The 57,671-nt window shown below is 62.5% G+C and carries 50 protein-coding genes (2 of these 50 cut by a window edge); 11 read left to right on the forward strand and 39 right to left on the reverse strand.

The annotated features are described in order from the left end of the window. The 14 genes from KHO23_RS16895 to KHO23_RS16960 all read right to left on the reverse strand — a co-directional run. On the reverse strand, positions 1–904 hold the 5' portion of the coding sequence (locus KHO23_RS16895) for a thiolase family protein (protein ID WP_211612358.1). 281 nt of this gene lie to the left of the window's left edge; 904 of the gene's 1,185 nt are visible here — the first part of the coding sequence; the start codon lies at positions 902–904; its stop codon lies off the left edge, out of view. Positions 905–952: 48 nt separating this feature from the next. Then, complete coding sequence (locus KHO23_RS16900; protein ID WP_211612359.1) at positions 953–2,383, reverse strand: efflux transporter outer membrane subunit; 1,431 nt, start codon at positions 2,381–2,383, stop codon at positions 953–955. Between the two features lie 10 nt (positions 2,384–2,393). Continuing rightward, positions 2,394–3,965: a DHA2 family efflux MFS transporter permease subunit gene (locus KHO23_RS16905; RefSeq protein WP_211612360.1), complete on the reverse strand. Its 1,572-nt coding sequence runs from the start codon at positions 3,963–3,965 to the stop codon at positions 2,394–2,396. An 8-nt stretch (positions 3,966–3,973) separates the two neighbouring features. Further along, positions 3,974–5,062, reverse strand: coding sequence for an HlyD family secretion protein (locus KHO23_RS16910; protein ID WP_211612361.1), 1,089 nt, complete (start codon positions 5,060–5,062; stop codon positions 3,974–3,976). A gap of 88 nt (positions 5,063–5,150) precedes the next feature. Beyond that, complete coding sequence (locus KHO23_RS16915; protein ID WP_211612362.1) at positions 5,151–5,573, reverse strand: MarR family winged helix-turn-helix transcriptional regulator; 423 nt, start codon at positions 5,571–5,573, stop codon at positions 5,151–5,153. Between the two features lie 80 nt (positions 5,574–5,653). Further along, the gene (locus KHO23_RS16920) at positions 5,654–6,076 is read right to left on the reverse strand and encodes a MarR family winged helix-turn-helix transcriptional regulator (RefSeq protein WP_211612363.1); all 423 of its coding nucleotides are present in this window, start codon (positions 6,074–6,076) and stop codon (positions 5,654–5,656) included. Positions 6,077–6,264: 188 nt separating this feature from the next. Further along, positions 6,265–7,383: a formimidoylglutamase gene (locus tag KHO23_RS16925; RefSeq protein WP_211612364.1), complete on the reverse strand. Its 1,119-nt coding sequence runs from the start codon at positions 7,381–7,383 to the stop codon at positions 6,265–6,267. Further along, entirely contained in the window at positions 7,380–8,156 is a 777-nt protein-coding gene (locus KHO23_RS16930; RefSeq protein ID WP_236066883.1) for an amino acid ABC transporter ATP-binding protein, read from the reverse strand. The genes KHO23_RS16925 and KHO23_RS16930 overlap by 4 nt, the downstream gene beginning before the upstream one ends. After that, complete coding sequence (locus KHO23_RS16935; RefSeq protein ID WP_211612365.1) at positions 8,153–8,821, reverse strand: amino acid ABC transporter permease; 669 nt, start codon at positions 8,819–8,821, stop codon at positions 8,153–8,155. Before KHO23_RS16935 ends, KHO23_RS16930 begins: the two co-directional genes overlap by 4 nt. A 17-nt stretch (positions 8,822–8,838) precedes the next feature. Next, positions 8,839–9,594 carry a transporter substrate-binding domain-containing protein gene (locus KHO23_RS16940; protein WP_211612366.1) on the reverse strand — a complete coding sequence of 252 codons (756 nt, stop codon included), beginning with the start codon at positions 9,592–9,594 and terminating at the stop codon, positions 8,839–8,841. Positions 9,595–9,695: 101 nt separating this feature from the next. Continuing rightward, on the reverse strand, positions 9,696–10,445 hold the full coding sequence (locus KHO23_RS16945) for an IclR family transcriptional regulator (protein WP_211612367.1): 750 nt from the start codon (positions 10,443–10,445) through the stop codon (positions 9,696–9,698). 236 nt (positions 10,446–10,681) lie between these two features. Further along, the gene (locus tag KHO23_RS16950; protein ID WP_211612368.1) at positions 10,682–11,572 is read right to left on the reverse strand and encodes a transglutaminase family protein; all 891 of its coding nucleotides are present in this window, start codon (positions 11,570–11,572) and stop codon (positions 10,682–10,684) included. Further along, positions 11,569–14,256 (reverse strand): circularly permuted type 2 ATP-grasp protein, encoded by a 2,688-nt coding sequence (locus KHO23_RS16955; protein ID WP_211612369.1) that lies wholly within the window; start codon positions 14,254–14,256, stop codon positions 11,569–11,571. The genes KHO23_RS16950 and KHO23_RS16955 overlap by 4 nt, the downstream gene beginning before the upstream one ends. 47 nt (positions 14,257–14,303) lie before the next feature. Then, positions 14,304–17,786, reverse strand: coding sequence for a transglutaminase family protein (locus KHO23_RS16960; protein WP_211612370.1), 3,483 nt, complete (start codon positions 17,784–17,786; stop codon positions 14,304–14,306). Positions 17,787–18,099: 313 nt separating this feature from the next. Here KHO23_RS16960 and KHO23_RS16965 point away from each other — a divergent pair, with 313 nt between their 5' ends. Next, entirely contained in the window at positions 18,100–19,161 is a 1,062-nt protein-coding gene (locus KHO23_RS16965; protein WP_211612371.1) for a zinc-binding metallopeptidase family protein, read from the forward strand. 123 nt (positions 19,162–19,284) lie between these two features. On the opposite strand, the gene KHO23_RS16970 is transcribed toward KHO23_RS16965, so the two are convergent. From KHO23_RS16970 to phaP, 3 genes are all read right to left on the reverse strand, one after another. Beyond that, positions 19,285–20,562 carry a DUF3443 domain-containing protein gene (locus KHO23_RS16970; RefSeq protein ID WP_211612372.1) on the reverse strand — a complete coding sequence of 426 codons (1,278 nt, stop codon included), beginning with the start codon at positions 20,560–20,562 and terminating at the stop codon, positions 19,285–19,287. A gap of 11 nt (positions 20,563–20,573) precedes the next feature. Next, positions 20,574–21,023, reverse strand: a complete 450-nt coding sequence (locus KHO23_RS16975) for a DUF2844 domain-containing protein (protein WP_211612447.1) — start codon at positions 21,021–21,023, stop codon at positions 20,574–20,576. Between the two features lie 625 nt (positions 21,024–21,648). Further along, positions 21,649–22,071, reverse strand: coding sequence for a phasin family protein (phaP, locus tag KHO23_RS16980; RefSeq protein ID WP_211612373.1), 423 nt, complete (start codon positions 22,069–22,071; stop codon positions 21,649–21,651). A gap of 895 nt (positions 22,072–22,966) precedes the next feature. Between phaP and KHO23_RS16985 the strand changes: the two genes are divergently transcribed. Further along, positions 22,967–23,737, forward strand: coding sequence for a DUF4410 domain-containing protein (locus KHO23_RS16985; RefSeq protein ID WP_211612374.1), 771 nt, complete (start codon positions 22,967–22,969; stop codon positions 23,735–23,737). A gap of 37 nt (positions 23,738–23,774) precedes the next feature. Here KHO23_RS16985 and KHO23_RS16990 read toward each other — a convergent pair whose 3' ends face one another. From KHO23_RS16990 to KHO23_RS17000, 3 genes are read right to left on the reverse strand one after another with little or no spacing between them, the layout of a single operon-like run. Continuing rightward, entirely contained in the window at positions 23,775–25,133 is a 1,359-nt protein-coding gene (locus KHO23_RS16990; protein WP_211612375.1) for a sensor histidine kinase, read from the reverse strand. A 21-nt stretch (positions 25,134–25,154) separates the two neighbouring features. Further along, positions 25,155–25,850 (reverse strand): response regulator transcription factor, encoded by a 696-nt coding sequence (locus KHO23_RS16995; protein ID WP_211612376.1) that lies wholly within the window; start codon positions 25,848–25,850, stop codon positions 25,155–25,157. Positions 25,851–25,860: 10 nt separating this feature from the next. Continuing rightward, the gene (locus KHO23_RS17000; RefSeq protein WP_236066884.1) at positions 25,861–26,679 is read right to left on the reverse strand and encodes a MipA/OmpV family protein; all 819 of its coding nucleotides are present in this window, start codon (positions 26,677–26,679) and stop codon (positions 25,861–25,863) included. A 220-nt stretch (positions 26,680–26,899) separates the two neighbouring features. On the opposite strand from KHO23_RS17000, the gene KHO23_RS17005 reads away from it, so the two are divergent. Beyond that, positions 26,900–27,241: a hypothetical protein gene (locus KHO23_RS17005; protein ID WP_211612377.1), complete on the forward strand. Its 342-nt coding sequence runs from the start codon at positions 26,900–26,902 to the stop codon at positions 27,239–27,241. 29 nt (positions 27,242–27,270) lie between these two features. Then, entirely contained in the window at positions 27,271–28,623 is a 1,353-nt protein-coding gene (locus tag KHO23_RS17010; protein WP_211612378.1) for a phospholipase D-like domain-containing protein, read from the forward strand. A 155-nt stretch (positions 28,624–28,778) separates the two neighbouring features. Here KHO23_RS17010 and KHO23_RS35565 read toward each other — a convergent pair whose 3' ends face one another. Then, positions 28,779–29,435 carry a hypothetical protein gene (locus KHO23_RS35565; protein ID WP_211612379.1) on the reverse strand — a complete coding sequence of 219 codons (657 nt, stop codon included), beginning with the start codon at positions 29,433–29,435 and terminating at the stop codon, positions 28,779–28,781. Positions 29,436–29,620: 185 nt separating this feature from the next. Here KHO23_RS35565 and KHO23_RS17020 point away from each other — a divergent pair, with 185 nt between their 5' ends. After that, on the forward strand, positions 29,621–30,250 hold the full coding sequence (locus KHO23_RS17020) for a LysE family translocator (protein ID WP_211612380.1): 630 nt from the start codon (positions 29,621–29,623) through the stop codon (positions 30,248–30,250). 12 nt (positions 30,251–30,262) lie between these two features. On the opposite strand, the gene KHO23_RS17025 is transcribed toward KHO23_RS17020, so the two are convergent. Continuing rightward, a complete protein-coding gene (locus tag KHO23_RS17025; protein ID WP_211612381.1) occupies positions 30,263–31,678 on the reverse strand; it encodes an aminotransferase-like domain-containing protein in 1,416 nt (471 codons plus the stop codon). 157 nt (positions 31,679–31,835) lie between these two features. Here KHO23_RS17025 and KHO23_RS17030 point away from each other — a divergent pair, with 157 nt between their 5' ends. Next, the gene (locus tag KHO23_RS17030; RefSeq protein WP_211612382.1) at positions 31,836–33,164 is read left to right on the forward strand and encodes an aspartate aminotransferase family protein; all 1,329 of its coding nucleotides are present in this window, start codon (positions 31,836–31,838) and stop codon (positions 33,162–33,164) included. A 262-nt stretch (positions 33,165–33,426) separates the two neighbouring features. Further along, a complete protein-coding gene (locus KHO23_RS17035; protein WP_211612383.1) occupies positions 33,427–33,678 on the forward strand; it encodes a hypothetical protein in 252 nt (83 codons plus the stop codon). Positions 33,679–34,554: 876 nt separating this feature from the next. Here the strand turns inward: KHO23_RS17035 and KHO23_RS17040 are convergent. From KHO23_RS17040 to KHO23_RS17090, 11 genes are all read right to left on the reverse strand, one after another. Then, positions 34,555–35,763, reverse strand: coding sequence for an ABC transporter substrate-binding protein (locus KHO23_RS17040; protein ID WP_211612384.1), 1,209 nt, complete (start codon positions 35,761–35,763; stop codon positions 34,555–34,557). Positions 35,764–35,930: 167 nt separating this feature from the next. Then, positions 35,931–39,542, reverse strand: a complete 3,612-nt coding sequence (locus KHO23_RS17045) for a molybdopterin cofactor-binding domain-containing protein (RefSeq protein ID WP_211612385.1) — start codon at positions 39,540–39,542, stop codon at positions 35,931–35,933. Beyond that, positions 39,539–40,045 (reverse strand): (2Fe-2S)-binding protein, encoded by a 507-nt coding sequence (locus tag KHO23_RS17050; protein WP_211612386.1) that lies wholly within the window; start codon positions 40,043–40,045, stop codon positions 39,539–39,541. The genes KHO23_RS17045 and KHO23_RS17050 overlap by 4 nt, the downstream gene beginning before the upstream one ends. Before the next feature lie 31 nt (positions 40,046–40,076). Then, positions 40,077–41,276 (reverse strand): amidohydrolase family protein, encoded by a 1,200-nt coding sequence (locus KHO23_RS17055; protein WP_211612387.1) that lies wholly within the window; start codon positions 41,274–41,276, stop codon positions 40,077–40,079. Between the two features lie 91 nt (positions 41,277–41,367). Then, a complete protein-coding gene (locus tag KHO23_RS17060; protein WP_211612388.1) occupies positions 41,368–42,081 on the reverse strand; it encodes an ABC transporter ATP-binding protein in 714 nt (237 codons plus the stop codon). Beyond that, positions 42,078–42,887 carry an ABC transporter ATP-binding protein gene (locus tag KHO23_RS17065; RefSeq protein WP_211612389.1) on the reverse strand — a complete coding sequence of 270 codons (810 nt, stop codon included), beginning with the start codon at positions 42,885–42,887 and terminating at the stop codon, positions 42,078–42,080. The genes KHO23_RS17060 and KHO23_RS17065 overlap by 4 nt, the downstream gene beginning before the upstream one ends. Then, positions 42,884–44,824 carry an ABC transporter permease gene (locus KHO23_RS17070; protein ID WP_211612390.1) on the reverse strand — a complete coding sequence of 647 codons (1,941 nt, stop codon included), beginning with the start codon at positions 44,822–44,824 and terminating at the stop codon, positions 42,884–42,886. Before KHO23_RS17070 ends, KHO23_RS17065 begins: the two co-directional genes overlap by 4 nt. Before the next feature lie 18 nt (positions 44,825–44,842). Next, positions 44,843–45,427, reverse strand: coding sequence for an amino acid synthesis family protein (locus tag KHO23_RS17075; RefSeq protein ID WP_211612391.1), 585 nt, complete (start codon positions 45,425–45,427; stop codon positions 44,843–44,845). Between the two features lie 80 nt (positions 45,428–45,507). Next, positions 45,508–46,098, reverse strand: coding sequence for an amino acid synthesis family protein (locus tag KHO23_RS17080; RefSeq protein ID WP_211612392.1), 591 nt, complete (start codon positions 46,096–46,098; stop codon positions 45,508–45,510). After that, positions 46,074–47,012 (reverse strand): UPF0280 family protein, encoded by a 939-nt coding sequence (locus tag KHO23_RS17085; protein ID WP_211612449.1) that lies wholly within the window; start codon positions 47,010–47,012, stop codon positions 46,074–46,076. The genes KHO23_RS17080 and KHO23_RS17085 overlap by 25 nt, the downstream gene beginning before the upstream one ends. Positions 47,013–47,043: 31 nt before the next feature. Further along, on the reverse strand, positions 47,044–48,648 hold the full coding sequence (locus tag KHO23_RS17090; protein WP_211612393.1) for a 6-hydroxynicotinate reductase: 1,605 nt from the start codon (positions 48,646–48,648) through the stop codon (positions 47,044–47,046). 403 nt (positions 48,649–49,051) lie between these two features. On the opposite strand from KHO23_RS17090, the gene KHO23_RS17095 reads away from it, so the two are divergent. Continuing rightward, positions 49,052–49,753, forward strand: a complete 702-nt coding sequence (locus KHO23_RS17095; protein WP_211612394.1) for a TetR/AcrR family transcriptional regulator — start codon at positions 49,052–49,054, stop codon at positions 49,751–49,753. 123 nt (positions 49,754–49,876) lie between these two features. On the opposite strand, the gene pcaC is transcribed toward KHO23_RS17095, so the two are convergent. The 5 genes from pcaC to KHO23_RS17120 form a co-directional block, all read right to left on the reverse strand. Next, on the reverse strand, positions 49,877–50,272 hold the full coding sequence (gene pcaC / locus KHO23_RS17100; protein WP_063499972.1) for a 4-carboxymuconolactone decarboxylase: 396 nt from the start codon (positions 50,270–50,272) through the stop codon (positions 49,877–49,879). Next, positions 50,269–51,060 carry a 3-oxoadipate enol-lactonase gene (pcaD, locus tag KHO23_RS17105; protein WP_211612395.1) on the reverse strand — a complete coding sequence of 264 codons (792 nt, stop codon included), beginning with the start codon at positions 51,058–51,060 and terminating at the stop codon, positions 50,269–50,271. The genes pcaC and pcaD overlap by 4 nt, the downstream gene beginning before the upstream one ends. A gap of 5 nt (positions 51,061–51,065) precedes the next feature. Next, positions 51,066–52,445 (reverse strand): 3-carboxy-cis,cis-muconate cycloisomerase, encoded by a 1,380-nt coding sequence (locus KHO23_RS17110; RefSeq protein WP_211612396.1) that lies wholly within the window; start codon positions 52,443–52,445, stop codon positions 51,066–51,068. 543 nt (positions 52,446–52,988) lie between these two features. Continuing rightward, positions 52,989–53,648: a 3-oxoacid CoA-transferase subunit B gene (locus tag KHO23_RS17115; protein WP_211612397.1), complete on the reverse strand. Its 660-nt coding sequence runs from the start codon at positions 53,646–53,648 to the stop codon at positions 52,989–52,991. A gap of 10 nt (positions 53,649–53,658) precedes the next feature. Next, positions 53,659–54,363, reverse strand: a complete 705-nt coding sequence (locus tag KHO23_RS17120; RefSeq protein WP_211612398.1) for a 3-oxoacid CoA-transferase subunit A — start codon at positions 54,361–54,363, stop codon at positions 53,659–53,661. A gap of 724 nt (positions 54,364–55,087) precedes the next feature. Here KHO23_RS17120 and KHO23_RS17125 point away from each other — a divergent pair. The 3 genes from KHO23_RS17125 (at position 55,088) to folE (ending at position 57,338) form a co-directional block, all read left to right on the forward strand. Beyond that, on the forward strand, positions 55,088–55,231 hold the full coding sequence (locus KHO23_RS17125; protein WP_211612399.1) for a hypothetical protein: 144 nt from the start codon (positions 55,088–55,090) through the stop codon (positions 55,229–55,231). 415 nt (positions 55,232–55,646) lie between these two features. Further along, entirely contained in the window at positions 55,647–56,576 is a 930-nt protein-coding gene (locus tag KHO23_RS17130) for a LysR family transcriptional regulator (RefSeq protein ID WP_211612400.1), read from the forward strand. A 123-nt stretch (positions 56,577–56,699) separates the two neighbouring features. Further along, the gene (gene folE / locus KHO23_RS17135) at positions 56,700–57,338 is read left to right on the forward strand and encodes a GTP cyclohydrolase I FolE (RefSeq protein ID WP_211612401.1); all 639 of its coding nucleotides are present in this window, start codon (positions 56,700–56,702) and stop codon (positions 57,336–57,338) included. 218 nt (positions 57,339–57,556) lie between these two features. On the opposite strand, the gene KHO23_RS17140 is transcribed toward folE, so the two are convergent. Further along, positions 57,557–57,671, reverse strand: partial view of a DMT family transporter gene (locus tag KHO23_RS17140; protein WP_211612402.1) — the final stretch only. 791 nt of this gene lie beyond the right edge of the window; only the last 115 of its 906 coding nucleotides appear in the window; its start codon lies off the right edge, out of view; its stop codon occupies positions 57,557–57,559.

Here is a 57,671-nt window from a genome sequence, read left to right on the forward strand (position 1 = left end):
AGGCCATTTGCACAGCCGGCACCGGACCGAGGCCGAACATGCCCGGCTCGACCGCCGCGACGCCATACGCCACCAGCCGCGCGAACGGTTCGATGCCGCGCGCCTCGGCGTAGCCACGCTCAGCGACCAGCATGGCCGCTGCGCCGCTGTTCAATCCCGGCGCGTTGCCCGCGGTAATCGTGCCGTCCGGACGAAATGCCGGGCGCAGTCGGGCAAGCGTTTCGATAGTCGTATCCGGGCGCGGCTGTTCATCGCTCGCAAATTGCTGCGGGCCTTTGCGCCCCGGGATTTCGACGGCCACCAGTTCAGCATCGAAATCGCCACGCGCCTGCGCTTCGGCAAAACGCTGTTGCGAACGGGCGGCCCAGCGGTCCTGCGTTTCGCGCGTGAGGTCGAACTGCGCGACGAGGTCTTCGGTGTGCCAGCCGGAATGCTCGCCGGAAAACGCGTCGTTCAGGCCGTCGCGCAGCAGGCTGTCGTGGATTTGCGCATTGCCCATCCGATAGCCCCAGCGGCCGCCGTCGAGTAAATACGGCGCACGGTCCATGTTTTCCATGCCGCCGGCCACGGCTGCATCGCCGAGGCCGAGCCAGATTTCCTGGGCCGCGGAGGCAATCGCCTGCGCACCCGACCCGCACACGCGATTGACCGTCAACGCAGGCACGGCCACCGGCACGCCGCCGCCAATCGACGCCTGACGTGCCGGATTCATCTTGTTGCCGGCCTGGATCACGTTGCCCATCACCACCGAAGCCAGCGCGGCCGGATCGAGGCCGCTGCGACGCAGCGTTTCACGCACCGCGACCGCGCCGAGTTCGGTTGCGGGCACCTCTTTCAGCGACCCGCCGAATGCGCCGATCGGCGTTCTCACCGGATTGCAGATCACCACTTCTCGCGTACTCATCGTTCATCTCCAGTTGGACTACCCATTTCCCCACCACGTCCACGTGCATCAATTTGCCGATGCCGCCGTGACCGTGGTGGGCACATCCCAGCCGCCGCCGAGCGAGCGATACAGCGCGACGGCTGCAAGCGCATGCTCGCGTTTGGCCTGATTCAGCGATTCCGCGTCACGCAAGTACGCCTCCTGCGCGGCGAGGACATCGAGAAAATCCGTCGCGCCGCCCTTGTAGAGCTCGCTCGACAGATGCAGCGCATGGTCCGATGCATCGAGCGCGCCGCCCAGGCGTTGCACCTGTACCGCGCCGTTCACCAGATCGCTGCGGTTGTCCTCGATCTCTTTCAACGCTTGCAGCATGGTCTGCTGCAAGCCGAGTTGCGATTCACGCATCCGGCTCTCGCTCGCGTCGATATTCGCGGTGATGCGGCCGGCGTTGAAGATTGGACTGGTCGCGTTCAATGCGGCACTGAAGAGGTTATCGGTCAGCGTCGGCAAGCCGAGATAGGACGAGGCCAGCAAGCCATCAGCGAGATTGAGCCGGAACTGCGGATAGCGCTGCGCTTTTGACACGCCCACTTCCGCCGCGCGCTGTTCGACCGTCGCGTAGGCATTGCGCACGTCGGGCCGCTGCAACAGAGCTTCGGAAGGCAACGTCTGCGGCACGCTTTGCGCGGGCACCGGTATCTCGCGTGCATTGGCCAACAGCAGGCCATCGACACTCTCCGGCGTGCGCCCCGAATACACCGCGATCAGACTCAGTTGATGCTGCACGGCCGACTGGATGCGCGGGATCTGCGCCTGCAAATCCTGTAACTGGTTCTGCGCACGCGCGACGTCGAGTTGCGTCGACAGGCCATAGTGCAAGCGCTCCTGCGTGAGTTTCAAGGCACGGGCACGGATCTGTTCGTTGTCGCTGAGAATCTGCAATTGCGATTGCGCCCAGCGCAGATCGATATACGCAGCAGCGGTGTTCGCCGCGAGTGCCAGACGCACTTGGTTCAAGGCCGTCTGCCGACCCGACACTTGCGCCTGTGCTGCCAGAACAGCAAGACGTTCACCACCAAATACGTCCGGCGTCCAGCTCGCTGTCAAACCGACACCGGCCTGACGCACATAGCCGAGCGGTGGCGGCGTGTTCTGGCGAGAGTCGGATGCGTTCGCGCTAGCGTTCAACTCCGGCAGTAATGCCGCGCGATTTTGCGTCACGAGGTCCTGCGCCTGCTTGACACGTTCCACTGCAGCCTGCACGTCGAGATTGCCCGTCAGCACCGATTCCACCAATTGATGCATGACGGGATCGCCGAATTCCGCCCACCATGTATTGGCGCTTACGCTGTCTTGAAGGGCATCGACATTCCACGCGGCCGGCGCGACGGTCTGCACCGTATGCGGCAGGTCCGCATGCGTTTCAGGTTGCACCGCGCATGCCGCGAGCGTCAGAAGCGCCGCACTCGCCAGGACTTTGATAACGATTGGTTTCATGCTGAATTCCTCAATGAGCATCGGGCGGCGGTGCGGTATTGCCGAACGGACGGGAGAACAGCACGCTCAGCAAACCGGCAACGAAACAGAGCGACAACACAAAGAACGTGTCGGAGAACGTGAGCACGAGTGCTTCGCGCATCAGCAGTGCATGCAACGCGCCGAGCCCCGCATTGGCCGCATTCAGCGCATCGCCGCCGACCTGCGCGAAGTGCGCGCTTTGCTGCTGCAAAATCGACTCGACCACCGGACGGCCCGTGCTCAGGTGTTCATCGAGCCGCTCGTAATGGAGATTCAATCGGTCGTTGAGCATCGTGCTGCTCACGGCAATACCGATAGCGCCGCCGAGATTGCGCATCAGGTTGAAGAGGCCGCTGGCGGATCGAAGCCTCGACATCGGCAATGAACCCAGCGCCATCGTGACAATGGGCGGAATGCAGAACTGCTGGCCGATGCCTCGCAACGCCTGCGGGATCAGCAACTCGTGCCAGCCCCACTGACTGGTCAGCGGCACATACAGATAACAGCCGACGCCGAACAGTACCAGGCCAAACACCAGCAACACGCGCATATCGATAAAACGCGCGACTATCGAATACGCAACCATCGCGAGCAACTGAAAACACCCCACCGACAGCAAGGCGACGCCGATCTGCAACGAATCGAAGCCACGCACACGCGACAGGAACACGGGCGTCAGGAACACCGCGCAGAAAATCCCGATCCCGGTGATGAACGACAGCAGACTGCCAATGCCGAAGTTGCGGATTGCCAACGCGCGCAGATCGACGATCGGCTCTTTTGCGGTGAACGCGTGCACGAGGAACAGAAATCCGCAGATCGCCGCCACCCAGGTGCACGTCAGAATCACGTCGTCGCCAAACCAGTTCTTGCGTGGCCCTTCCTCCAGGACGTATTCAAGGCAACCGAGAAAACCGGACATCAGCAGAATGCCGAGATAGTCGCCCTTTTTCAGCAGCGAGAGATCGACGGTGTCGAAGTGCACGTACTTCGGCACCATCAGCGTCACGGCAAGGCCCGGCACCAGGTTCAGATAGAACAGCCAGTGCCACGACCATTGCGAGGTGATCCAGCCGCCGATCACCGGACCGACCGTCGGTGCGAGCGTGGCGAGCGCGCTGATGGTGGTGGACGCAATCAGGCGCTGCTTGCCGGGGAACAGTACGAACGCCGTCGTGAACACGGTCGGAATCATCGCGGCGCCGAGCGCGCCCTGCAAACCGCGAAACAGGATCATCGAATTGATGTCCCATGCGAGGCCGCACAGCATGCTGGTGACCGTAAAGCCCAGCGCGGAAAACGCGAACACCCAGCGCGTCGAGAACACACGCGTGAGCCAGCCGGACATCGGGATCACGAGAATCTCCGCGATCAGATACGCGGTCTGCACCCACGAGAGCTCATCCTGACTCGCGGACAAGCCGCCGCCAATATCCTTGAGTGAAGACGCCACGATCTGGATGTCGAGCGTCGCCATGAAAAAACCGATGCACATCAGCACGAACGCGAAGACTTTGGTGCGCGTCGGCAGGTCGGCGGGGTTGGCAAGGACCTGGGTCATGATCGTCCTTAACCGTGAGCGGCGTCGAGGTGCACTTTCACCGTCGCCGATAGGCCCGGGCGCAGCACGCCTTGCATCTCTTTCGGCACATCGAGGCGCACGCGCACCGGCACGCGCTGCACGATCTTCGTGAAGTTGCCGGTGGCGTTCTCCGCCGGCAGCACGCTGAAGGTCGCGCCGGTTGCGGGTGCGAGACTCTCGACCACGCCGCGAATCCGGTTGCTCGATGCGTCGAGGTCGACGTCGACACCGTCACCGACGTGCATCTTCTTCAACTGGTCTTCCTTGAAGTTGGCGTCGATCCACAGTCCGCTCGACGGCACCACGGTCAGCAGCGACACGCCGATGTTTGCCAGCAGGCCGACGCGCGCGGTGCGATTGCCGACGTAACCGTCGATCGGCGAGCGGATCGTGGTGTACTCCACGTTCAATGCCGCGACCCGCTGCGCCGCTTTTGCGGTCGCGATGCGCGCCTCGGCGTCGCCGATCTGCGCGTCGAGCACGGCGATCTGCCGCTGCGCCGCGATCAACGCCGCGCTGCTGCGGTCGACCGCGGCATGTGCTTTGGTCAGGTCGGCGTCCGCGCGTTCCACGACCTGGTTTGATACCGCGTCGTCCTTCACCAGTTCGCGATAGCGCGTCTGATCGGCGGCGCTGCGCGTCAATTCGGCGCCGGACGCGCGAACCTCGGCCGCCTGCTCGTTGATGGTGGCGAGCTGCAAGGATTTCTTCGCCTGCAACTCGACGACGGCGGCTTGCGCGCTCTCGACTTCCGCACTGGCCTGCGCGAGACGCGCGTCGTAATCGCGCGCGTCGAGGCGAATCAGTACCTGGTTCGCGTGGACGAACTGATTGTCATGCACCAGCACGTCCGTGACGAAACCGTTCACTTTAGGCGACATCACGGTCACATCGCCGCCAACGTAGGCATCGTCCGTCGTCTCGACCAGGCGGCCAACAAAGAACCAGTACGACGCCGCAAGCGCCAGCACGGCGAGTACCGTAATGATCGCGAGCAGCATCCACGGAATGCGCCGTGCCGGTTTGGCGGCGCTTGCCACGCTGGGCGGTGCAATAGTCGAGGGTGTAGTGGACATGATGTCAGTATGTGCGTATGCACTCGTTAAGCTGAAAAAAAGGCGCGTTGAACTGCGCCGGGCTTGACCCGCTCAGCGCGGGCCTGATTCACGCGGGATCGTTTGTGACGGCGAACAACTCGGAGCGCAATGCCGCCGCGCGCCGCTCGCCGAAGCGATCCTCGAATTCGGCTTGCGCCGCATACCAATGCTTGCGCCCTGCTTGCAAACGCGCTTCGCCGGCTGCCGTCAGTGCAATCGACAACGCTCGCGCGTCCGCACCCAGTGTCTCGCTCGACACCAGCCCGTTGCGCCGCAGCGGCTGGATCGTGCGAACCAGCGTGGTGCGTTCCATGCGCATGGCTTCGGCCAGTTGCTTCATGGTCATCGGGCCGGTGCGATTCAGGCGCCCCAACAGCGAAAACTGTGTGATGGTCAGGCCGACATGCTCAAGATGACGGTCGTAAATCTGCGACACATAGCGTGCGGCCTGGCGGATCGCAAAGCAGTCGTCGTCGAAGAGTCCGTCCATTGCTGTCCTTCCTGTTCGTAAGTGCGTATGCACATAATCAGGCGTAAAAAAGCTCGCCGGAACGAGCTCATACGCTTTGTCTATCCGGTGATGCTGAAGAGTTCGGAGCGCAGCGCCTTGGCACGCGCATGGCCGAATTTTTCCTCGAACTCGTCTTGCGCGGCACGCCATGCGGTGGCCGCCTGGTCGAAGGTCGTTTCGCCCTTCTCTGTGAGACTGAACAGAAACGTGCGGTTGTCATGCTCCGCCGATTCCGTCACCACCAACCCGTCACGCTGCAACGGTTTCATGGCCCGGACCAGCGTGGTGCGCTCCATGACCATCGCGTCCGCGAGATCGACCATTGACAGGTTTGGCGTGCGCGCGAGCTTGGCGAGAATCGTGAACTGCGCAGCCGTCAGACCGACCTGGCCGAGATGCCGCTCGTAGATTTGCGTGACGTGCCGGGCCGCCTGGCGCAGCGCGAAACAGTTGCATTCGTCGTAAGAGAGAGGACGGTTCATGCTAGGCAGTCTAGCGTGTGCATACACACACTGTCAAGTTTTTCTCGCTTCGCGCGTACTTCGCAAGAATGGGTAATGACCACCTTCGAGGCAAAGATCAAGACAAACGCCTGTTTGAAATACGCGTGCCGGCATGATGACCACTGGCTACTACGATAGCCCAATCGGTGCGGTGCGGTCAGCGTGCGTTAAAGCAGCCGGTACGCCAATCGTGCCGCCGCCCTTGCCGTGCGCTTATCCTGATCGAGAGATGGGTTGTATTCCGCAATATCCGCCGCGCGCAGCTTGCCCGACGCACGCACGTGCTGCACCATCGCTTCGACCACCGACAAGGGCACGCCCAGCGCGGCAGGTGCCGATACGCCCGGCGCGGTGGCGGCTGGGAGCACGTCAAGATCGATGGTCAGATAGATGTCGTCCGCTGCGTCCATCAGTTGCCGGAGATCGTCCAGACGCTGCGGTAATTGTGGTTCCTGCATGTCGATGTCGAGCACATAGCGCACGCCGAGCCGTTCTGCATGCGCGAACAGCGAAGCGGTGTTGCCCAGATCGCTGATGCCGAAACAGACGTAGTTGAACGGCACACCTCGTTCGGCGCAATCGCTCGCAATCTGATCGAATGGTGTGCCCGAATTCGCCGGCCGCTTCTGGCGCAGATCGAAGTGGGCGTCGAAATTGATGATGAGCAGCTTAGGGGTAGCGGTTGCCGGCGTGAGCTTTGAAATCGCACCTGCATTTGCGTTTGCAGTCGCTGCCGCAGTCACGGAAGTTGTCGAACCGACCGCTATTCTGACACCGGCACCCGCACCTGTGCCCGAGGCCGCGGCCTCGACTCCAAGCCCAGCCACGCGATCTCGATGCATGCGCAATCCGCTATACGTGCCCCACGCAACCTCATGGCCGCCGCCAAACACCAATGGCCGGCCGCCGCTCGCGAGCACTTCGCACACCACGTTGGCGAGTTCCGCCTGTGCGCTTTCGAGGTCGCCGTCATCGCAAACCACATCGCCCGCATCGGCAAGTGCCACCATCGACGCCTTCGCCGGCAAGCCGGCCAGCGCTCGGCGCAATTCCTTCGGCGCATGTGCCGCACCGATACGGCCTTGATTGCGCCGGACACCCTCATCGGAACCAAAGCCGACGATCACCGGCGCATCGCGTTCAATGCGTGGCGCGCCACGAAAAACATCCTCATTCCGCAGCGCGCCGCCGAACGGCATCACCTGATTGAAAACTCGCCGGGTGTCGCCGGGTTCACCATCGTCGGAACGGCCGCTCCACACCTTGTCATCGAATGGAACTCTCATGCGCGCGACAACACCGCCTGCAAGAAAGCACGCGTACGCGGCTGCGATGGCGCCGAGAAAATCTCAGCAGGCGGCCCCGCCTCGACGATCGCGCCGCCGTCCATGACCACCACCACGTCGGCGACTTCTTTCGCGAAACCCATTTCGTGCGTGACGACAACCATCGTCATACCCTCGCTCGCGAGCAGCTTCATCACTTGCAGCACTTCGCCGACCAGCTCGGGATCGAGCGCGGAAGTCGGCTCGTCGAACAACATCACGCGCGGCTGCATCGCCAACGCGCGAGCAATGGCAACACGCTGCTTCTGACCGCCCGACAAACTCGCCGGCATCACGTGCGCCTTGTGGGCGAGTCCCACTTTTTCCAGCAACGCGGTTGCAGTTGCTTCGGCTTCGGCCTTGGTGGCGCCACGCAACATCCGCGGACCAACTGTGATGTTATGCAGCACCGACAGATGCGGAAATAGATTGAACGACTGAAACACCATGCCCACTTCGGTGCGCAGCGCATTCAGCGAACGCTCCTTGAGCATCGCTCCGTGATCCACCAGCCGATGCCCGCAGATATCGATCGTGCCGCCTTCAGCCTCTTCGAGCCCATTGCAGCAACGCAGGAAAGTACTCTTCCCCGAGCCACTCGGCCCAATCACGACCACGACCTGCTGCGGCTGAATGTCGAAGTCGATGCCGTTGAGCACGGTATGCAAACCGAACGATTTTGTCAGCCCACGAATGCTGACGATAGGTTCATCTACTTTGGCCACAGTATTCATTGCACCATCCCTCCTGCACGCAAGCGGCGCTCAACACGATGCAACGCGTAATTGGTCGCCTGCGTCAGCACCAGATACACCAGCGCGATGGCCAGATACACTTCAAGCGAACGGTACGACACGCTGATGATCTTCTGACCTTCGTGCATCAGATCGTCGATCGTCAACAGCGACACCAGCGCCGAGTTCTTGATCAACGCAATGAACTCATTGCCGAGCGGCGGGATCATTCGCACGATCGCCTGCGGCAGAATGACTGCCCGCATTGCCTGCCCCGACGACATGCCGATCGAACGCGCCGCTTCCATCTGCCCGCGATCCACCGACTGAATCGCACCGCGCACGATCTCCGACACATAGGCCGCGGAATACAAGCCGAGCCCCAGCATCCCGCACACGAAAGCCGGCAACAGAATGCCGAATTGCGGCAAGCCGAAGAACAGCAGGAAAAGTTGCACGAGCAACGGCGTGCCGCGGAAGAACGTGAGGTACGCGGTACAGAAGGCGTACACCACGCGCCGCTTCGGTGTGAGCCGGCCGATACCGATCAGCAGGCCCAGCACGCAACTCAGCGCGAGCGCGGCGGCGGTCACTTCGACCGTCACAACCGCGCCATGCATGATGTCCGGCAATCCGGCAATCACCGGCGAAAAATCGAGTTCCATTATGTCTGCTCAGCCGGTTATTGCGCGGTGGCGCCGAACCACTTCTTGACGATTGCCGCATACGTGCCGTCGGCCTTGATCTTCGCCAGCGCCGTGTTGAATGCCGCCTTCAGTTGCGGTTCGTCCTTGCGCACAGCGATACCGTAGGCTTCGGTCGTCAGCGGCTTGTCGAGTACGCGGAAACCACCGCGCGTCCTCACGAGCTGATAGGCGGCCGGCTTGCCGGTCACGGCAGCGTCGGCACGGCCGATGCCGACCAGGTCGAACATTTCCTGATTCTTCTCGACTTCAACGCGGTTGATTTGCGGGAAGTTGTCACGCAGGAAGTTGACCGACTTCGTGCCCACCTGGACCGAAACTTTCTTGCCATTCAAATCCGCTACCGACTTGATCGGCGAATCGGTTTTCACCAGTGCGACGAGGCCGCCTGCGTAATACGAATCGGTGAAATCGACCACTTTCGCCCGCTCATCGGTGATGTAGATGCCGGAGATCGCTACGTCGAAACGATGCGCGATCAAGCCCGGAATCAAGCCTTTGAAGTCGATATCGGTCCATTGCACGCTTTTACCCATAGCTTTCGCGAGCGCATTCATCATGTCGACATCGAAGCCGGTGCGTGCGCCGTTTTCGGTGAATTCCATCGGCGGGAAGGTCGCGTCGGTGGCGACGTTGAGTACGTCCGGTGTTTGGGCGGACGCCGCACCGGAAAAACCGGCAAGCGTCACCGCGAACGTGACGCATGCGAGGGACAACAGTCGATTCAGTTTCATGAGAGGGCTCCTTGTGGTTCGTTCAGTTCGTTCAGTTCGTTCAGTTCGTTCAGTTCGTTCGGTATCCAGATCGAATTCTGGCCGCGAGCGGCCTTGCCCGATCAATCTGTTTGCATATGCTCGGAAATAGCGCGGGCCGTGCGTAGCGTCCCGTCGATGAATTGGCTTTCGCGGCCGATAGCGCGCGTGGACGGCGCCATCAGCGTGATCGACGCGCTGCTGCCGGTGCCGCGTCCGCTGCGGTGGAATATCGGGGCGCTCACACCCCACACGCCCGGGTCGACTTCGCTGTCGCTGACGGCGTAGCCCTGAGCACGAATCTGTTCGAGTTCGGCTTCGATCGCGGCGCGGCCGGCGGGGTCGTTGTCGAACACGCTGTCGAGCACTTCGGTGCGCGCCTTGTCGGCCATGAACGCCAGCAGCGATTTCGCCGATGCACCGGCCTTCAGCGGCACGGCGCGGCCTTTTTCGAACGAACAGCGCAAGGAGTGCTGACTGTCGACCATTTCCAGGCACATCACCTGATGCTTGACCGCGACCACCAGCCCGATGCTTTCCTGCGACGCGCGCGCCAGGTGTTGCATCTCCGTACGACTCGCTTCGACAAGCTGCGAATTCACGTCGAAGCCAAGCGCGAGCTGCAGGCTGATCGGCCCCGGCGCGTAATAGCCCGCGTTTTCAGCAACGAACCCCCAACGCTTGAGCAAGGCGATCTGCCGGTACAGCGTGCTTTGCGCGAGACCGGTGACGGCGAGCAGATCCTTGACCGACATGGCCTTGCCGTGACTGGCGAGCGCCGCCAGCACCAGCAGCACCCGTTCAGCCCCTGTCACACTCTGTTCCGCGTTCACGATGAAAACTACCCACAACGAATAATGGGATCAGAATGCCAGAACGTTCTCGGATTTCAAAAACCGGATTCCCGGTGAGCGGGAATGTATGGAGAGGGTTTTCCCCGAATGCGGGATAAAAGAGCGTGCCGCTGCGAACGCGCGGCACGTTGACAGAATTCGTCTGACCACAAAGTGGCTTGTTGAAGGGTTGAAGCGGGTTAATGCCCGAAAACGCGGCGGCGAAGCGCGCCGGATTAAAGCGCAAGCACCGTCACACCCACTTCCACCCGATGCGCCCCGCCCCCCAGGATCATCCCGCGCAGCAAGGACACGTCGCTGTAATCGCGCCCGATCGCCAGCGTCACGTGGTCCATATCGGCGAGCACGTCATTGGTGGGGTCGAGATCGATCCAGCCACTCGTCGGACAATAGACCGACACCCACGCATGCGAGGCATCCGCACCGATCAACCGTGGCTGCCCAGGCGGCGGATCGTTGCGCAGATAACCGCTCACGTAGCGCGCCGGCAAACCCAGCGAGCGCAAGCAGCCGATCATCACCTGCGCGAAGTCCTGGCATACCCCGCTCTTCAATTCGAAAGCGCGCTCGGCGGGCGTGTCGAACATCGTCGCCGAAGGTTTGTACTCGAAGTCTTCGTGAATCCGGTGCATCAGATCGATCGCACCCGCCACGATCGGCATGCCGGGCGGAAAGCTCGGCAGTGCATAAGCGCGCAATGACGGCCGCGGCACGATGTTTGGCGACGCAAAGCGGAACTCCACCTCGGGCCGGAACTCGCCGCCGACCCAAAACCGCAACGAGCCCGCCACGTCTTCCCATTCAGGCGTTTCGTCGGGGTCGAGGTCGGTCCAGCGCGGCAGGAGCGCCACCGTGGTTTCGCTCACGAGTTGCAAGCGCTCGTGCGGGGCGTCCAGCGCGAAGTACAGGACGTCGTTGCCGAACGCGTCGATACGGCTCGTTTGATAGGACGGTTCGGGCTCGATCTTTTCTGCATGCGAGACCACGCGCTGCCACGCACAGACGATCGGCCGGATCGTCGCAAGATGCTGGGCGGTTTCCACATACGTGGAGTAGTGGTAGGTCGTGCGATGCGAGACGGACAACACGGTCGGCGCATTCTTCATGACCACACCTGTGAAGCCACCGTACTGGCGTGACTGAAATAGCGCGCGCTGATTTCATGCGCCGCCGCGCCGACATAGCCGCCGATCTGGTCGCACACTGCCATCAGGTGAGTGTATGAATCGTTTTCGTCGACTGCGCACAGCGGTTCGAGCGTCGGCAACGAATCGGCATGCGGCATCAATTCCGCAAACGGGCGATGCCGCATGCTGCCCGCGGCCACGGCGATCTCGTCGAGCTTTTTACGCAGGCGTTCATAAACGCCGTAGACGCCGCGCGGATTGGTGGGCTCGATCACCAGCAGGTCGAGCAAAGCCGGCACTTCGAAACGGCCCGGATACAGCGAGCGATACGTCAGCGTGCTGTCGAACAATTGCAGAAGCAGATCGAACCCGGCCGGTGTCGCGAGTTGGCCTTTGTCGGCGACCACGCGCAAGAACGACGTCATGGCCGACACGCGTTCGATATGCCGCCCGACGAATAGCAAACGCCACGCTTCGTCGCGGGTCATACGGTCGCCTTGCGCGCCGCTGATCGCCGACAATTGCACCGACAAACGTTCGAGCGCGTTCATCAGCGTCACGCGGTCATAGCGGTCATAACGGTCGTAGCGCTCACTGCGCTCGGCGCGGCCCTGACCATTCGCGCTGCCCTGCGATTGCGATGCACCACCGGCGCTACCATTGCCACTGCCGTTGCCGTTAAAACCCGCAGCCGGCATCAAGGTCTGCAGCGCATCGCGGAAGTCGTTGCGCGCCGCGAGAATCGTGCGCCAATGATCGTTTGACAACCGCCCGCGCACTTCGCCGTTCGCACGCGCCTGATAGTTGAGGTTCTGGCCGATGCTCGCCGCGCCGGTGCTCTCGCTCAGATTCGCGACCAGCGCACGCTCGAATGCTTGCGGCGAACAGGGCGAGGACATGTCGCCGGATTGCACCAGACCGCAATGCGTGGCGAGCTCCACCAGCGTGGGGAACATCGCGTCGGCGTCATTGCCTTCCAGCGAGCCGAGAATCAGGCGCAACAGCCGCACATTGTTTTCGGCGCGTTCGCCATAACGTCCGGCCCAGAACAGATTTTCAGCCGCACGGCTCGACACGGTGCGATGCTTGCGCGCGAGGTCGGCGGGTTGCATCGGCGAAGGCAGCAGCGTAAAGGTCGACGTCGGCTGACTCGACAGCACCCACGTATCGACGCTGCTGCCGCCGTATTGCATCGACACCGTCGCCTGGCGCTCGGCGGCCATCCGCGTGAAGCCGCCGGGCATCACATGCCAGCCCCCGTTGACGTCGGCAATCGCATAGACGCGCAGGACCGACGGACGGCGGCCAATGGTGCCGTCTTCGTAACGCGGGGTGCAGGAAAAGCGCTGCGGCTGCTGGATCGTATAGGTGTCGGGCATCGCTTCGATGCGCTCGCGCCACGTCGAGAGGCGCTGTCTGCCCTGCTCGATCCCGGGCGGCGCATCGCGTGGCGCGACCGGCCAGGTCGGCACGATGAACGCTTCGTCCAGACGCGTGAACGCGTGCTCGCGCGCCGCCCTTTCGCCGCACCACCAGGTCGCCACGCTCGGCAGCACCAGGTCTTCGTCGAGCAACACTTCGGCAATGCCCGGCAAAAAACCATGCAAGGCGGGCGATTCGACAAAGCCCGACCCCGGCACATTCGAGACGATCACATTGCCCGCGCGCATCACCTGCAACAGGCCCGGCACACCGATGCTCGAATCCGCGCGCAGTTCGACCGGATCGCAGAAAGCATCGTCCAGGCGGCGCAGCACGACATGCACACGTTCGAGACCGGCGAGCGTCTTCAGATACAGCATGTCGTCGCGCACGGTCAGGTCTTTGCCTTCGACCAGCGTGACGCCGAGATACCGCGCGAGAAACACGTGCTCGAAGTAAGTCTCGCTAAACGGCCCGGGTGTGAGCAGCGCGATATGGAGCGAGCCGTCGGTTCCCGAACCGTCGGGCTGCATCGTGGCCTGCGCGGCTTGCACGAGCGTTGCGAGCAGTTGCGAATAGGTCGGCGCGAGACGGCTCACGCGCATCGCGCGGAACGGCTCGGCGAACAGCGTCGACACGATCAGCCGGTTTTCCAGCGCATAACCGAGGCCGGAAGGCGCCTCGGTACGATGCGCCATGACGGTCCATTGGCCGTCGGGCGTACGCGCGAGATCGACGGCCACCACCTGCAGATACTGCCCGCCAGGCGGCGTGAAGCCCTTCACCGAACGAAGATAACCCGGATGCCCGAACACCAGCGCCGGCGGCAACTGCCCTCGCTCGAGCAAGGTCTGCGGCCCATAAATATCGGCGACGATGGCATTGAGCAGATGCGCGCGCTGCGTCACGCCTCGCTCGATATGTGCCCACTCGGCCTCGCTGATCAGGAACGGCAGCAGGTCGAGCGCCCACGGCCGCGGCTCGCCGTTATCCGCGTAGACGTTGTAGCTGATGTCGTTATCGCGGATCTGCTGCGCGACCGACGCGTAGTGATCCTCCAATCGCGCGATACCGTCTTCGCCAAGCCGCTCGAAGAATTGCCGCCACGGTTCGCGCAACGCGCCTGAGGCGTCGCGTAACTCGTCCCAATGTCCTTCGTAGGCCGGCAACAGCCGCAATAAGGACGAAGCGTCCGCGCGAGCCGCGGACGCTTCGAAAGGAAAAGTCGATTGAAAGGCCAAGGTCGTATCGTTTTTAAAGTTGTGCTGCCGCTCTTCAGTCTACCAGGTTACCAATACCGCAGGTCCAGCGTGAACGGGAATTCGAGGCTGCGCTGAGGCATCTCGACGGTGAGCGGCCCCGGCGTATGACCGGACGCGAAAAAGCGCGAGCGCCGCCGGCTTTCCGCCGCATAGGCGTTGACCGGGAAATTCTCATAGCTGCGCCCGCCCGGATGAGCGACATGATACTGGCATCCGCCGACCGAGCGGCCCGTCCATGTATCGACCAGGTCGAAGGTGAGCGGCGCATCCACGCCGATGGTGGGATGCAGCGCCGACGGTTGCGACCAGGCGCGAAAGCGCACGCCGGCCACATATTCGCTGACGCGGCCGGTCGGCTGCAAGGGCACCGGCACGCCGTTCACCGTCAGCACATGGCGGTTGTCGTTCAGACCGAGCGTGCGTACTTCGAGCCTTTCCACCGACGAGTCCACGTAGCGCACCGTGCCACCTGGCGAGCCCTCCTCGCCCATCACGTGCCAGGGTTCGAGCGCATTGCGGATGGTCAGCGAGACGCCGTTCACCGTGGTCTCGCCGACCAGCGGGAAGCGGAATTCGAAGTGCGGCGCGAACCAGCTGCTCTCGAAGGCGAAGCCCGCCTCGTTGAGTTCGCCGAGCACGTCGTCGAAATCCATCTTCGCGAAGGTGCCGAGCAGGAAGCGGTCGTGCAGTTCCGTGCCCCAGCGCGTGAGCCGCTGCGTGTACGGCGTGTGCCAGAAGCGCGCCACCAGCGCGCGCAGCAGCAACTGCTGCACGAGACTCATGCGCGCATGCGGCGGCATTTCGAAACCGCGCAATTCGAGCAGGCCGAGGCGGCCGGTCGGACCATCGGGCGAATAGAGTTTGTCGATGCAGAACTCGGCGCGGTGCGTGTTGCCCGTCACATCGATCAGGATGTTGCGTAGCGAACGGTCGATCATCCACGCCGGCAGATTCGCGCTGTCGCGGCCGCCGAGCAGATCGATCTGCCGCTGCAATTCGCGGAACGCCACTTCGAGTTCATACACCTGATCGTTACGCGCCTCATCCACGCGTGGCGCCTGGCTCGTCGGCCCGATGAACAGCCCGGAAAACAGATACGACAGCGACGGATGATTGTGCCAATATGCAATCAGACTCGCGAGCAGATCGGGACGGCGCAGGAACGGACTATCGGCAGGCGTCGCGCCGCCGAGCACGAAGTGATTGCCGCCGCCGGTTCCCGTATGCCGGCCGTCGGTCATGAACTTCTCGCTGCTCAGATAGCTTTCGGCCGCGGACTGATACAGATACTCCGTGTTGTCGACCAGTTGCTCCCAACTCGAAGCCGGATGAATGTTCACCTCGATCACACCCGGGTCCGGCGTCACCTGCAGGACCTTCAGGCGCGCATCGCGCGGCGGCGGATAGCCTTCGAGCACGACCTTCATCGCCAATTCGGCCGCGGTCGTTTCAATGGCCGCGAGCAGGTCGAGATAGTCGTCGAGTTCGGTGAGCGGCGGCATGAACACATGCAGCAGCGAGCGGCCGCTGCCGAACGCTTCGGTTTCCGCTTTCGGACCGGCGGCACGTTTCGGATCGCGCGCTTCGACGCAGATCGCCGTGCGCAGCGTTTCCTTCGACGACTGCCCGCGCGCCGGCGCCTGGCCGTCGCCCGGTTGAGGAGCAAAAGCCAGCACGCCGCTGCCCGCCATGCCGCTCAGCAAATCCGCCGCTGACGACGACAACGCCGCCGCGCGCCGCGCGTCGGCCTCGTTCAGGGTGCGGCGGGACTCACCATCGCCGTCGTATTGCAGGCGCAATTGCGCGGCCGGGCGCAACGGCACCGGCGGTGCGAACGGGTCGTGCGCATGCTGATACGGATAGTCGGTCTTCGAGACCCACGGCAGCGAATCGAGCGGCAGGCGATAACCCATCGGCGAATCGCCGGGAATCAGGAACATGCGCTCGTCGCGGAAGAACCAGCGGCCGCTGACCCACTTCGGCGCCTCGTTCGGCACGTCGCGTTCGCGCGCGAGCGGCAGGACATAGCCGGTGGCGCCGCCCAGCCCCGCGTCGAATACACGCCGCAAACGCACGCGCTCCAGTTCGTCGTCGAGGCGCGCGTCGAGAGGATCGACGTTGACCGGCAGACGGCGCTCGCGCCACAGGTAGTACCAGACGTCTTCGAAACCGGGCTGGATGCAGTCGTGGTCGACTGCGAGCTTCGCCGCCAGATGAGCGAGGAAACGCTGCGCGTCTTTGGCCGTGTAAGTGCCCGGCTCGCGTTCGTCGGCGAACAGCGTGGGATCTTGCCAGCACGGCTCACCATCGGCGCGCCAGTAGAGCGACATCGCCCAGCGCGGCAACTGTTCGCCCGGATACCACTTGCCCTGGCCGATATGCAGAAAGCCGTTCGCGCCGTAGCGCGAGCGCAGCTTGTCCATCAGCGCGACCGCGTAGCTGCGTTTGGTGGGGCCGAGCGCGTCGGTGTTCCATTCGGCCGCGTCGCGATCGCGCACCGACACGAAGGTCGGCTCGCCGCCCATCGTCAGGCGCACGTCCATCTCGGCGAGGCGCTGGTCGACCTGCTCGCCCATCTTCAGCACGTCGTCCCACACCGCTTCGCTGAACGGCCGGGTGACGCGCGGCGTCTCCAGTACCCGTTCAATCGACATGGTGTGCTCAAACTCGACTTCGGATTCGTCGACCGCGCCGGAGATCGGCGCCGCGCTGCCGGGTTCGGGTGTGCACGCGACCGGGATATGGCCTTCCCCGGCGAGCAGGCCGGAGGTCGGATCGAGGCCGATCCAGCCCGCGCCCGGCAGGTACACCTCGCACCATGCGTGCAGGTCGGTGAAATCGACTTCGGTGCCGCTCGGGCCGTCGATGGATTTGACGTCGGGCGCGAGTTGCAGCAGGTAGCCGGAGACAAAGCGCGCCGCCAGCCCCAGTTGCCGGAGCGTCTCGACCAGCAGCCAGCCCGAATCGCGGCACGAGCCCGCGGCGCTCACCAGCGTTTCCTCGGGCGTCTGCACGCCGGGCTCCATGCGGATCAGATAGCGGATCTCGCGTTGCAGCCGCTGATTCAGTGCGACGAGGAAGTCGGCGGTGATCATCGGCGTGCGGTCGATACTTGCGACGAACTCGGCGAAGCGTGGCGTCATCGGCCGCTTGACGAGGTAGGGCGCGAGTTCCAGCAGCAAACCGGGCGCATACTCGAACGGGAACTGTTCCGCCGACGGTTCGAGAAAGAAGTCGAACGGGTTATAGACGGCCATCTCGGCGACCAGATCCACGGTCACCTTGAATTCGCGCGTCTTCTCGGGAAACACCAGGCGCGCCTGATAATTGGCGAACGCGTCCTGCTGCCAGTTGATGAAGTGTTCGGCCGGTTCGACCCGCATCGAATAAGACAGAATCGGGGTCCGGCAATGCGGCGCGGGCCGCAGGCGCACGACCTGGGGCGACAGCGCAACCAGCCTGTCGTAGCGGTAATGTGTAACGTGATTCAACGCGACGCGTATGGACACACCGGACTCCTGGACAAAGGATGGCAGCCCGCCAAAAAGCAAGCTTCATGCCGTTGATCGAAAAACCGCGTGAACTGCCTGTACCGCCCGGATGAGCGCCTGCTGCGAAGTGTGCCGCGGCTGCCGACCGTCCGGTCGATCGATCAGCGCGCCTTTCCACCGCCTTTTCAACTGCCGCGCACCAAAGCGGCGCAGCGCCGATGCACGATCATGCACGTAATGTGCGTTAAACCAGTGACGTCTGGCAAATGCGGCATGAAGATTGCGCATTGGCCTCGCTTCACGACTGTCACCCACCACCCGGGCCCGATCGATGAGAACCTTCCACTGCAATCGCTGCTCGCAACTCGTGTTCTATGAAAACGTTCGATGTGAACGGTGCGAGTCATTGCTTGGGTATGTCCCGGAACTGGCCGAAATCAGCGCCTTCGAAGAAGCCGGCGAAGGGCGCTGGCGCAGCCTGCATCCGCGCGCCGCCGATGCGGTGTTCCGGCAGTGCCACAACTACGCGGTCGAAAACATCTGCAACTGGATGATCCCCGCCGACTCGCCCGATACGCTATGCCGCGCCTGCCAGTTCACGCGCACGATCCCGAATCTGGGCACGCCGGACAACCGGCTCTACTGGTACCGGCTGGAGACGGCGAAGCGGCGCCTCCTTTACACACTGGCCGCGCTCGGCCTCGATGTGCCATCGTGCCAGAATGATCCCGAACACGGCCTGGCATTCGAATTTCTCGAGGACAGCGACGACGGGCCACGGGTCATGACCGGCCACGACAACGGTCTCATCACCCTGAACATTGCCGAAGCCGACGACGCCTACCGCGAAAAAGTGCGCAGCGCGATGGGCGAGCCCTACCGCACGCTGCTCGGCCACTTCCGCCACGAGACGGGCCACTACTACTTCAACAAGCTGATCGTGAACGATCCGCGCTGGCTCGCGCCCTTTCGCAAGCTGTTCGGCGACGAACGCGCCGACTACGGCGAGGCCCTGAAAGCCTACTATCGTAACGGCGCACCGGCGGACTGGCAGGCCTCGACTATCAGCGCCTATGCAACGATGCATCCTTCAGAAGATTGGGCCGAAACGTGGGCGCACTACCTGCTGATCGTCGACGTGCTGGATACGTCGACCTCGTATGGTCTCGCCTTGCTGCCCGACGACCCGAGCGAGCCGACGCTGACCGACCGCACGCCCGTGGAAGACGCGAGCTTCGAGAATCTGATGAAACGCTGGTTTCCGCTCACGTATGCGTTGAACAGCCTGAACCGCAGCCTCGGCATGCCCGACGGTTATCCGTTCACGCTGGCCTCGCCGGTGGTGGACAAGCTGCGCTTCGTGCATCGGCTGATTGCTGCAGTCGGCAGGTAGCACGCTTCGAGCGGCCACAAAAAGCCCGCTGCCGAATCAACCGGCAGCGGGCTTTCTCCCATCGGCGTCAAACCTGGCTATCGCTCAATAAGCGGCCTCAATAGGCAACCTCAGTACGCAACCTCAGTACGCCACATAAGGCCCCGCACCGCCAGGCGTCGTCTGCTGCTCAACCGCGGCGTACACGTTACGGCCGTAGAAGAACGGCAGGCCCCAGTCGAAAATCGACGACGTCACAAAAGCCGGCCCCGCCAGCAGCGGCAACGCCAAATCGCCGCCGTACGTCTGCGAAATCGACGTGGCATTGCCCACGCTGAAGTTCACCGTGCTCGTCGTGCCGTTGGCCCCCTGCATCATGGCGCTCAATGACTGGGTCGACACCGGGCAGTAGTACGCGCTATTCGGGCTCGCGCACGCGGGCATGGCACTGGTCTGGAAGAAGAGACCCGTCGAGCCGCTATCCAGAATACTGCTCGAATAGGTCGTGCCGTTCTGCACTGTCGTGAAGGTGCCATTCGACGGACTCACCCCGATCACCTGCGCGCTCCCCAGCGAATTGTTGGTCTGCGTGCCGATGCCGAACACGAGTTGCCCGGTGACCGACTGCGCGCCACCTGACACCGTCGGCAGGCTCAGCATGGAGCCGTTGTTGTCGGTGGCGAAGTACGGGATCGGATTGGCGACCTGCAGCGCTTCGGCAAGCGGAATCGACGTGCATGCCGTGCCGTTGCAACCGTAATACGTACCGGCCACCGCCTGTTGCACGCAGTTCGCGCCGCAGTCGTGCTTGAACACGCCGATGCCCAGAATGCCATTGGCCTGCAGCGTAGCCGGCGTGTTGCGCGATGCGCCGAAGCTTGCGCAGTCGGACGGTAGTGATGCGTAGTTCGGGTCGATCACCTGAATCGGCAGCGAGGCCGCTTTTTCACCGGCGATCTGCAGATCGGCGAGCTTCACCGAGCCCCACGTGTAACCGTCGAAGAACTGCATGCATTCGGCAACCAGATTGCCCGAGCCGTCCTTCTGCTGCGGCAGCGTCATCGACGCGGGCAATTGCGAGGCAAACACGCGCACGCCCCACGACCCGGTATCCACCAGGATGTGATCGATGGTTTGGCACTGGCTGGTGCCGGGCGCGCAAATCGTAATGCTGACGAACGGCATGTTCGGCACGTTGCTCACGCCGGAGTCGACCGTTACGCGCACCGCGTTAGCGGCCACCACTTGCGGCGAAGGCGACGTATTGGTGACGGTGGGACCGGCCGACTGGCTCGTCGAGCTGCTGGAATTCGCCGAGGAGCCGGAACCGCTGGAGCCCCCGCCCCCGCCGCCGCAGGCACTGACGAGCAACGCGAGCAGCGCCGCGCACAACAAGGTCACGAACGAAGACGTATGACGCATGATCCGCTCCGTTATTGAATGACGCCGACGTCGACGCCCGGGGGCACCGCTTGCGGCAGGTAGGCGTGGCCGGCAAACGCGCGCAGATGCCCGCCGGAGTACACGACCAGATCGCTGTTGGACACCGCGAGCGGCGTGCCACGGCGCGTCGCGGTGGCCGCGACGTACTGGTCGAACGACGTGCCCAGCATGGATTTCAGATCCGGCAGCGTTGGGCCTTGCCACGCGACACCGAAGACGATGCCGTTAGGCGCGACGTACTCGCGCACCAGCGTGCCGGACGGCATCGTAATCAGGTGTACCGAATACGCGCTTTGCGTAGTGGCCGTATGAGCAACTGCGTGAAGGCGCGTCTGATCGCTGTCGACAGTGCTGACGTTCTGGCCGAGCGTGGCATGCGCGGCAAACGACAGCGCACAGCTTGCCCCGAGCATTGCGCGAGCAATGCTTGTAGTGAGCATCGGTTTCAAGAGACTTCCTTCGAGGTGAAACGCTCGTGAGAGGCGAGTGAGCCGATCACGAACGGGAATCCAGGGGCGCACTCCTGACTGGTGGTGCCGGTATTGCATTCACACCGGTTGGGTTGCGTGAATGCGTCTACGGAGTGGCGGCGGGAAACTTTAGCCGTCGAAAAGTCGTGTGGCAATCGTTTGCGGGACGATTTAAACCTTATACGGGCGTTTGACCGTTCGAACCCGTTTGATAATTGAGGACAGGATCACCAAGCAGCGGCCCTTCTGCGCATTTTTTTCCGATACGTGCTGTTTAAAGCGAACACACTCGTGAAATAACGGGGCCGCAGCAGAAAAATTTCGACGCGCGTCAGACGTTGCGCGCAATGTAAGCACGCGCTGAATAATTCGTGTCTAGCGGCCTATTTCATCTGATATTTGCGGCGCGGGCAGGCTGCTTTTGTGTGAAGAGAAAATCGCGGCATAAGCACGATTCGAAGGGTAAAAAAATGCCGCGGATAACTTGATGGTCATCCGCGGCACCGGTACTTCATTGCGACGTTCCTGCTAACTCATCGTGACTTCCGCGAGCCGCGCCGAATCCGGATCAGGCGATTCGGCGCGGCCGCGTCCGTTACTTTTTCTGCTGCAAGAGCGATTTAAGTTCCTGCACATTTTCTTCTACGCGTTTTGCGATTACCGCATACGACTCTGCCTGCGTCTGATACGCAGCTTGCGCCAACTGCTGCATGTCGGCGAGCGACTTATGCAGGCTTTGCTGGATCAGCTCGGCGGCTTTTGCAGGAGGCGCAGCGCCACCGGCCGACAATTGCCCCGTGAGCGACTGCAGCTCGCCCAGCGTGGTTCGCAACATCTCGGTCTGCTTCTGCGCGAGCGACTGCATGCCCTGGAATGCTGTCTGATTCGCCTGAACCAGGGCTTCCATGTCCTTGCGCCGCGCTTCCATGATGGCGGGTACATCGAAACCGGGAAGCTTGAACTGCTCCAGCATTTTGGTGAAATCGCCAAACGGATTGGCGGCGTCAGGTCGGTCCATGCGAAATCCTCCTTAACGGTTGAATTCTCGCCCGAAGTGCATCGCCGCGAAGGGTTTCTCCGGCATATGCACCCATGGCGTCGCGTGCGCCGCGCGTCCCGCCGAAGCTTGCTGCATCTGGGGTCGGACGGCACATCGCTTCAATCATGCGCCATCCGGCCACATTGCGCCAGCGGGCACACCCTGGCGTCGGCCGTCGCCTTGCTGAAACCTCTTTGCGGGATCGGCCGCGCGGCATGCCGGCGATTGCGCAACCGCCCGCACAGCCGCAGTAAAGCTGCGACGGACTCCGCCACCGGATCATCCCGCGTTTGAACACCGCACGGGAAAGCGTGAGTACCGCGCGACCCACGCGACCCGTGCAATTCGTGCGACCCGTGCAATTCGTCCCGGCGCAAACTTATCTGGAAGCGCTCCCGCCAAAAAAGCAGCGCAGTCGTTCTGCACACTACGTTAGCTGTCGCACATAGCCGCTGTTCTGCCCACTTTTCATCTTCCTTCAGGTGATTAGGATAAGAACACCGCAACGCTAGTGCCTGGTGAATAATGCGCTATCCATTCAATATGGCCGTCGCCGCTGGCCTTCTCGTCTTCGTTCTGTCCTGCATCATCAGGCTCGTCCTGAACTGATGTCCTCACCTTCGCTTTCACCCGTGCCGAACTCACCTCGCCGCCGCCTGTTTCGCCGTGACATAGCGCGAAATAATTGTTGAATGGAGTTCGGGAAGTGACTCGCCCATACTTCGTTTCGCTGCCGGTGCGTACGAAAAAGACGCATGAGATCAAGGGTGCTTTAGTCCAGATGCAATCCCGATGATTATCGATCACACGGTTGCCCGATCATCGGAAGATGCGTTTGAACATAACGGCACCGCGTGCCGACGAAGGGATGAAAATGTTGACTTCAGTGAGTTTCCTCAAAAAGAATGCCGCTCGTTTTGCATGCGTCGCAATGGTCTGCTGCGGCACGCTTCTGACCGGCTGCGCCGGCGGCAGCATCAATAACGCAACCCAGACCAGCGCTCAACCGCAAGTGCGCCCGGACAACATTTATGTCTATACCTTCGACAGCAATCCGGATCAGGTGAAACTGGACAACGGCGGCATGCTGAAGAAATTGGAATCGCAATTCGACGGCTCGTCCGCCGCGCAAAAGCAAACCGCCGATGCCGTGGCCGTGCGTGAGCAGGTCGCCAACGAAATCGTGCATCAATTGCAATCGATGGGGCTGCACGCGATTCGCTCGGACATTCCCGCCCCCGCCGACCAGAACGTTCTGCTCGTGCAAGGCAGCTTCGACAAGATCGACGCGGGCAATCGCCGCCGCCGCGTGCTGATCGGCCTGGGTGCCGGCAAGAGCGAGGTGAGCAGTTCCGTGCAGATTCTGTACAAACCGGCGGGCGGCACCGCGCGGCTGGTGCAAAGTTTCAATGCCACCGGCGACAGCGGCAAGGCACCTGGCATGGTCGAAACAGCCGGCGCGGGCGCGGCCGTTGGCAGCATCGCGACTTCTGCGGCAGTGGGCGGCGGCTTGCACGCCGTATCCGAAACCAAGAAGGCCGGTGTTTCAGCGGACGCGAAGCGTCTTGCTGACGCGGTGGCAAAACAGGTGGCGCAGATCGGCGTAAGCGGGGGCTGGCTTTCGACTGAGCACGTTAAAGGATAAGCAAGCTGTTGCAGCTTGAACGGTAAAGGGCGCGCCGCTACGAAAACCACACCGCGAAGCGCGTGCCCGATACCAGACTGCTCACGGTCAAACGCCACTCGTGAGCTGTGGCGATCTCCTTGCAGATCGCGAGGCCGAGTCCCGCACCGTCATGCCTCGCATCCGGTGCGCGCCAGAACCGCTTGAAGAGAAACGGCAGGTATTCCTGCCTGATGCCCGGGCCTTCGTCCTGAACCTGCACCGAGACGGCATCGACGATCAGCACGACCGCACTATGCGCCGGCGACGCATTGATCGCGTTTTCAACGATATTCTTGAGCAAGATGAACAACGCGCTTCGGTCGGCCCAGATCGACGACGGCGCGACGGCGGTTTCGAGCCGGAGCGTCACCTCCTTGCGCTCGGCCTTGCGTGCGAGATAGGCCACCACGTCCTGCGCCACGTCGACGATATTCACCTCGCCGAAACTGAAGTTCTGCGACTCGCTGACTTCGGCGAGATGCAGCAGTTGCCGAACCTGACGCGCCATCAGATCGATCTCGCGAAACAGCAGGTCCTTGCCGTCGATCCCGGGTTGCAGTTCGATCTGACCGCGAATCAGGGTGAGCGGCGTCTGCAACTCGTGCGCGGCCGACGCGAGAAACTGCTGCTGCACGGCGAAGCCGTTTTCGAGCCGGTCGAGCGCTTCGTTGAAGGCATGGATCAGCGGCTTGATTTCACTCGGCACGCCCACGGTGGAGAGCCGCGTCGTGAGGTTGCGCGGCGTGACGCGCGCAGCCGCGCGCGACGCCTCTCTGAGCGGCCTGAGCACCCGGTGCACGGTAAAGGGGAAAGACAGGCCAAAAATGATCGTGGCCACGACGATGATCGTCTTGATGATCGCCGGCATCGGCCTGACCTTGGCGTCGATCAGCGCGTCGACGAAACGCTCCGACGTGGCCGTCTGGGTATAGAAAACCGCCGAACCATGCGGCACCCGAAGCGTCAGGACTTCGAACGGTTTCGTTCCTATTTCCGCCCGCTGAACATTGCCGACCAACCCGGATGGATCGCCTGCAATCCATGCTTCATGCCCCTCGGCACCTTTCGAAGCCAGTAAGACGTTGCCACGGTCGTCGAGTACCCGGTACTTCAGCTCCGTCGGCGCCACCTCGAAGAGCCAGGCCTTTTGCCCAGGAAGCGCCACGGAAACCGGACGGCCGGCATTGTCGAACCCGAGTCCGCTCACGATCGCCGTGGCGCTTTCCATTTCCTCGTGCCGCCCGAGCATCTGCTGAGGGAAATGATTGAACGCGTAGGTGGCGGCCGTCGCCAGCACGGTCAGGCTGATCGCGAGAGCAGCAATGCTGGTCACCCAAAGCCGTGCGGACAGACTGCGAATCCAGTGATTGAGCATGATGAGCAATGGGCCGTTGACTTAGTGCTGCGCGGCGAGCCCCGCGGCAGCCTGGAGCGCGAAGCCCGCGCCGCGAATGTTGGCGAGCCGCGTTGTCGCACCGACTGCGGTCAGCTTCTTACGCAGCCGATGCAGTGTGACTTCGAGCGCGTTGGGCGTGACGGCTTCGCCGAGTCCCCACGCGGCATGTTCGAGCGTCGCATGCCGTACGGTGGCACCCGCCGCCTTCACGAGGCACAGCACGATCTGCAACTCGGCGGGCGCCAGCAAAACGGACTGCGCGCCGCAGCGCATGGCGCGTTGCTGCGGATCGACCGTGATATCGCCGAACGAGATCACCAGTTCCGTCAGCGCCACCGGCCGGCGCATCAGTGTACGCACCCGCGCGACCAGCTCGCTCATGGCGAAGGGTTTGGTCACGTAGTCGTCCGCGCCGTTTTCCAATCCGTCGACGCGATCATGCAGCGCGTCGCGCGCCGTCAGCATGAGCGAGGGCGTCATCTGCCCTGCTGCGCGCAACGTCCGCAGAAAAGTCAGGCCGTCACCGTCCGGCAAACCGCGATCGATGACGAGCACCGCGTAGTCGGCCCGGCTCACGCCATAGTGCGCCTCCGAAATCGTGCCGAACACATCGGTTTCGATTCCTGCAGCGGAAAGCGCCTGGCGGATCATCGCGGCCAGACGCTCGTGGTCTTCGATCAGTGCGACTCGCGACATGCTGTGGAGCTCAATTGAATTCGTAAAGGTAACCGATCCTGGCTTGCGGAATATAGCGCTTGCCCACCAGCGGACTGTTGGTGATGCCGCTGCCGAGGTGCTCGACGCCGACGTCGAGGATCAGGATCTGATGGCGCGTGAACTTATAGTCGATACGCGTTCCCACCGAGATGTCGTAAGTCGCCTTGCCGGTATATTCCGGGCGCCCGGCACGCACTTCGGATGAACGCACGCCGTAATAGTAATCGACATATTTGCTGCTCAGCCAATCCACGCCTGCGTGCGGCTCAAACTCGAATTTGCCGTATTCGAACGACTTGCTGAAGTCGATCGTGGCTTTCTGTCCCTTGTTGCCGCCTTCCAGAATATCGCCCGACAGCGTGCCGTACGCGGTGTGCCATGCGAGCGCCGGGCCGTACCAGAACGCGCCATTGCGATTTTGCATGCCGCTCAGAATCGGTGCATCGGATGCCTTGTAGCCGTCGCCAATCGCGTATTGTCCGCGTAGCGCGAGGCTTACGTTGCTCCACTTGCCGATCTTCAGGTCGACGGCCGTGCCAAACGCATGCACCCATTTGTTGTCGAATGAAATCAGCGGAATCGGCGTGTATTTCGTGCCGTAGCCTTTGTAAGGCGCCTGCTCGATTCCGGCTCCCACGCCCAGGCCCCAATGCGTCACATTGGTCGAATTGTTCAACACGGTGAAGCCCGTGTCGTCCGCCGTGGGCGGCTCCGAGCTCTGGCCGTCGGCCCAGGCCGCACGCGAAACCATGAATAACGATGCGATCGCCAACAGAAACCTGCGCTCACGGTAAAGAGATTTTTTCACGTCGAGTCCTGAGTAAATGGATGAGGCGGCATCGACTCTAAGACTGCTGGACTTACTCGTTACTTACTCAAAGCGGTGCGGACCGACACGTCCGGCAGCGGCAGGGGCCATGGGCGAATACCGCGGCTGCGGGACGTCAGCGGCAGTGCGCACAGGTAAGTGTCGGGTAAGTCATGCGCGTTCAGCATTGGGAGCGACATCCGATCGCGGAACCCACTCGATGAAATCCACCACGACCACCGCACTGCGCGCAAACGCCGTCCTTCTCTGCCTCTCGACATGCATCGCCACCCTCCCGAGCCTGAGCCTATCCGTGCTATTGGGCCTGTTCGACGATAACGCGCCCTTGCTGCCCTATCGAGTAGCCACGATCGGATTCGCACTGCTCGTCATGCTCTCGTTGAGATGGGCGGCACGCCGCGCGTTCGACGCGGCTTTTGAAGCCCACCAGGTGAGATTGATCGACGAGCCCGCCGACCAGGCATCGATCGACGCTTATTGCGCGCGTGCGTGGCTCGTCCAGTTGCACCTGGAACTGCAGGGACGGTACTGCGTCGATTGATGGATCTGGAACTCTCGAGATTTGCTGTCATGGCTACGCCATATCAACGCGTCACGCTGCACATGAGCCATTCCGCTTTCTCCAGAGAGACATGCCATGCTGATTGTTTGTGCCGGAATTGTGTCGCAATCCGCCACCGTACCTCAGGCCGACGATGGGAGTGCCGAGCAGACGCCGCTGCCCGCGCGCACAAGGAAGAGATTCCCTACACGCCGGCGCCCGGCGCGAGTCTCGATTCGGTGACGGAGCAGGTCTCGCTGCTACTGCATGCGAGCCCTGATGCCGGATGGGCGGAGCTATCGAAGTTCATCGCCGGCGTTCGCGAAGAACTGGTGGTCGGCATGTACGACTTCACGTCCGCGCACATTCTCACCGCGGTCGAGGCCGCGCTTGCCGATGGCAAAAAGTTGACGCTCACGCTCGACCATCCCGCGAAGAATCCCACGGCCGACCAGACCGACGAGGAAACCCAAACCGATCTATCGAGCAAGCTGGGCGAGCGCTTCTCCGGTACGTGGGCGCTCACCAATGCCGATCCAAAGGCGCCCGTCTGGATCTATCCCAACGCGTATCACATCAAGGTGGCCGTGCGCGAAGACGATACCTTCTGGCTTTCTTCGGGCAACTGGAATAACAGCAATCAGCCGGAGATCGATCTGTCGAACGTGGCGGCCGCACGCAAGCTCGCCGAGACGCACGATCGCGACTGGCATGTGATCGTCACGAGCAAGGCGTTGGCAAACACGTTCCGCGCATTCCTGCAGCACGACTCTACGGTCTCTCGCAACGCGATCGATCACGCTAAGGCGCAACGCATGAATATGGCGGGAGCTGCCGCTCTCGAGGTTCCGATCGAAGCGTTCGCAGCCGGCAGGGCGCCGCACCAGTTTTTCGCGCCGAAGACATTGACTGAGAACGTGACGATCCAGCCACTACTCACACCCGATAACTATCAGCCTCATGTTCTGGCGCTCATTGAGTCCACGCAGCAGCACTTTTACATGCAGACGCAATATATCCATCCGAGCGGACGCCCCGACGACGCAGAACACGACGCGTTGATTGCAGCGTTGAAGGCGCTCGTCGACCGCGGACTCGACGTGCGACTGATCACCAGTCAGTTTCAGAACGACGCGTGGGTTGAGAAACTGATCGCGGCAGGCGTGCCGTCCTCCGTGCTGCGCCGGCAGGCGAACGTTCACAACAAGGGGATTGTCGTCGACGGAAATGTCGTTCTGGTCAGCAGTCAGAACTGGTCGGCGGACGGCACGCTGCGCAATCGCGACGCGGGTCTGATCATTCATAGCGCCGATGCCGCGGCCTATTTCGAGCAGATTTTCCTGCACGACTGGAATTATCTGGCTTCGCCGGTGGCGAGTTAATCTGTCCGTCACCGCCCGGCAATATGGCGATGCAATGATGACGCTTCGTACCCGCCCATGCGGCTCGAGAACTTGCAGCCGGATGCGCTGCAGTCCGACACCGCCCGGGCGGGTACGCCTTCCGCTAAACCTTGCGTCCAACCACGGTGCCGGGTTCAGCCCTTCGCGGGGCGCCCCGTCTTTACGGTCTCGAGCGACGACACCGCGGCCAGCAGGCGCTGCGGCGCGGCCGACTCCAGCATCATCAACCCTGCTCGCAACAGTTCGCTCTTCTTGACCGACACGCCGGCGTCGAGGCACTTCTGCTTGAGAGACGCGATCTTCTCGTAATCCGATTTCGGCATCGTGAAACTGTCGCGCACGACTTTCTCTTTCTTCGGCGGCTTGGCTTTCTTGGCTTCGGGCGCGGTGGCCGGCGCAGCTTCCGCGGGTGCGGCGCGCTTCGCTTTGGCTACTTTCTCGACGACCGGGGCTGCTTCGGCAGTTGCCGGGCGCTTCGCTTTGGCCGCCTTCTTGACGGTGGGCGCCGCTTCCGTAGTGATCGCGCGCTTCGCCTTGGCTGCCTTCTTAACAGCGGGCTTCGCTTCTGCGCTCGCCGCGCGCTTGGCCTTTTTCGCCGCTTTCTTGACGACAGGCTTTGCTTCCGCGGTGGCCGCACGCTTCGCTTTGGGCGCCTTTTCGACTGCAGGCGCCGCTTGCGCCGGCTGCTCAGCCGCGGCTGCCGGCTCCGCGCCATCTACGGCGTGCCTGGGCGAGCTCTTGGGGAAATGGAACGTCTTCTTGGTGTGCTCTTTGGTGACGGGTGTTGTCATGTGGTCCTCCGCGTTAATAACTGTATAAACAGTATATATCGTTTATTTGTCATTGGAACCTCGGTTCCTGTACGGATTACCCCGTCACCTGTACCGGACACCATCCCGCAAACCGTACAGGTACTGTACCGGGATGCTTCGCTAGAATGCTCCAAAGGTCCTATTGACCGCCAACGGAGCCACCCATGTCTTTCCTCAGTCTCAGCCTCAGCGCGCTGCCCGCTGGCATTCTGTTCGCGCTCGCCACGAGCATTACGCCCGGTCCGAACAACACGATGCTGCTGGCCTCCGGCGTCAACTTCGGCTTTCGCCGCACGCTGCCGCATCTCTCCGGCATTAGCGCCGGGGTCGTCCTGTTGATGCTGTCGGTGGGAATTGGTCTCGGCGAAGCCTTCGTGCACTTTCCCGTGCTGTACACGGTGCTCGAAGTCGCGAGCGTCGTGTATCTGCTGTATCTCGCGTGGAAAATCGGCACGTCGGGCGAACTGAAGGTCAAGAAAGGCGATCGCCGCCCCATGAAGTTTCATGAAGCCATCGCGTTTCAGTGGGTCAATCCGAAAGCGTGGATGATGGTGCTGACCGCCGCCACGACGATCCACCTGAGCGAGAGCACCAGCGTGAACGCCGTCGCGATGGCGGTGATCTTCTATGTGATCGGTTTTCCGTGCATCTGCCTGTGGGCCGGTTTCGGCACTGCGATGCGGCGCGTGCTGTCGGACCCCAAGCGGCTGCGCATTTTCAATGTGGTGATGGCGGTGCTGCTGGTGCTCTCGTTGTATCCGATCGCGCTGAAGCTGCTCGGCCAGTCCGCTTAAGAACGAGCACGGCTAGATCGCGCCCTGCCCGACTCGCTCGATGAAACGCCACAACGCGTCGTCGGTCGAGTACGGCGCGTTGAAACGGAACCAGGCACTCGGAGCGTCGTCGGGACGGAAATAGGAGCCGGGCGCAAGCCAGATGCCGTGCGTGAGCGCGGCGGTCGCCACTTCTCCCGCGCGCTCCGCTTCGATCGGTAGCCGCGCCCACAGGAACAGGCCGGCTCGCGGCCGGTGAAACAGTTCGAGGCCCAGCGAATCGAGCCGTTCCTCGACGGTCGCGTGTGCAAGCTTGAGCCGCTCGTTCACAGCTTCGACGTGACGCGCATAGCGCCCTTCGAGCAACACCTTGTCGACGATCCGCTCGATCGCTTCCGACGAGGTCAAGCCCACCGCCATCTTCGTGCGCGCGAGTTCGCGCAACACCGCCCGCTCGGCGACTACATAACCGCAGCGTAGCCCCGGCGTCACCGTCTTCGAAAAACCGCCGACATACAGCACGCGCTGCAAGCCTTCCATTGCGGCAAACAGGGGCGCGCCGGGCGGCGCCAGTTCGCGGCTGACATCGTCTTCGATCACCCACATGCGCTGACGCTCGGCGATCTGCAACAAACGGAACGCCGCCGACATGCCGAAGGTCGCCCCGGTTGGGTTCTGCAGCGTGGTGTTGACGAAAATCGCCTTCGGCTTGTGCTGCGCGACCAGCGCTTCGAGCACCTCGGTATCGACGCCGGCAGGGGTGCGCGGCACCCCATGCACCACCAGTCCCGCCAGCTTGAGAATCTGCAACAGATTGCAATAACCGGGATCTTCGACGATCACGGCGTCGCCGGCGCGCAGCAGCGTACGGACGATCAGATCGAGCCCTTGCGTCGCGCCCTGCGTGAGCAGCACGTTGGAGACGTCGACCGGCAAACCGCGCCGGTCGAGTTGCTCGGCGATCCGCTCGCGCAGCGGCGCGAAGCCGTACGGATGCCCGTAGTCGCCGAGCCGCGCCGCCGGCACCCGGCTCATGGCACGCAACGCATGCTGCAAACCCGTCTCATTGATCCACTCGTTGGGCAACCAGCCGCCGCCCGCCTTGATCGGCACCGAATGGTCGGCGAACACGTCGGACAACAGCCAGGTCGCGGTCAGGCTCGGCGGCTGCCAGTCGGTCGGGGCGGCCCGCGCGGACTGCAAGCGCGCCGCCACGCGGTAACCGGACCCGCGCCGCGCCACCACGAGGCCCATCGAAACAAGACGGTTGTACGCCTCGGTGACCGTGAAGGTGCTCAGTTCATGGCTTTGCGCCAACTGCCGCACCGAGGGCAAGAGTGCGCCGGCGCGCAGCGACTGCGCCTCGATGGCGCGCGCGAAACCTTGCACGACCTGCTCGACGAGCGTGGGTGCGGCGCGTCGGTCGCGCTCAAGTTGTAGTTCGATCATGATCGGGAGTGAGGAGTCGACACAGTTATCGCAATTCCACCAACACAGTTAGCGCCACACTGCGTCAACTGTTTATGCCGCCATTAAACCGCGAACGCTACAGTTTTGGCTATGCCCCGAAGGAAGTCCCTCGGGGGACCACTTCGAGGAGAAAACCATGACTTCGCGCCCCGTCATCGACGACCTGTCGTCTTTCTGGATGCCCTTCACCGCCAACCGTCAGTTCAAGGCTGCGCCGCGCCTCTTGGAATCGGCCAAGGGTATGTACTACCGCACCACGGACGGGCGTGAAGTGCTCGACGGCTGCGCGGGCCTCTGGTGCGTGAACGCCGGCCACGGCCGCGACGAAATCGTTGCTGCGATCACCCAGCAACTGTCGACGCTCGATTTCGCGCCGACCTTCCAGATGGGCCACCCGCTGGCATTCGAAGCGGCCACGAAAGTCGCCGAACTGATGCCGGAAGGTCTCGACCGGATTTTCTTCACGAACTCCGGCTCTGAATCGGTCGACACCGCCCTGAAAATCGCGCTGGCGTACCACCGTTCGCGTGGCGAGGGCCAGCGCACGCGTCTGATCGGCCGCGAGCGCGGCTATCACGGCGTGGGCTTCGGCGGCATTTCGGTCGGCGGCATCGCGCCGAACCGCAAGACGTTCTCCGGCGCGCTGCTGCCCGCGGTCGACCACTTGCCGCACACGCATAACCTTGAACACAACGCGTTTTCGAAGGGCCAGCCGGCCTGGGGCGCACATCTTGCCGACGAACTCGAACGCATCGTTACGCTGCACGATGCGTCGACGATCGCTGCCGTGATCGTCGAACCGGTGGCCGGCTCGACGGGCGTGCTGATTCCGCCGCAAGGCTATTTGCAGAAGCTGCGCGAGATTTGCACGAAGCACGGCATCCTGTTGATTTTCGACGAAGTGATTACCGGTTTCGGCCGCGTCGGCAAGGCGACGGCGAGCGAATACTTCGGTGTGACGCCGGACCTGATCACGATGGCCAAGGCGATCAACAACGCCGCGATCCCGATGGGCGCGGTGGCCGCGAGCCGCACGATCCACGACACGATCGTCAACAGCGGCGCGCAGGGTGCCATCGAGTTGTTCCACGGCTACACGTACTCGGCTCACCCGGCAGCGGCCGCGGCAACCGTTGCGACGCTCGACCTGTATCGCCGCGAAGGCCTGTTCGAGCGCGCGGCGACGATGGCGCCGAAGTTCGAAGCCGCCGCTCACTCGCTGCGCGGTGCGAAGCATGTGAAGGACGTTCGTAATCTCGGCATGATCGCGGGCGTCGAACTCGAATCGCGCGACGGCGCGCCGGGCGCGCGTGCTTACGAAGCGTTCGTGAAGTGCTTCGAGGCGGGCGTGCTGGTGCGCTTTACCGGCGACATCCTCGCGTTCTCGCCGCCGCTCATCATCGACGAAGAGCAGATCGCGCACATCTTCAAGACGGTGGGTGACGTGCTGGCGACGGTGCAGTAAGACGGCTGGAGAGAGGCGGCGCGAATGAGGCGGCGCCGCCGTCCTCTCGCGCGCAGCTTATCGATCTACTGGAGATTTGGCGCTCTTTGTGTGATGCGGGCGTTTGCGAGGCACCACCGGTGACAGCGTCAATCTTCTGGGACGCTCGCTGCAGCGCAGCGAAACCGCGGGAAATTGCCCTACAACGCTCGCGCCTGCCGCCTGGACGGCGTATGGTGATGGCAAGGGTTGGCGCCGTGGTCCGGCCCGACGGGAGACGTCCATGAAGATACCTACCGTTCGCGCAGGCGCGCATATTGAAGGCGTGCATTGGATTGCTGAGTACGCTGAAGACGTTCACGAGATTCGCGTGTTTCGCGAAGGCCAGGAAGTTGATGTGCATAACGCGCCGTCTTCGTTGTTTGGCGATGAGGAAAATGCGGGGTCTAGAAGTACCGCTGATCATCGGGCTGTGGAAGCCGCTGTGCTGGCTTATTTGAGGCGGTTTGTGATTGAGCATGATGCGGAGGAATGACGGTTTTTTTGCCTGCTCGGCGCTTTTTCTGTTTGCTTGTGGGGTTGGCCTTTTCTTGTTTTGTTAGTGGTCTATTAGCGTTGCCCCTGTGCGGGGCGGCACCTACTTTTCTTTGCCTGCCGCAAAGAAAAGTAGGCAAAAGAAAGCGGCTTAAACCGCTAATTTTTAAGCGGGTCCCCTGGCTCGGAGGGGGTAGTGGTCCATCTGGAATCTGTGTTTTCGCACATTCGGCGTAGGTGACAAGGCAGTCATACTTCCAGCGGCGCTGCGCGCGCCGAACGGTACTTCTCAAACCACCCGCTGCGTTTTCTCGCTCACACTCCCTCATTCACTAAGGTAGCTCGGCCTGTAGCAAGTTGCTCGCCTCTTCTGCCTCTTTCGCTTCAATTGTTTCAATCGTTTCTGAGCTTCGATGCTTCATTCGAAGTACGAACTTTGACCTGTGCGGTCAGACGCGACTTGCTGGCGGGTTCGAAGTGAAGCAACGATACAGACGAAGCGCTGCAATACTTGCGCATTCAGTGTCTCGCCGGGGCGAAGCCGATGGCCCCCACCGCCCACAACCGAAGCCCCTGGTTTCCCATGCAGACCCGTCCGCGACGCACGCAGTGCGGAGTGGGAGCTGATGAGCCCTTAGTCACTAACGGTGAATGTGCGGGGGCACGGATTCCAGATGCACCACTGCCTCCTCCGAGCCAGGGGACCCGCTTAAAAATTAGCGGTTTGAGCCGCTTTCTTTTGCCTACTTTTCTTTGCGGCAGGCAAAGAAAAGTAGGTGCCCCCCGCACAGGGGGAACGCTAATAAACCAATAACAAATCAAGGAAAGTCCAACACAATAAAAACACAAACAAACCGCCGAGCAGGCAAAAAACCAATTACTCACTCGCCCGCAACTTCTTAACCTCAGCATCAGAAGGCTGCACACTATCCCCATCAATATACCGATACGAAGTCATCACCCCCTTGCCATCCTTAAGACCGGTGACACCGACAAAAGCCCCCATTGTCGACTGATTATCCTGCGCCCGATAAGTAATCGGCCCGAAGGGCGTCTCCACCCCTAGCCCCTTGAACGCGGCGGCGAGCTTATCCGAATCAGTAGACCCAGCCTTCTTGATCCCAGCCGCGATCGACATCAACGCCGAATACCCCACCACCGACCCCAGTCGCGGATAATCGTGATACTTCGCCTGATACGCATCCACAAACTTCTTGTTGGCCGCCGTATCGATCGAATACCACGGGTAGCCCGTCACGATCCAGCCAGTCGGCGCCTCGGCACCTAACGGATCGAGATAATCCGGCTCACCCGTCAACAACGACACCACGCTGCGATCCTTGAACAACCCGCGCGTATTACCCTCACGCACAAACTTGCCAAGATCGGCACCAAAAAGCACGTTGAAAATCGCATCGGGTTTCGCATCGGCGATCGCCTGCGTGACCGCGCCCGCATCGACATTCCCTAGCGGTGTCGCCTGCTCGGCGACAAACTGCACGTCCGGCTGCGCCGCCATCATCAGCTTCTTGAACGTCGCCACCGCCGATTGCCCATACTCGTAATTCGGATACACGAGCGCCCAACGCTTCTTCTTCAGCTTCAGCGCCTCAGGCACCAGCATCGCAACCTGCATATAAGTCGAAGGGCGCAGACGGTACGTGTATTTGTTGCCGTCGGCCCAAACGATCTTGTCGGTCAACGGCTCGGCCGCGAGGAAGAAAATCTTCTTCTGCTTCGCGAAGTCGGTCAACGCGAGACCCGTGTTCGACAGGAATCCGCCGAACAACAACTGCACCTGCTCACGCGCAATCAACTCCTGCGCGACACGGATCGTGTCGCCCGGATTGCCGTTGTCGTCGCGCGACACGACTTCGAGCTGTTTGCCAAGGACGCCGCCCGCCGCATTCACCTGGTCGAGCGCGAGATTCCAGCCGTTCTTGTAAGGCCCGAGAAAGGCAGGCTGCGCCTTGTAGCTGTTGATTTCACCGATCTTGATGGTCTGCTGCGCACTCGCGCCAAAGGCCGCGAGCGTTAGAACCGTTGAAACCGTAAGGCGAGAGATCCATCCTGCGCGCGTGGTCATGCGTTTCTCCGTTATCAAAAGGATTGCGGGAATGCGGTCGTTTTTATCAAGCGTTGAAGCGTTTCGCGATTCGGTCAGCGAGCCGTGCTGCAAGTTCTGCTGCAAGCGCTACTTCAAGCGATGCTACAAGTAACACGGCAAACCGTGCTGCAATGCGTTTGGCAATTTCACTCCGCCCGCGGTGTCCCGCGGATTCTGGCGACGCTCGCCGTGACGTCCTGCCATGCCGGCTTACCGCCGGCGAATTGCTGACGTAGATATGACACGAGCTCGGCAACCTGGGCATCGTTGAAACTGTCGCGGTAAGCCGGCATCGTACCGAGTTCGGGGCGCGCAGGCGAGCCGATCCCATCGAGAATCACGCGAATCAGATTATCGGGCGTCGCGCTGTGCAGATTCGTGTTAAGCGCCAGCGAGGGATGCGCGCCAAACAATTGCGGCCCGCTGCCCGTGTGATGACAGGCCGCACACGCGCCGTCGAAAAGACGTGCACCGAGGCCGGTCGCCGTACCCGTCATCGTGCTGGCCTGCTCGTATTGACGCGCCATCGCCACGGGATCCGCGTTGGCCTCAAGGGGATTCAACGACGCCAGATACGTGGCCATCGCGCGAATATCGCTGTCGGGCAAAGCCGTCAGATCGCTGACCACCGGCGCCATCGGCCCGGCCGCGACACCGTGCAGCGGTGCGTGACCGTAGCGCAGATAGCTGAACAGCTCCTCCTCGTTCCAGGGTACGGGCGCATTGGAAAGCGTCGACAGCGCAGGCGCTTCCCATCCCTCCGCCATGCCGCCGCCCATGAAGGCCGAGCCGGTTTTCTCGGCACCGAACGCATTGCGCGGGGTATGACATGCACTGCAATGGCCGAGGCCGTTCACGAGATACGCCCCGCGATTCCATTGCGCACTTTGCGTCGCACTGGCCGCAAATGTATTGCGCCCGAGGAACAGCCCGTTCCATGCGGCCATCAACGGACGCACGCTGAACGGATACGCCAGCTTCGTTTCCGGCGGACGGAAGCGCACCGGCGTCTGCACCATCAGGTATGCGTAGAGCGCTTTCAGATCGTCGTCAGACGTGTTCTGGAACGATGTGTAGGGGAACGCGGGATACAGACGGTGTCCGTCGCGGCTGATACCCTGGCGCATCGCCCGCACGAATGCGTCGAGCGACCATGTGCCGATGCCCGTCTGACCGTCCGGCGTGATGTTGGTGCTGTAGACGGTGCCGAATGGCGTATCGAGCGGTTTGCCGCCCGCGTTCGGCACGCCGTTGTGCGCGGTATGGCAAACCGCGCAATTGCCCAGCGACGCAAGCAGTTTGCCGCGCGCCACCAGGTCGGGCGCGAACGCGCTCGCGAGCGGTGGCGTAATCGGTGCAATGGCGTGTGGCGCCAAAGCCAGTGCACCTAGCCAGCCGGCCGCGCCCGCGGCGATTACACCGAGAAAACCGAGCCGCCGGCGCCGTTTTTTGCGCGCCGCCGCGTCATCCGCTTGCGCATCGGCGAGCGCGGCGCGAATCGTCTCGGGCGTGAACGGCGGCCTGCGAAAGCGCACACCGGTCGCGTCGTACAGCGCGTTGGCGATCGCCGCCGCACCCGGCAGCGAAGCCGATTCGCCCGTGCCCATGGGCGGCTCGCCGTGGCGCGGCATCATCACCACGTCGATCACCGGCACTTCACGGAAAGTCAGGATCGGATACGCGCCCCACTCCTGGCTCGTCACCGCGTTCTCGCCAAACGTCACGCGTTCTTTCAGCGCGCGGCTCGTCGCCTGGATCACATTGCCGTGTATCTGGTGACGCACGCCATCAGGATTCACCATGGTGCCGGTATCCTGCCCGACCACCACGCGCGTAACAGCAAGCTCTCCGCTCTTGCGATTGACCTCGACGTCGGCGACCCACGCGGACCACGCCGCGCCGAAGCCGGGGAATTTGCTGTGCACGTAGCGGGCGTAGGCGAAGCCTCTGCCGCGCGCAACGTCGCCCTCTTCTTGAGCTTCTTTCAAAGCGGTGGTACGCGGTTGCCAGCCCGCCTTCTCTGCGACCGCCTTGACGAGATCGATCGCGCGCGGATCAGTGAGATGCTTCAGCCGAAACTCAACGGGATCGACGCCCGCTTCTGCCGCGAGTTCGTCGATGAAAGACTCGTGCGCGAACGTATTCGGCAAGGCGGAAACGCCCCGCAACCACGACGCCCGCACGATCGGCGGCGTGTCGTCGCAGACAATGCGCATGGTCCGGTAGTCGTACGGCGGCACGGACGTGCGGTCGCCCATTTCGAATACTTGCGGCTCCGCGGACACGGTTCCGGTAAGAAGCAACGCTAGCGTGGGGGCGTCGTTCGACGGATAGCGCGTCGCAAAGTCGTATGCCGCGAGTTCGCCTTCGGCATCTAACGCGCCGCGCACGTCCATCAATTGCGCGGCGCCTTTGGGCTCCCACGCATGCTCGTCTTCGCGCGATAGTTGCACGCGCACCGGACTGCCGGTTGCGCGCGATAGCAGCGCGGCGTCGGCGGCGACGTCGTCCGCGCAATTGCGGCCATAGCAGCCTGCCGCGTCCATACGCACGATTTCAATGTGCGCTTCGTCCAGCGCCATCAGCAGGGCGAGATCGGCACGCAACGAATGGGGATTCTGCGTGCCCGACCACACCTTCAGCTTCGCATCGCGGTAATCGGCCACCGCGCACGAGGGTCCAATCGACGCATGCATCTGAAACGGCCATACGTAGGTGCGTTCCAGCGTTCGGGCAGCCTCTTGCGCGAGCGCTGCATCGATATCGCCTTCGATCACCAGATCGCGCCGTTTGGCCGGATTGGCTCTGAGCGCGGCTTCCACTTCTTCGCTGGTTTCGAGCGGCGGCAAACCCTCCATGGCTTTCCACTGTACATTCAAGCGCTTCACCGCCTGGTGCGCGACTTCTTCGCGCTCCGCCACGATGCCGACAAAATCGCGGATCACCACCACCTTGACGACGCCGGGCAAGTCGCTGACGGAATTCTCGTCGACATGCAGCAGACTATTGCCGATGAACTCACCCTGCGCGACACCCGCATAAGGCGGCCGCACCACGCGGCCGTGCAACATGCCCGGCACGCGCACGTCGTGCACGAAACTCAATTCGCCTGTGGCCTTCGCGGGGATATCGACACGCGGCGAGCTCTTGCCGACGATCTTGTACGCATCAGGCGATTTCAGCGGCGCATCGGTGGCGAGCGTCAATTCAACTCGCCGTCCAGTGATCAGTTCGCCGTAGCCGATACCCTGGGTGCTGCCGCTGTCGCGCAGAAAAACCACACCGTCGCGCACATCGAGCGTGTCGGCGCTCACGTTCAAGCGTCGCGCCGCTTCAGCCAGCAGAAACTGCCGCGCCTGCGCCGCCGCGTGCCGCAACGGCACCGCCGAAATCTGGATCGTCGCGCTCGCAATCGTTGGGCCCTGGTTCGGCGCTTCGTTCGTGTGTCCCAGCACGATCGAGACACGCGTCAAAGGCACGTCGAGTTCTTCCGCGACGATCTGCGCGAGCGCCGTGCCGATGCCGGTGCCGAGATCGACATGTCCGTTGAAGGCGACCACCGTGCCGTCGTCGCGCACCACGAGAAACATGTCCGCTTCCGTCGGCGTGAACGAAGAGCGCGAACCCGGCTGTCCAATCGCCGCTCGCACCGGCGCTTGCGGCGGCCGCGTGACGATCAGCACGTTCTGCGCGTCGTAAAGCTGCCGCCGCGACGGCGGCGCGGCCCGGCGATCGACACTGAAATCCGGCCCGGTCATGCACACGCTCCCTGGTCCAGCGCCGGTTGCTCGGCCAGCAAAACCGCCGCGCGCTGCACCGCGCGCACGATCTCGACATGCGTGCCGCAACGGCAGAGGTTGCGCGACAATTCCCGCCGAATCGTCTCGACACTCGGGTGCGGATCGCGATCGAGCAACGCTTTAGCGGTCATGATCATGCCGTTCAGGCAATAGCCGCACTGCGCGGCCTGTTCTTCGATAAAGGCCTGCTGCACCGGATGCAGCGCGGCACGCGTACCGAGTCCTTCGAGCGTGGTGATCTCACGCCCTAGCGCAACCTTCGCGGTCGTCACGCATGAACGCGTCGGCATGCCGTCGAGCAATACGGTACACGCACCGCATTCGCCGAGGCCGCAACCGAATTTCGGACCGTTCAACGCGAGGTCGTTGCGCAGCAGATAAAGCAGCGGCGTGTCGGCAGCGGCGCTGACAACATGCGTCGCGCCGTTGACGTGCAGCGTAAGAAGCGCCGGGCGGTTCATGACCGTGCCAGCCACGCCGTGCGGCGCGCGTTCACAGCACCACCGGCACTTCGGTCGCCGGTGGTGTATTGCGGCTGCGCCGGCAGCGGATCAGACCGTCGATCATCACCATGCCAACGCCGGGAATGTCGCCGAGCTGCACGCTTTCCAGCAGCGTATCGGCTGCCGTGTGCTGCGCGCGGTCCATGAAAACGAGGTCGGCGGGGCGACCCACTTCGATTAGCCCTTGCCGCAGATTGCGTTGCCGCGCCGTGTTGCCTGTCGCGAAGCAGAAGGCGATTTCAGCAGGAATATCCGCGAGACTGGAAATCAGCGCGATCATCCGCAGAATGCCGAGCGGCTGCACGCCGGAGCCCGCCGGGCTATCGGTGCCGAGAATGATTCGATGCGGACATTTCAATTCGATCGCATGACGTGCGGTGAGCAAGGCGATCCGTTCGTTGCCGTTGTGAACGATTTCCAGCGCGCGGCTCGATTGCTCACACAGATCGCATACGTGCCGATAGGAAAGCGATGTATGCCCGCCGTTGATGTGGCCGATCACGTCCGCGTCGGCCGCAAGCACCACGTCTCGATCGATCAGACCCGAACCGGGAATCGACGGCCCGCCCGTATGAATCGTGCTTTGAATGCCGTACTTGCGCGCCCACGCGACCATCTGCGCCGCTTCCTCGCCGCCCTTCACGCTGCCCAGACCCACTTCGCCGAGCAGTTTCACGCCCGCCTCCGAGAGCTCCTTGAAGTCCTCTTCGATCATGCCCTTCTCGATCACCGGGGCACCCGCCATAACTTTCACGCCGCCACCGACACCCGCGCCACGCATCCCTTCGAACGAACGTTGAGCGGTAATTGCGAGCGCCTTGACGCCGAGCACGTCTTTCGGACGGCCAGGCAAGTGCACTTCGCCGGCGGAGATCATAGTCGTCACGCCGCCGTTCAGATTCGATTCGATCCAGCCCATCTGATTCTGCCGCGGCGTCCAGTCGCCGAACACCGGATGTACGTGGGAGTCGATCAAGCCCGGCGCGACCGTGGTGCCTTTGCAGTCGACGGTAGTCCGCGCGCCTTCGAGGTCGCAATCTTTCTCGCGGCCGAACGCGACGATCACGCCGTCGTCGATCACCAGCGTGTCCGCGTCGAGAATCGGTTGGTCGATATCGCCGGATAACAGCAGACCAATGTTCGTTACGGCGACCTTGCCCGACAAGCCTGTCAACGTCTCTGCTGCCATCTGCCTCTCCTTTCGAAACCGTTCGCAACGGTTCGCAATGACTGCCCTGCGCAGCGCGCATGCATACCCTGCACGCCTCGCGCCGATGGAATCACACGCTCAAATAAGCCCGCCTCACTGTTTCGTTCTTTGCGAGTTCGCCGATCGTGCCGCTGAAGCGAATCTGTCCTTTTTCGAGGACGTATGCGCGGTCGCTGACCAGCTCGGCGAAGTGCAGATTCTGTTCGGATAACAGAATTGATAGCCCTTCACGCTTGAGTTCGAGAATCATGTTCGCCATCTGTTCGACGATCACGGGTGCGACGCCCTCGGACGGTTCGTCGAGCAGCACCAGATACGGATTGCCCATCAGCGTGCGTGAGACCGTGAGCATCTGCTGCTCGCCGCCGCTCATCTGGCCGCCTGGGCGTTTCGGCATTTCGCCGAGATTGGGGAACAGGCGGAACAGTTTTTCCGGCGTCCATTGCGGCGCGCCCTCGCGGGGCGGCTGACGGCCTGTATCGAGGTTTTCCATCACCGTCAGATCCGAGAACACGCGCCGGTCTTCGGGGACGAAACCCATCCCCATGCGGGCGATACGATACGGCGGCAACGCCGTGATGTTGTGCCCTCGAAACCGTACTTCGCCCTGGCGGCGTGGCAGCAAACCCATCACCGCTTTCATCGTCGTCGATTTGCCGGCGCCGTTGCGGCCCATCAGCGCAACCACCTCGCCGCGACCCACTTCAAGGCCCACGTCGAACAGGATGTGCGCGCGGCCATAGAACGCATTGAGGCCGGAGACTTTCAGCATAGGCTCGTTCATTGCAGCGCCCCTTGTCCTTGATGGCCGCCTGCCGCTTCATGCAGCGGCGCGCGTGGCTGGAAGGTCTTGCCGGTGCCGAAATAGACTTCCTGCACGCGTGCGTCGTTGCGGATCGTTTCGGCGTCGCCCTCGGCGATCAGCTTGCCGCGCGCGAGCACGATCATGCGATCGGCGTACGCGAATACAACGTCCATGCTGTGCTCGGTAAACAGCACGCCGATCTTGTGCTCGGTGACAAGACGCTTGGTCAGCGCCATCAGCTCGTTGCGCTCCTTTGGCGCCATGCCGGCAGTGGGTTCGTCCATCAGCAGCAGCTTGGGGCGGTTTGCCAGCGCAATAGCGAGTTCGACGCGTTTGACGTCGCCGTAGGCGAGCACGCCGCAAGCGCGGTTCGCGTCGGCGCCCATGCCGACCTGTTCGAGCAGCGTCATGGCTTCATCGGCGTAGCGCGAGCCTGCGGGTTTCCACAGGCCGAACGTCTTGCGTTCGCGCGAGACAAGCGCCATCTGCACGTTCTCGAGCACGGTCATTGAATTGAAGGTTGCTGCAATCTGAAACGTGCGGCCGACGCCCAACCGCCAGATATCGCGCGGCTGCATGCCGACCAGTTCATGATCGTCGAGGCGAATCGAACCGGACGACGGCCGCAGTTGTCCGTTGACCATATTGAAACAGGTCGACTTGCCCGCGCCATTCGGACCGAGCAGAGCCAGCAATTGACCGGCTTCGAGATCGAAGGAAACGTCGTCGACCGCTTTCAGGCCGCCGAACGATTTGGAGAGACCAGAGACGCGCAGCAAGCTCATAGCCCCTCCTTGATCGCCGTACCTTGCGATGGCGCTGCGGAACGCTCTTCCGCCTTATCCACCGTGTCGTCGCCAAAACGCTCACGAATGAAACCGACGATGCCCTGCGGAAACGCAATCACGAGCAGCAGGATCGCGAAGCCCAGCAACGCCTGCCAATAATCGGTTTGCCGCGCAACGGTGTCCTGCAACCACGTGAAAACGGCAGCGCCAACGATCGGGCCTGTCAATGTTTGCAGGCCGCCGAGCAGCACCATCACGAGGCCATCCACCGAGCGGCTCACGCTAATTACCTCTGGTGAAATCGTCCCCTTGGAGAAGGCATAAAGCGATCCGGCGAGGCCGCAAAACAGCGACGCGACGACGAACGCGGCCCACTGCACGCGTTTCACGTCGATGCCGATTGCCTCGGCGCGCAGCACCGAATCGCGCGACGCCCGCATCGCGTAGCCAAGCGGCGAGAACAGCATCTTGCGCAGCAGCCACACACCCAACACCGCACAGGCGAGCGTCAAATAATAGAAAGCCACCGGCGAGGACAACCAGTTCGACGGCCACAAGCCGAGAATGCCGTTACTGCCGCCGGTCACGTCGTCCCACTGGAACACGACCGACCAGACGATTTGCGCGAACGCGAGCGTCAGCATCGCGAGGTAGACGCCTGAGAGGCGCACGCAAAACCAGCCGAACACGAGCGCGCCCGCCACTGCGAGCAAGGGGCCGAGCAGCAGCGCGGCTTCCATCGGCAGATTCAACACTTTGAGAAACAGCGCGGCCCCGTATGCGCCCAGGCCGAAATACGCAGCGTGGCCGAACGAATGCATGCCGCCCGGGCCCATGATGAAATGCAGACTCGTTGCGAACAAGACGGCGATCAGGATTTCGACCAGCAGCACCGGCATGTAGGGAAACGCATTGGCCGCCAGCGGCGCGAGTATCAGCACCAGCAAAGCGATGGCCGCCAACCATTTCAGGCGTTTGCCTGCGGGCCTCAATGGCGCTTCAGGCGCCGCCATGCCACGCACCGCGGCGCTTGCCTTCCCCAGCAATCCCCAGGGCCGCACCACCAGCACCACCGCCATCACCACGAATTCCGCGACGAGCGTAAAGCGGCTCAACGACAGATCGATACCGAACACCGACACATGGCCGATGCCGATGCACAACGCCTTGATCTCGGCGATCAGCAAGGCCGCGACGAACGCGCCCGGAATCGACCCCATGCCGCCGACCACGACGACGACGAACGCATTGCCGATAGTCTCCAGATCCAGCGACAAATTCGCCGACATCCTCGGCCCTTGCAGCGCCCCGCCCAGCCCGGCGAGAAACGCACCGACGAAAAACACACCGGTGAACAGCCACGCCTGATTGATGCCGAGCGCGCCGAGCATCTCGCGATCCTGCGTTGCGGCGCGCACCAGCGTGCCCCAGCGCGTACGCGTCAACGCATACCAGAGCAGCAGTAACACCACCGGCCCGATCACGATCAGCGCGATATCGTAGGTTGGCAGCGGATGGCCGAGAAAATCGACTGCGCCGGCCAGATGCGGCGCACGCGGTCCGAAGAGGTCTTCCGGGCCCCATAGCCACAGCGCGGCATCGCGAAAGATCAGCACAAGCGCGAAGGTGGCCAGCAGGTGAAACAACTCGGGCGCCTGGTAGATGCGCCGCAATACGATCATTTCGACCAGCGCGCCGAGCACCGCGACCACCAGGGCGGCCGCCAGCACCGACAACCAGAACCCGCCCGCCGTATGACCGAAACGGCTCGCGATGCTATACGCGACATAGATGCCGAACATATAGAACGAACCATGCGCGAAGTTGACGATGCGCGTCACGCCGAAGATCAACGACAAACCGGCGGCGACGAGAAACAGCGTCGACGCGTCGGCGAGTCCGTTGACCAGCTGTACCAGCAAATTCGAAAACATCGCGACCCTTAAAATGACTCAACGCAACCCGTCTTCGCCCTTGATTTCACTCACCTGCAAGCCGCCGACGCGCGGCAGCGGCCGGCCCGAAGCCGTCACGGCAACGGCCACGACGATTTCGTTCGCTCGCGGCGCGTCGGACACCCGCGCCTCGATCGCGTCGAAATGGCTGCGCACGAAGGCGGCATCTTTGTGGCCCAGCGGCACGTCGATCGCGGTGCCGAGCGTACCCATTTTTTTCGCCGACGGCACCAGCGCCGCGCCCTTTTCCACCGCGACGCGCAGCGGAGCGCCGAGCTTGGGATGCAGGATCGCCGCCGCATGTTCGAGCTCGCCCGCTTCGCCGACGATCGCCGCCTTGCCGTAGCTTTGCGCTTCACCTGGTTTAATACCCAGCGCTTCGACGCACTTGTTGCCGAGCAACGCACCGAGTTCTTCGCCGGCTTCGATCAGCGCGTCCAGCTTCGCCTCGTAGCGGCCCGCGTAGGGATTGTCGATCACCGCAATCGCGACTGCACGGCGTGCCGGCGGCTCGACGGCCTGCCCCATTTCAATGCGTGTTTCATCGACCTGCACGACCAGCTTGCGAAGCTTGATTGCCATGTCACCCTCCGGGTTTCGATGCGTGTTCTGCCTGTTGCTTCAGCTTTTTGCTTCGGCGCATTGCGTGGATCAAACGCCGCTCAACGCAAACCGTCCTTGCCCACAATCGCCTCTTTCGCAAGCCCGCCGACACGCGCATGCACGCGCTGCCCGGTGCTCATCACGAGGATAACCACCAGTTCGTCCGCGGCGGGGGCACCGGGCACACGCACTTCGATCGCGTCGAAATGGCTGCGCACGTAGCTCGCGTTGACGTGCGTCAGCGGCACGTCGAGCGCGGTGGAAGGCGCGCCGACTTTCTTGGTCGACGGCACGATCGCATTGGTCGGCACACCGTTTTTCTCCAGCAATTCGCGCATCGCATAGCCGCCGGGGACATGCCACAACGCGCCATGCTCGAGTTCGCCACGCGAGCCGACGATTGCGCCCTTGCCGTAGCTTTCGATCGACGCGTGCGGCACGGCCATTGCCGCCAGCAGCCGTTGCGCCATGTCCAGGCCGATCGGCTTGAGCGCTTCCATCGCGGGCTCGATTCTAGCTTCGTAGCGGCCGGCGAACGGATTCGTCATTACCGCGGCAATCGCGCCGCGCCGCAACGGCTGCGCGGGTGCGGGACCGAACTCGTGGAAAATGTCTTCGACGTGCGTCAGCACGCGGCGTAATTCGAACACGGAGCCTCCGTTGTTATTTCAGCGCAGTTCGTGAACAACGCGCCATTGCGATGGGTACCGGCCACGCGCGCCCGCCCTTGCAGGAACAGCGCGGCGCCTTCGATCAAGCCTTGTTCCTGCAAACGCTGCGCTGCCTCGAAGCCTCGCGTCAATGCGAAATCGATCAATGGTGGCGGCAAGGACGGCACGTCGACGGTCACGAGCATGTCGCCCAGATCGCTATCGTCCTTCAACGAGGAAGCCGGCCTGCGCACAATGCCCGCATGGTCCAGATTGACGGCGTTGGCGATCATCGTCGCGGCGGCATCGGCGGTGGCGGCGTTGCGGGCTAGCACCGTCACGCTGTCGGCAATCCCCAGGCTGAAGCTACGCCCACGCCAGCCGCTTGTCGCGACGCCGCGAACCGGCATGGCGGCGTCGAGCGTCAGGTTTGCGTCTAACGCTTGATCGCCTGACAGCCTCGCGCCCGAGGACGCTGCCAGATCGGCGAACACGCCCACACGGTACTGTTGTCCTTCGGTCAAATGGAGTGCGATGTCGCCGCCGTTATTGATGAAGGCGCGCGCTATGCCTTCATGCGCGAACGCCGTGATCAATTCATCCGCGACGCTGCCTGCAACCGCCGCCATCGGCGTGACGTAGCGCGCGCGGTGCGGATGACATGCGCTCCACATACGGCGGGCCACGGGACCTTTCAACACGCAATCGCCATGCGCCGCGTCGCTCGGCACAGGCCGCCGCAGCAGCTTCAACTCAGCGACCAATTCAGGCAACACGTCTACAAAACGCGCCCAGCACGCCTCGTACGCGGCGTGCACCGCCGCGGGTTCGCCGTCCGCGCTGAGGATCAGATCGATCGGCCCATGCTGCCAATGCCAGCGGGCCGCGTCGAGCCGGGTGCGGGTTGCGTTCATCGGGTTCGTCGCATCGGTCACGGTGACGCCGTTAGCCAAGCATCGGCGGCATGGCGGGCGGCCATGGGTTGTCTGGATTACGCGCCAGAGTCCTGCGCGCGAGCGGCGCCCCTTCCGTATGCTCCGGCCCGTTCGCCAGTACGCTTTCCAGCGAACGCACCGCGTCGAGATGGCCGCCGAGATCGCGATACGCGTCATACGTCATGGTGAATTCGATCGGCGCGACGATCGCGGGCGTCGGCACGGTGCCGAACGATCGATCGGGCATGCGCGAAACATCCACCATGACGGTGATGCCGCCACCCGGCCACACATACGCGGGTGCCCCGCCACATGTTACGTTGACCAGCTTCTGTTTGATGGCGCGTGTGAGCAGGACCGGATTCTCCGTTGCGCCCGCTCGCAAGCTACCGCCCGCGCCGCCGAGAAACAGCACCGTAGCGAGCGACGGTTCGCAATTCTCTCCGATCCGTTCAACCGTGTGGCGCACAGCATCCGGCATCGCGGCGATACGCGGCACGAGGTCCTGATCGAGCTCATACCACTGCGCGTGTTCGCCGGTGGTGGACACCATCAACAAGCGCATGCCCGGCTTCGCCACCGCGGGATCGAAACCTTCGACAATCGCGAGTGGGTCCTGAATATCGGTGCCGCCCCACCCGGTGCCGGGATTCGCGACCTGGAAATAGCGGCCCGGGGTCGATTTGCGTCCGCGAATCTTCAGACCTGAGCGCGTCATGCCGAGGCAGCGGCCCGCCTGATGTTCAGTAAGCACGCCGGTGATGTGATCGTCGACCACCACCACTTCGTCGGCGTGACCGAACCATTGCTTGGCGAAGATACCGATGGTGGCGGACCCGCAGCCCACCCGCATACGCCGCTCTTCGACGCCGTCGACAATCGGCGCCGCGCCCGCACGAATCACCAGACTTGCGCCGCCGTCAATGCTCAACTCCACCGCTTCCTTGTTGCCTAGCGCGAGCATCATGTCGCACGTTACGCGGCCTTCTTTCTTGCTGCCGCCAGTCAGATGATGGACGCCGCCGAGGCTCAGCATCTGCGAGCCATACTCCGCCGTGGTCACATGCCCCACGATCTCACCGTGGCAACGCACGTTCGATTGCTCCGGCCCGAGAAAGCGGTCGGTATCGATCTTCACCTTGAAACTGCAATAGCTGAAAATGCCCTCGGTCACGACCGTGATCATGTCGACGTCGTCGAGCTTCGAGGAAACAATGAAAGGCGCGGGCTTGTAGTCAGGATAAGTAGACGATGCACCAATGCCGGTCACGAAAAGCGCCTGCTCCGCAGCAGGATCGCGTGCTTCGGACGATGCACCAAATTCGACCGTCGCATCCGCACCGCTCGTATTCGCTTCGGTTAAAGCCGTACGCGACAGAAACACCACGGGGTCGACGCGAATCAGCCGTCCGTCGGCATTCGCATAACGATCGCATGCGCCGGTGCGGCCTTCCGATATCTGGCACAACACCGGGCACGCATTGCATTCGATCTTGTTCGACGCCATCCGCTCGCTGCGTGGCGTCGCTTTCTCCAGCACGGTCGGACCCGGTGTCGAGGCGGTTTCGCCGTCGACGCTGTCCGCACCGAAATCGACCTTCGTATGTTCTGTCATGGCGGGGTTCCCATACGACGACATTACAATCGGTCCTGCCCGGCTGACGAATAGCCCCTTTTTAAAGGGACTTTCGCGTGATCCGCATTTTTCCATGTTGCGGTCACTCACCGTTCGTGTAGTATCCGCTACACCAAACTTGCATGAAATCTACTCGATCAAAATAGACTGCGCAACGAGTTTCCCAGCGCAGAGCTGAATGCTGCGGCGCGGCATTGCCCTATGAATCACGATTCAATCTACGCCGAAGCACGCGATCGCGCAGGGCATTTCGTCGCGCGTAATATGGGCTGTATGATGAAGGCGCGCTGTGCCTAACCGCACCTCGGTGCACCTCGGTGCACCTAAGCGGCTACGGCGCATGCCGTTCAACCCGACGCTAACAAAGAGATCCGAGACCGCCATGAGTCCCACTGCCGCCCGCAAGCCGGGCGCTATCGGCATCCGAGCGAAGCAGGCACAAGATACGCGCGCCAAGATTCTCAAAGCGGCCATCAAGGTCTTTGCAAAACAGGGCTTTGCAAGCGGCCGGGTCGAAAGTATTTCGAAGGCCGCGCGTTCGCACGACCGGATGATCTATTACTACTTCGGCAGCAAGGAACAGTTGTTTGTCGAAGTCCTGGAGACGATCTACGCGCAGTTCAACGAGGCCGAAAGCAAGCTCGATCTCGATCTGGACGATCCCTTGCACGGCCTCGAGCAGATGGTCGAATTCGTCTGGCAGTACTACCTCGATCATCCCGAGTTCGTCACGCTGCTGTCGAGCGAGAATCTGCATCAGGGCAAACACGCAAAGAAATCGTTAAAGCTGAAGGAGATTTCCGGCTATGCGATTTCGGTCGTGCAGAAGCTATTGGACGCGGGCAAGGCGCAAAACGTCTTTCGTACCGACGTCAAGGCGCGTGATGTGTACCTGATGATCGCGTCGCTCGGTTATTTTTATAACGCCAATCAGTACACGTTAGGTGCGTTTCTCGGCGAACCCCTGATGGATGAGGTTGCGCTCGCGCATTGGCGCGAGGTCATCAAGGACACGGTGTTGCGCGCGGTGCGCTTGCAGTTGCCGACTGAAACGGCGGTGATGAGCGAGAGCAGGATTGCCTGAAGCGCGTTTCGTCCGATGTACGCTTCAGGCTCTGAGCCGCATGATTGCGGTGGGAGACAGGCGTTGCAGAAACGGCGCCAGTGCTCGGTACGCGGCGAGTGCCGCGTCCGTATTGCAGCATCGTTACGGCTTTGCCGCTGCCGCGTCGTCTTCGCGGAACAGTTTATCGGCCAGGTGAAACGCCGAGTTCGCCGCCGGCACACCGCAATAGATCGCGGTTTGCAGCAACACTTCCTTGATCTGCTCGCGCGTCACGCCATTGTTTTTCGCGGCGCGCAAATGCAGGGCGAGTTCTTCGCTGCGATTGAGCGCGACCATCATCGCGATAGTCAGCAGGCTGCGCGTGTGGCGCGGCAAACCTTCGCGCGTCCAGATTTCGCCCCATGCGTAGCGGGTAATCAAGTTCTGGAACTCGTCGGTCAACTCTGTGCGATTCGCGAGCGACCGGTCGACATGCGCACTACCCAGCACCGCGCGGCGCACATCGAGTCCGGCTTCGTAGCGGTCTTCGTCGTTCATTTCTGCTCCGTCAGGAAGTCGAGCACCGTCTTCGTGAAGGCCTCGGCTCTCTCGATGTTGGAAATATGCGAAGCCTCCAGTTCGACATAACGCGCGCCCGGAATCGCTTGCGCCAGTTCGCGGCCTTGTGCCGGCGTGGCGGCCAGATCGTGCGTGCCGCTGATCACCAGCGCCGGCACCTTGATACTGGGGGCTTCAGGGCGCAGATCGGCGGCGTCGATAGCGTCGCAATTCGATGCGTAGCCTTCCTTGTCGGTATGCACGAACACATCGCGGATCATGGCAAATACCACCGGTTCATGTTCGATAAAGTCGGCGGTGAACCAGCGCGGCAGGACCGCCTCGGCCAGCGCGAGCATACCTTCCGTGCGGGCACGTGCGGCGCGCGGCACCCACACTTCCGGCGAACCGATGCGCGCCGCCGTATTGGACAGCACGACGCGCTCGAGACGATTCGCGTGACGCGCGGCCAATGCGACGCCAGTGAGGCCGCCCATCGACAGACCGCAGAAATTCGCGCGTGCGATCTTCAGCGTGTCCATCAGACCGAGCACGTCGCCGGTCAGTTGCTCGATCGTATACGGACCTTTCGGCGCTTCCGAGTGTCCATGACCGCGCGTGTCGTAGCGCAGCACGCGGAAGTGTTTGGACAGCGCGGCGACCTGCGGCGTCCACATCGACAGATCGCTGCCGAGCGAATTCGACAACACGATCCACGGTGCATTGCCGTGACGGTCACCGTCGATTCGATAATGAAGCTCGGTACCGTTGACTGCGGCGTAGGGCATGCCGGTTACTCCTTGGAAATGGCGCGCTGGGCGCGCGCGTGATGAAGCGCCAGCGCGGCGTCCACATAAGCGTGGGCCTGGCCGACGTATTGAGCGGGATCGAGCAGTTGCTTCAGGCGCTCGAGCGAAAGATGGCCGGTCACGGCGGGGTCCGCCGAGAGCACGTCGAAGAGCGTCTTGCGCTCGGCGATTGCCGCTTTCGATGCGCGTTCAACCAGATGGTGCGCATCGAGCCTGCCGATGCTGTCGCCGAGCGCGAGCATCACTGCTTCGCCGAGAATCAATCCGTGCGTGACGTCGAGATTGGCAGCGAGACGCGCCACATTCACGTTGAGCCCCACCGCGATCTGTTCGATGTTGGCGAGCGCGCCGCCTGCGAGGCGCGCGAGGTCCGGCAGCGCGTCCCACTCGGCTTGCCAGCCGCCGAGCGCGCGCTCGTGCTCCTGCACCATGCCGGCGAACACCGTGGCCACCAGCCCCGGCGCGCGCGTCGCGGCTGTCAGCACGGCAGCGCAGCCGACCGGGTTGCGCTTGTGCGGCATCGTCGACGAACCGCCCTTGCCCGCTGCGGCGGGCTCGGCCAGTTCGTCGATTTCGGTTTGCATCTGCAAGGAGATATCGCGCGCGATTTTGCCGAGCGTGCCGATCAACATGCCGAATAAAGACGCTGTTTCGGCCATGCGATCGCGCTGCGTGTGCCACGGCAAGGTGGGCACAGCGAGTTTGAGTTCTTGCGCCAGCGATTGCGTGACGTGCGGCGCCGCGTCACGCAGGCTCGCCAGCGTGCCGGCCGCGCCGCCGAATTGCAGCACCAGCACGCGCGCACGCAGCGCATCGAGCCGCTCGCGATGACGCAGCAACGCGTCGAGCCACTGCGCGAATTTCAGGCCGAGCGTGATGGGCAGCGCCTGCTGCAACCAGGTGCGGCCGATCATCGGCGTTGCGCGATGGGTGGCTGCGAGTTTCGCCAGTGCATCGCAGGTGGCTTGCAGACCGCTGTCGAGCAGATCGAAGGTGTCGCGCAATTGCAGCACCGTCGCCGTATCGATGATGTCCTGACTCGTCGCACCCCAATGGACGTACTTCGACGCCTCGGCATCCGCCGCTTTGACGCGCGCGGTGAGTTGTTTGACGAGCGGAATCGCGAGGTTGCCGCCGAGCGCCGCGTCGCGCGCGAGTGCGTCGGCGTCGAGCTGATCGGCCTGGCAGGCTCCCTCGATCGCGGCCACGGCGCTGGGCGGAATCACGTTATGGGCAGCCGAAGCGCGCGCGAGCGCGGCTTCGACATCGAGCATCCGTTGCAGCGTGGCACGCGGCGCCCAGATGTCGTTCATCGGCTGTGTGCCGCAAAGAAGGCCGGTCAGACGGGCGCTGGAGTCGAGCATGGTGGCGTCGATTTTCTAGGGAATCGGAAGAGAAGGTTTCGCCGGAGCGGCCTGGACGCGCTGTGAGGCGCGCCCAGACGCGCTATCTATTGAGAGCGTACCGCACACGGCGTTGTGGCGCATTGTGCTCCGAACATCGTCGTGACGGCGGGTCGGATGCGCGTGTCTCCCAGCTACATCTGCCCACCGCATCTGCCGTATAGGCCATCTGTGCGCTATTCGCCGTGATGCCCGGTGACACGCAGCAATTCTGCGGCATGCGCGTTCTGGGCGATGGCGGCGGAGCGCTGGCACGGCATGCGCGTTTTGCGCAATGACGACGGAACGCTGGCACGGCATGCGCGTTTTGCTCAAGGAAGCTGGAACACTGGTGCGGCGTGCGTGTTCCGGGCAACGGAGCCGGGACGCTGGCACGGCATGCGCGTTTTGCGCAAGAGCCGGGACACAGGCGCGGCGCGCGCATTTCGCTCGCCTCGCCTGCGTTCCGGCTTCTCCGCGAGACAAGCGCGCAGACTCGTGCCGCGTCCGGCTGCCCGGCTATGCTCAGGCCGCGCGAGCCGCTTGAGTGCCGTCGATCAGCGGCACACCGGTCAGTTTGTGCAGCGCATCGAAATCGATGTCCGAGAAGATCTCGCGCACGACGAGACCCTTATCGGTGACGTCGATCATTGCGAGGTCCGTATAGATTCGGTCGACGCAGCTCACGCCCGTGACCGGGTACGTGCATTCCGCGGCGATCTTGCTTTCGCCCTGTTTTGTCAGGTGCTCCATCATGACGTAGACCTGCTTCGCGCCGATGGCGAGATCCATGGCGCCGCCGACTGCCGGAATCGCGTCGGGCGCGCCGGTGTGCCAGTTCGCCAGATCGCCTTTCGCCGACACCTGGAACGCGCCGAGCACGCAAAAATCCAGATGGCCGCCGCGCATCATCGCGAACGAATCCGAGTGATGGAAGTAGGCGCCGCCCGTGAGCAGCGTGACGTGCTGCTTGCCGGCGTTGATCAGTTCGTCGTCTTCCTCGCCCTTTGCCGGGGCCGGGCCCATGCCCAGCAAGCCGTTTTCGCTGTGCAGGAAGATTTCCTTGTCGGCACCGAGGTGGTTGGCCACCAGCGTGGGCACGCCGATGCCGAGGTTCACGTAAGCGCCTTCAGGGATATCCTGGGCAACGCGCTTGGCCATTTCATCGCGGGTCAGTTTTTTCATGTCGGTCTCCTCAGGCTGCGGTCGCGGATGCAAGCTCGGCGTGATGCGCAGCTTGCTGCACTTCGATCACGCGTTGTACGAAGATGCCGGGCGTGACGATATGTTCCGGATCGAGCTCACCGAGCGGCACCACTTGCGATACCTGCGCGATGGCCGTTTTCGCCGCGCTCGCCATGATCGGGCCGAAGTTGCGCGCGGTCTTGCGATAGACCAGATTGCCCCAACGGTCGCCCCTGAACGCCTTGATCAGCGCGAAGTCCGCATGCAGCGGCGACTCCAGCACGTAATGCTTACCGTCGATCAGACGCGTTTCCTTGCCTTCGGCGAGTTTGGTGCCATAGCCAGTGGGCGTGAAGAACCCGCCGATGCCCGCGCCTGCCGCGCGAATGCGTTCCGCGAGATTGCCTTGCGGCACCAATTCGAGTTCGATTTCGCCCGCGCGGTAGAGCGCGTCGAACACATACGAATCGGATTGCCGCGGGAACGAGCAGATGATCTTGCGCACGCGTTTGGCTTTGAGCAGCGCCGCGAGGCCGATGTCGCCGTTACCGGCGTTGTTGTTGACGATGGTGAGCTCGCGCGCGCCTTGTTCGATGAGCGCGTCGATCAGTTCCGACGGCATGCCGGCCGTGCCGAAGCCGCCGATCATGACGGTCGCGCCGTCCTGTACATCGGCAACCGCCGACTGAAGTGACTCGAAAATCTTGTTGATCATGTCGAATTTCCTTTGAGGGCGCTGCGTGCCGGTGGGCTTTTTGCCTTTGCAGGCAAGAGCTTGTGCGGGACGGTCTCCGTGCCTGGACTGGCGGCGGCTCGCCGGTTGAGGATGCGGGCTGGCGCCTTTGGTTTGTTCGCTTTCGATTTGTTCGATATATGAACATGGATTCGGTTAGCGAACCGTTGAGGTGATTATGGTTGCCCTTTGGGCGGGTTGTCAAGGCTGGGGATTCCCCTTAATCATAGGTTTTTGGTTGCCCGGCGGGGCGGTTTGCTTTGTTGTCTCGTCTGGTTTTTGGGGGCTTTTTGTTGGTTGCATTTGTGGCGCTTTGTTTGTCTGTATGCCTAGGGTGTTGGCCTTTCCTTGTTTTCTTATCGGTCTATTTGCGTTGCCCCTGTGCGGGGCAGCACCTACTTTTCTTTGCCTGCCGCAAAGAAAAGTAGGCAAAAGAAAGCGGCTCAAACCGCTAATTCTTAAGCGGGTCCCCTGGCTCGGAGGAGGCAGTGGTGCATCTGGAATCCGGGCCCTCGCACACTCCGCGTTAGTGACTAAACGCTCATCAGCTCCCACTCCGCACTGCGTGCGTCGCGGATGGGTATGCATGGGAAACCACGGGCTTCGTTTGCGGGCGGTGGGGGCCACCGGCTTCGCCTCGGCGATGCCCCAAATATTCAAACGATAAGGTCCGCACACCCCATTAATGTGCGAAGCCGTACGCCAAATGAAGCGCAAGCGTGCTGCGGTGGCGGTGGCGGTGGCGGTGGCGGTGGCGGTGGCGGTGGCGGTGGCGGTGGCGGTGGCGGTGGCGGTGGCGGTGGCGGTGGCGGGCCACGATACTGAGGCAAACGCGAGCGTGAAAACGTAAGTGACTGGTTTTGTGAAATGGGCTTCGGCGCGCGCAGCGCCGCCGGAAGAATGACGCCCTTGTCACTCACGCCGAATGTGCGAGAACACGGATTCCAGATGCACCACTACCCCCTCCGAGCCAGGGGACCCGCTTAAAAATTAGCGGTGTGAGCCGCTTTCTTTTGCCTACTTTTCTTTGCGGCAGGCAAAGAAAAGTAGGTGCCGCCCCGCACAGGGGCAACGCTAATAGACCACTAACAAAACAAGGAAAGGCCAAAGATTCCAGATCAACGAAAGGCCAACACCACAAAACCACATCCAACCAAAGCGCCGCACGGCAAAAAACCACTATCCCAAACCAAGATTATTAAACTACCCTCTATCCAGAAACCAAATACCCAAACCCCCAAAAAGCGCCGCAGGCACCAACCAGCATGTCCGACTCAAACCTGGATCTAAACCTGATCCCCTACCTGGTAGCAATGGAAGACACCCGCAACGTCAGCCGCGCGGCGGACCAGCTCGGCGTCAGCCAGCCCCGCGTCAGCACCGCGCTAGGCCGCCTGCGGGAGTACTTCGACGATCCGCTCTTCGTCCGAACATCAAAAGGCATGGAGCCCACGCCGCGCGCGCTCGCCATCCTCCCCGCCGCCCGCGACGCGCTTCTGCGGATCGAGAAAGGCATGCTCGACGTCCAGGACTTCGATCCGGCCACAAGCACCCATACGTTCTCCATCGCGCTCTCCGACGTCGGCGAAATCGTCTTCCTGCCGCGGCTCCTGCAACTCTTTGCCGAACGCGCGCCGTATGCGAATCTGCGCTCAGTGTCGCTCTCGCCCTCGCACGTGGAACGAGGACTCGAATCGGGCGACGTCGATCTCGCCGTAGGCTATTTCCCCGATCTGTCAGGCAACAACTTCTTCCAGCAACGGCTCTTCACCCATCGATTCATCTGCCTCATGCGCACGGGGCATCCCCTTTCGAAGGCGCCGCTCACACTGGCTCAGTACATGGCGTCGGGCCACGCCGTCGTGCGTGCCGAAGGACGCAGCCAGGAAGTCCTCGAACACTACCTGGAGAAGAAACGGATCAAGCGCCGCGCGGTACTCGAAACGCCGCACTTCATGAGTCTGCCGTTTATCCTCGCGCGCACCGACCTGCTCGCGACAGTGCCGCACGCCATCGGCTTCGCGTACGTGTCGGAGCATGCGTCGATCACGCTGGTCGAACCGCCGCTGCCATTGCCGCGCTTCGATCTGCGGCAGCACTGGCATCGCAAGTTTCATAACGATCCGCGGGCAAGCTGGCTGCGCGGTATCGTCGCCGAGCTCTTCAACGACGCCATGGACGAGTGGCCGAAGTGAGCCCCTGCCCCGTCCGCGAAAGGGTCATCGGCACGACACGGCGCAAAACATGGAACAATGGCCTCACTCATTGACCCCGCGCGCTCCGTCTAGTGTCGACGCGCGATCCCAGAGGAGCGACGGATGGCCAGCAGCAAACCGAAGAAAACCAAACCCACGGCCGCAGCGGAGCGCCCCAGCCGCGAAGAAGCCGAAGCAGCAGTACGCGTGCTGCTGCGTTGGGCCGGCGACGATCCCCAGCGCGAAGGCCTGATCGATACGCCATCTCGCGTGGTGCGCTCCTATGAGGAGTTCTACGCGGGCTATCAGGTCGATCCGCGCGAGATCCTCGCCCGCACCTTCTCCGAAGTGGACGGCTACGACGAAATGATCGTGCTAAAAGATATCCGCTTCGAGAGCTATTGCGAACACCACATGGTGCCGATCATCGGGCGGGCGCACGTTGCCTATCTCCCCGGGCATCGGGTGGTTGGCATTTCGAAGCTGGCGCGCCTCGTCGATGCGTTCGCCAAGCGTCTGCAGATCCAGGAAAAGATGACCGTGCAGATCGCCGATACGCTGAACGACGTGTTGCAACCAGCCGGCGTCGGCGTGATTCTCGAAGCCGCGCATCAGTGCATGTCCACGCGAGGCGTGCACAAGGCCGGTGTCACGATGGTCACCTCGCGCATGCTGGGCACGTTCCGCACCGATCCGTCGACGCGTCGCGAATTTCTGTCGATCGTGGGCAATCCCGGCGTGGTGGCGGTCGCCAATACCTGAGTCGCGATTCGGCCGCGCCGCTCGGCGGAGCTGGCCGCGGCGTGGACCGCCGCTTCGCGTCTCGCTTGCACCGCCTGCCCCGCTTGCCCCACTTACACCGCGCTGTCACCCGTGGCTTAGGCTGTTGCCTTGCTGCCTCTCAGGCCGGGCTTCTTGCCACGGCTTCGAACTACGGCCCTTGAGGTGGGGCCCCAAAAGCCGGCCTTCCGACCACTACCTCAAGCCGCGCTGCGCGCAGTACGCATCTGACCGAAGGTGGCCAGCAACACCGCGCCGAGCACGCACGCAACACCCGCTAGCTGCGCCGCGCTGACCGGTTCCCGCAACACGACA

It is taken from the genome of Paraburkholderia haematera, assembly GCF_905220975.1.
In the GTDB taxonomy this organism is placed as follows: Bacteria; Pseudomonadota; Gammaproteobacteria; order Burkholderiales; family Burkholderiaceae; genus Paraburkholderia; species Paraburkholderia haematera.

Bases quoted from the DNA above. Each gene is read 5' to 3' on its own strand.
- KHO23_RS17055 (WP_211612387.1), bottom strand. From the start codon at position 41,276: ATGGCAGCAGAGACGTTGACAGGCTTGTCGGGCAAGGTCGCCGTAACG.
- KHO23_RS17085 (WP_211612449.1), bottom strand. From the start codon at position 47,012: ATGAACGCAACCCGCACCCGGCTCGACGCGGCCCGCTGGCATTGGCAG.
- KHO23_RS17125 (WP_211612399.1), top strand. From the start codon at position 55,088: ATGAAGCGCAAGCGTGCTGCGGTGGCGGTGGCGGTGGCGGTGGCGGTG.
- KHO23_RS17040 (WP_211612384.1), bottom strand. From the start codon at position 35,763: ATGACCACGCGCGCAGGATGGATCTCTCGCCTTACGGTTTCAACGGTT.
- KHO23_RS35565 (WP_211612379.1), bottom strand. From the start codon at position 29,435: ATGACAACACCCGTCACCAAAGAGCACACCAAGAAGACGTTCCATTTC.
- KHO23_RS16905 (WP_211612360.1), bottom strand. From the start codon at position 3,965: ATGACCCAGGTCCTTGCCAACCCCGCCGACCTGCCGACGCGCACCAAA.
- KHO23_RS16925 (WP_211612364.1), bottom strand. From the start codon at position 7,383: ATGAGAGTTCCATTCGATGACAAGGTGTGGAGCGGCCGTTCCGACGAT.
- KHO23_RS16900 (WP_211612359.1), bottom strand. From the start codon at position 2,383: ATGAAACCAATCGTTATCAAAGTCCTGGCGAGTGCGGCGCTTCTGACG.
- KHO23_RS16990 (WP_211612375.1), bottom strand. From the start codon at position 25,133: ATGCTCAATCACTGGATTCGCAGTCTGTCCGCACGGCTTTGGGTGACC.
- KHO23_RS17110 (WP_211612396.1), bottom strand. From the start codon at position 52,445: ATGCTCGACTCCAGCGCCCGTCTGACCGGCCTTCTTTGCGGCACACAG.
- KHO23_RS16995 (WP_211612376.1), bottom strand. From the start codon at position 25,850: ATGTCGCGAGTCGCACTGATCGAAGACCACGAGCGTCTGGCCGCGATG.
- KHO23_RS17010 (WP_211612378.1), top strand. From the start codon at position 27,271: ATGGCTACGCCATATCAACGCGTCACGCTGCACATGAGCCATTCCGCT.
- KHO23_RS16975 (WP_211612447.1), bottom strand. From the start codon at position 21,023: ATGCTCACTACAAGCATTGCTCGCGCAATGCTCGGGGCAAGCTGTGCG.
- KHO23_RS17050 (WP_211612386.1), bottom strand. From the start codon at position 40,045: ATGAACCGCCCGGCGCTTCTTACGCTGCACGTCAACGGCGCGACGCAT.
- KHO23_RS17115 (WP_211612397.1), bottom strand. From the start codon at position 53,648: ATGAAAAAACTGACCCGCGATGAAATGGCCAAGCGCGTTGCCCAGGAT.
- KHO23_RS16915 (WP_211612362.1), bottom strand. From the start codon at position 5,573: ATGGACGGACTCTTCGACGACGACTGCTTTGCGATCCGCCAGGCCGCA.
- KHO23_RS16965 (WP_211612371.1), top strand. From the start codon at position 18,100: ATGAGAACCTTCCACTGCAATCGCTGCTCGCAACTCGTGTTCTATGAA.
- phaP (WP_211612373.1), bottom strand. From the start codon at position 22,071: ATGGACCGACCTGACGCCGCCAATCCGTTTGGCGATTTCACCAAAATG.
- KHO23_RS17035 (WP_211612383.1), top strand. From the start codon at position 33,427: ATGAAGATACCTACCGTTCGCGCAGGCGCGCATATTGAAGGCGTGCAT.
- KHO23_RS17030 (WP_211612382.1), top strand. From the start codon at position 31,836: ATGACTTCGCGCCCCGTCATCGACGACCTGTCGTCTTTCTGGATGCCC.
- KHO23_RS17060 (WP_211612388.1), bottom strand. From the start codon at position 42,081: ATGAACGAGCCTATGCTGAAAGTCTCCGGCCTCAATGCGTTCTATGGC.
- pcaD (WP_211612395.1), bottom strand. From the start codon at position 51,060: ATGCCCTACGCCGCAGTCAACGGTACCGAGCTTCATTATCGAATCGAC.
- KHO23_RS16950 (WP_211612368.1), bottom strand. From the start codon at position 11,572: ATGAAGAATGCGCCGACCGTGTTGTCCGTCTCGCATCGCACGACCTAC.
- KHO23_RS17075 (WP_211612391.1), bottom strand. From the start codon at position 45,427: ATGGCAATCAAGCTTCGCAAGCTGGTCGTGCAGGTCGATGAAACACGC.
- KHO23_RS17090 (WP_211612393.1), bottom strand. From the start codon at position 48,648: ATGACAGAACATACGAAGGTCGATTTCGGTGCGGACAGCGTCGACGGC.
- KHO23_RS16940 (WP_211612366.1), bottom strand. From the start codon at position 9,594: ATGAAACTGAATCGACTGTTGTCCCTCGCATGCGTCACGTTCGCGGTG.
- KHO23_RS17025 (WP_211612381.1), bottom strand. From the start codon at position 31,678: ATGATCGAACTACAACTTGAGCGCGACCGACGCGCCGCACCCACGCTC.
- KHO23_RS17070 (WP_211612390.1), bottom strand. From the start codon at position 44,824: ATGTTTTCGAATTTGCTGGTACAGCTGGTCAACGGACTCGCCGACGCG.
- KHO23_RS16985 (WP_211612374.1), top strand. From the start codon at position 22,967: ATGTTGACTTCAGTGAGTTTCCTCAAAAAGAATGCCGCTCGTTTTGCA.
- KHO23_RS17095 (WP_211612394.1), top strand. From the start codon at position 49,052: ATGAGTCCCACTGCCGCCCGCAAGCCGGGCGCTATCGGCATCCGAGCG.
- KHO23_RS17045 (WP_211612385.1), bottom strand. From the start codon at position 39,542: ATGACCGGGCCGGATTTCAGTGTCGATCGCCGGGCCGCGCCGCCGTCG.
- KHO23_RS16970 (WP_211612372.1), bottom strand. From the start codon at position 20,562: ATGCGTCATACGTCTTCGTTCGTGACCTTGTTGTGCGCGGCGCTGCTC.
- pcaC (WP_063499972.1), bottom strand. From the start codon at position 50,272: ATGAACGACGAAGACCGCTACGAAGCCGGACTCGATGTGCGCCGCGCG.
- KHO23_RS16910 (WP_211612361.1), bottom strand. From the start codon at position 5,062: ATGTCCACTACACCCTCGACTATTGCACCGCCCAGCGTGGCAAGCGCC.
- KHO23_RS17120 (WP_211612398.1), bottom strand. From the start codon at position 54,363: ATGATCAACAAGATTTTCGAGTCACTTCAGTCGGCGGTTGCCGATGTA.
- KHO23_RS17065 (WP_211612389.1), bottom strand. From the start codon at position 42,887: ATGAGCTTGCTGCGCGTCTCTGGTCTCTCCAAATCGTTCGGCGGCCTG.
- KHO23_RS17005 (WP_211612377.1), top strand. From the start codon at position 26,900: ATGAAATCCACCACGACCACCGCACTGCGCGCAAACGCCGTCCTTCTC.
- KHO23_RS17130 (WP_211612400.1), top strand. From the start codon at position 55,647: ATGTCCGACTCAAACCTGGATCTAAACCTGATCCCCTACCTGGTAGCA.
- folE (WP_211612401.1), top strand. From the start codon at position 56,700: ATGGCCAGCAGCAAACCGAAGAAAACCAAACCCACGGCCGCAGCGGAG.
- KHO23_RS16935 (WP_211612365.1), bottom strand. From the start codon at position 8,821: ATGGAACTCGATTTTTCGCCGGTGATTGCCGGATTGCCGGACATCATG.
- KHO23_RS16920 (WP_211612363.1), bottom strand. From the start codon at position 6,076: ATGAACCGTCCTCTCTCTTACGACGAATGCAACTGTTTCGCGCTGCGC.
- KHO23_RS17020 (WP_211612380.1), top strand. From the start codon at position 29,621: ATGTCTTTCCTCAGTCTCAGCCTCAGCGCGCTGCCCGCTGGCATTCTG.
- KHO23_RS16930 (WP_236066883.1), bottom strand. From the start codon at position 8,156: ATGAATACTGTGGCCAAAGTAGATGAACCTATCGTCAGCATTCGTGGG.